The 53,980-nt window shown below is 70.8% G+C and carries 56 protein-coding genes, 1 tRNA gene and 1 pseudogene (2 of these 58 running past the window's edge); 26 read left to right on the plus strand and 32 right to left on the minus strand.

What is annotated here, in order from left to right:
• The 4 genes in view from ACWCPY_RS21675 to ACWCPY_RS21690 are tightly spaced (at most 2 nt apart) and all read left to right on the plus strand, a layout consistent with a single transcriptional unit that may run on beyond the window.
• Positions 1-1,295, plus strand: partial view of a protein meaA gene (locus tag ACWCPY_RS21675; protein WP_451267287.1) — the 3' portion only. It extends 718 nt beyond the left edge of the window; 1,295 of the gene's 2,013 nt are visible here — the last part of the coding sequence; its start codon lies off the left edge, out of view; it ends in the stop codon at positions 1,293-1,295.
• Positions 1,292-2,254 (plus strand): HpcH/HpaI aldolase/citrate lyase family protein, encoded by a 963-nt coding sequence (locus ACWCPY_RS21680; RefSeq protein WP_451267289.1) that lies wholly within the window; start codon positions 1,292-1,294, stop codon positions 2,252-2,254. The genes ACWCPY_RS21675 and ACWCPY_RS21680 overlap by 4 nt, the downstream gene beginning before the upstream one ends.
• A gap of 2 nt (positions 2,255-2,256) precedes the next feature.
• On the plus strand, positions 2,257-2,784 hold the full coding sequence (locus ACWCPY_RS21685; RefSeq protein WP_451267291.1) for a MaoC family dehydratase: 528 nt from the start codon (positions 2,257-2,259) through the stop codon (positions 2,782-2,784).
• A gap of 2 nt (positions 2,785-2,786) precedes the next feature.
• The gene (locus ACWCPY_RS21690) at positions 2,787-3,992 is read left to right on the plus strand and encodes an acyl-CoA dehydrogenase family protein (protein WP_451267293.1); all 1,206 of its coding nucleotides are present in this window, start codon (positions 2,787-2,789) and stop codon (positions 3,990-3,992) included.
• Positions 3,993-4,027: 35 nt separating this feature from the next.
• Here ACWCPY_RS21690 and ACWCPY_RS21695 read toward each other — a convergent pair whose 3' ends face one another.
• Positions 4,028-4,171 carry a hypothetical protein gene (locus ACWCPY_RS21695; protein ID WP_403776952.1) on the minus strand — a complete coding sequence of 48 codons (144 nt, stop codon included), beginning with the start codon at positions 4,169-4,171 and terminating at the stop codon, positions 4,028-4,030.
• A gap of 2 nt (positions 4,172-4,173) precedes the next feature.
• On the opposite strand from ACWCPY_RS21695, the gene ACWCPY_RS21700 reads away from it, so the two are divergent.
• From ACWCPY_RS21700 to ACWCPY_RS21710, 3 genes are all read left to right on the plus strand, one after another.
• On the plus strand, positions 4,174-4,821 hold the full coding sequence (locus ACWCPY_RS21700; RefSeq protein WP_329817593.1) for a phosphatidylserine decarboxylase: 648 nt from the start codon (positions 4,174-4,176) through the stop codon (positions 4,819-4,821).
• A 22-nt stretch (positions 4,822-4,843) separates the two neighbouring features.
• Positions 4,844-5,665, plus strand: coding sequence for a CDP-diacylglycerol--serine O-phosphatidyltransferase (gene pssA, locus ACWCPY_RS21705; protein ID WP_451267296.1), 822 nt, complete (start codon positions 4,844-4,846; stop codon positions 5,663-5,665).
• A 349-nt stretch (positions 5,666-6,014) separates the two neighbouring features.
• A complete protein-coding gene (locus tag ACWCPY_RS21710; protein ID WP_451267298.1) occupies positions 6,015-6,413 on the plus strand; it encodes a DUF6221 family protein in 399 nt (132 codons plus the stop codon).
• A 46-nt stretch (positions 6,414-6,459) separates the two neighbouring features.
• Here the strand turns inward: ACWCPY_RS21710 and ACWCPY_RS21715 are convergent, their stop codons facing one another.
• Positions 6,460-8,052, minus strand: a complete 1,593-nt coding sequence (locus tag ACWCPY_RS21715; protein WP_451267300.1) for an MFS transporter — start codon at positions 8,050-8,052, stop codon at positions 6,460-6,462.
• A 147-nt stretch (positions 8,053-8,199) separates the two neighbouring features.
• Complete coding sequence (locus ACWCPY_RS21720; protein WP_451267302.1) at positions 8,200-8,679, minus strand: MarR family winged helix-turn-helix transcriptional regulator; 480 nt, start codon at positions 8,677-8,679, stop codon at positions 8,200-8,202.
• Positions 8,680-8,859: 180 nt separating this feature from the next.
• On the opposite strand from ACWCPY_RS21720, the gene ACWCPY_RS21725 reads away from it, so the two are divergent.
• The 3 genes from ACWCPY_RS21725 to ACWCPY_RS21735 all read left to right on the plus strand — a co-directional run bounded on the left by ACWCPY_RS21725 (position 8,860) and on the right by ACWCPY_RS21735 (position 11,504).
• Entirely contained in the window at positions 8,860-9,687 is an 828-nt protein-coding gene (locus ACWCPY_RS21725) for a PP2C family protein-serine/threonine phosphatase (RefSeq protein WP_451267304.1), read from the plus strand.
• Positions 9,688-9,807: 120 nt separating this feature from the next.
• On the plus strand, positions 9,808-10,746 hold the full coding sequence (locus tag ACWCPY_RS21730; RefSeq protein WP_451267306.1) for an MASE1 domain-containing protein: 939 nt from the start codon (positions 9,808-9,810) through the stop codon (positions 10,744-10,746).
• A 128-nt stretch (positions 10,747-10,874) separates the two neighbouring features.
• Positions 10,875-11,504 carry an SRPBCC family protein gene (locus tag ACWCPY_RS21735; RefSeq protein ID WP_451267308.1) on the plus strand — a complete coding sequence of 210 codons (630 nt, stop codon included), beginning with the start codon at positions 10,875-10,877 and terminating at the stop codon, positions 11,502-11,504.
• A 165-nt stretch (positions 11,505-11,669) separates the two neighbouring features.
• On the opposite strand, the gene ACWCPY_RS21740 is transcribed toward ACWCPY_RS21735, so the two are convergent.
• On the minus strand, positions 11,670-12,785 hold the full coding sequence (locus ACWCPY_RS21740) for a glycerate kinase (RefSeq protein ID WP_451267310.1): 1,116 nt from the start codon (positions 12,783-12,785) through the stop codon (positions 11,670-11,672).
• A gap of 136 nt (positions 12,786-12,921) precedes the next feature.
• Between ACWCPY_RS21740 and ACWCPY_RS21745 the strand changes: the two genes are divergently transcribed.
• From ACWCPY_RS21745 to ACWCPY_RS21760, 4 genes are all read left to right on the plus strand, one after another.
• Entirely contained in the window at positions 12,922-13,416 is a 495-nt protein-coding gene (locus ACWCPY_RS21745; RefSeq protein WP_451267312.1) for an NUDIX domain-containing protein, read from the plus strand.
• A gap of 195 nt (positions 13,417-13,611) precedes the next feature.
• On the plus strand, positions 13,612-14,814 hold the full coding sequence (locus ACWCPY_RS21750; protein WP_451267314.1) for a hypothetical protein: 1,203 nt from the start codon (positions 13,612-13,614) through the stop codon (positions 14,812-14,814).
• A 78-nt stretch (positions 14,815-14,892) separates the two neighbouring features.
• A complete protein-coding gene (locus ACWCPY_RS21755; RefSeq protein WP_451267316.1) occupies positions 14,893-15,624 on the plus strand; it encodes an SIR2 family NAD-dependent protein deacylase in 732 nt (243 codons plus the stop codon).
• Positions 15,621-16,283: a class I SAM-dependent methyltransferase gene (locus ACWCPY_RS21760; protein ID WP_451267318.1), complete on the plus strand. Its 663-nt coding sequence runs from the start codon at positions 15,621-15,623 to the stop codon at positions 16,281-16,283. Before ACWCPY_RS21755 ends, ACWCPY_RS21760 begins: the two co-directional genes overlap by 4 nt.
• Here ACWCPY_RS21760 and ACWCPY_RS21765 read toward each other — a convergent pair.
• Positions 16,280-16,684, minus strand: a complete 405-nt coding sequence (locus ACWCPY_RS21765) for a (2Fe-2S) ferredoxin domain-containing protein (protein WP_451267320.1) — start codon at positions 16,682-16,684, stop codon at positions 16,280-16,282. The genes ACWCPY_RS21760 and ACWCPY_RS21765 overlap by 4 nt on opposite strands.
• Before the next feature lie 337 nt (positions 16,685-17,021).
• Between ACWCPY_RS21765 and ACWCPY_RS21770 the strand changes: the two genes are divergently transcribed.
• Complete coding sequence (locus ACWCPY_RS21770; RefSeq protein WP_451267322.1) at positions 17,022-17,609, plus strand: TMEM165/GDT1 family protein; 588 nt, start codon at positions 17,022-17,024, stop codon at positions 17,607-17,609.
• Positions 17,610-17,701: 92 nt separating this feature from the next.
• On the opposite strand, the gene ACWCPY_RS21775 is transcribed toward ACWCPY_RS21770, so the two are convergent.
• From ACWCPY_RS21775 to rpmB, 4 genes are all read right to left on the minus strand, one after another.
• Positions 17,702-18,226 carry a methylated-DNA--[protein]-cysteine S-methyltransferase gene (locus ACWCPY_RS21775; protein WP_451267324.1) on the minus strand — a complete coding sequence of 175 codons (525 nt, stop codon included), beginning with the start codon at positions 18,224-18,226 and terminating at the stop codon, positions 17,702-17,704.
• Positions 18,227-18,247: 21 nt separating this feature from the next.
• Positions 18,248-19,720, minus strand: coding sequence for a DNA-3-methyladenine glycosylase 2 family protein (locus ACWCPY_RS21780; protein WP_451267326.1), 1,473 nt, complete (start codon positions 19,718-19,720; stop codon positions 18,248-18,250).
• 151 nt (positions 19,721-19,871) lie between these two features.
• Positions 19,872-20,177 (minus strand): 30S ribosomal protein S14, encoded by a 306-nt coding sequence (gene rpsN / locus ACWCPY_RS21785; RefSeq protein WP_451267328.1) that lies wholly within the window; start codon positions 20,175-20,177, stop codon positions 19,872-19,874.
• The gene (rpmB, locus tag ACWCPY_RS21790) at positions 20,177-20,413 is read right to left on the minus strand and encodes a 50S ribosomal protein L28 (protein ID WP_451267330.1); all 237 of its coding nucleotides are present in this window, start codon (positions 20,411-20,413) and stop codon (positions 20,177-20,179) included. Before rpmB ends, rpsN begins: the two co-directional genes overlap by 1 nt.
• Before the next feature lie 67 nt (positions 20,414-20,480).
• On the opposite strand from rpmB, the gene rpmG reads away from it, so the two are divergent.
• The gene (gene rpmG / locus ACWCPY_RS21795; protein ID WP_329817619.1) at positions 20,481-20,645 is read left to right on the plus strand and encodes a 50S ribosomal protein L33; all 165 of its coding nucleotides are present in this window, start codon (positions 20,481-20,483) and stop codon (positions 20,643-20,645) included.
• 98 nt (positions 20,646-20,743) lie between these two features.
• The gene (locus ACWCPY_RS21800; protein WP_451267332.1) at positions 20,744-21,898 is read left to right on the plus strand and encodes a CobW family GTP-binding protein; all 1,155 of its coding nucleotides are present in this window, start codon (positions 20,744-20,746) and stop codon (positions 21,896-21,898) included.
• 7 nt (positions 21,899-21,905) lie between these two features.
• Here ACWCPY_RS21800 and ACWCPY_RS21805 read toward each other — a convergent pair whose 3' ends face one another.
• The 3 genes from ACWCPY_RS21805 to ACWCPY_RS21815 all read right to left on the minus strand — a co-directional run bounded on the left by ACWCPY_RS21805 (position 21,906) and on the right by ACWCPY_RS21815 (position 25,235).
• The gene (locus ACWCPY_RS21805) at positions 21,906-23,162 is read right to left on the minus strand and encodes an amidohydrolase (RefSeq protein ID WP_451267334.1); all 1,257 of its coding nucleotides are present in this window, start codon (positions 23,160-23,162) and stop codon (positions 21,906-21,908) included.
• Positions 23,163-23,269: 107 nt separating this feature from the next.
• Complete coding sequence (locus ACWCPY_RS21810; protein ID WP_451267336.1) at positions 23,270-23,794, minus strand: O-acetyl-ADP-ribose deacetylase; 525 nt, start codon at positions 23,792-23,794, stop codon at positions 23,270-23,272.
• A 25-nt stretch (positions 23,795-23,819) separates the two neighbouring features.
• Positions 23,820-25,235, minus strand: coding sequence for a phytoene desaturase family protein (locus ACWCPY_RS21815; RefSeq protein WP_451267338.1), 1,416 nt, complete (start codon positions 25,233-25,235; stop codon positions 23,820-23,822).
• Positions 25,236-25,394: 159 nt separating this feature from the next.
• Here ACWCPY_RS21815 and ACWCPY_RS21820 point away from each other — a divergent pair, with 159 nt between their 5' ends.
• Positions 25,395-26,171, plus strand: coding sequence for a nucleotidyltransferase domain-containing protein (locus ACWCPY_RS21820; RefSeq protein WP_451267425.1), 777 nt, complete (start codon positions 25,395-25,397; stop codon positions 26,169-26,171).
• Between the two features lie 37 nt (positions 26,172-26,208).
• On the opposite strand, the gene ACWCPY_RS21825 is transcribed toward ACWCPY_RS21820, so the two are convergent.
• Positions 26,209-26,649 (minus strand): MarR family winged helix-turn-helix transcriptional regulator, encoded by a 441-nt coding sequence (locus ACWCPY_RS21825; RefSeq protein ID WP_451267340.1) that lies wholly within the window; start codon positions 26,647-26,649, stop codon positions 26,209-26,211.
• Between the two features lie 77 nt (positions 26,650-26,726).
• On the opposite strand from ACWCPY_RS21825, the gene ACWCPY_RS21830 reads away from it, so the two are divergent.
• Positions 26,727-27,560, plus strand: a complete 834-nt coding sequence (locus ACWCPY_RS21830) for an SDR family NAD(P)-dependent oxidoreductase (protein ID WP_451267342.1) — start codon at positions 26,727-26,729, stop codon at positions 27,558-27,560.
• A 15-nt stretch (positions 27,561-27,575) separates the two neighbouring features.
• Here the strand turns inward: ACWCPY_RS21830 and ACWCPY_RS21835 are convergent, their stop codons facing one another.
• The 3 genes from ACWCPY_RS21835 to ACWCPY_RS21845 form a co-directional block, all read right to left on the minus strand.
• Complete coding sequence (locus ACWCPY_RS21835; protein WP_451267344.1) at positions 27,576-28,403, minus strand: inositol monophosphatase family protein; 828 nt, start codon at positions 28,401-28,403, stop codon at positions 27,576-27,578.
• 63 nt (positions 28,404-28,466) lie between these two features.
• Positions 28,467-30,272 carry a gamma-glutamyltransferase family protein gene (locus tag ACWCPY_RS21840; protein ID WP_451267346.1) on the minus strand — a complete coding sequence of 602 codons (1,806 nt, stop codon included), beginning with the start codon at positions 30,270-30,272 and terminating at the stop codon, positions 28,467-28,469.
• A gap of 465 nt (positions 30,273-30,737) precedes the next feature.
• Positions 30,738-30,825 (minus strand) — tRNA-Asn (locus ACWCPY_RS21845).
• 297 nt (positions 30,826-31,122) lie between these two features.
• Here ACWCPY_RS21845 and ACWCPY_RS21850 point away from each other — a divergent pair.
• Positions 31,123-32,007 carry a helix-turn-helix domain-containing protein gene (locus ACWCPY_RS21850; RefSeq protein ID WP_451267348.1) on the plus strand — a complete coding sequence of 295 codons (885 nt, stop codon included), beginning with the start codon at positions 31,123-31,125 and terminating at the stop codon, positions 32,005-32,007.
• Here ACWCPY_RS21850 and ACWCPY_RS21855 read toward each other — a convergent pair.
• Positions 31,973-32,803, minus strand: coding sequence for an alpha/beta fold hydrolase (locus ACWCPY_RS21855; RefSeq protein ID WP_451267350.1), 831 nt, complete (start codon positions 32,801-32,803; stop codon positions 31,973-31,975). The genes ACWCPY_RS21850 and ACWCPY_RS21855 overlap by 35 nt on opposite strands.
• A 477-nt stretch (positions 32,804-33,280) precedes the next feature.
• Here ACWCPY_RS21855 and ACWCPY_RS21860 point away from each other — a divergent pair, with 477 nt between their 5' ends.
• Positions 33,281-34,078 carry an AfsR/SARP family transcriptional regulator gene (locus ACWCPY_RS21860; protein ID WP_451267352.1) on the plus strand — a complete coding sequence of 266 codons (798 nt, stop codon included), beginning with the start codon at positions 33,281-33,283 and terminating at the stop codon, positions 34,076-34,078.
• A 193-nt stretch (positions 34,079-34,271) separates the two neighbouring features.
• Here the strand turns inward: ACWCPY_RS21860 and ACWCPY_RS21865 are convergent, their stop codons facing one another.
• The 10 genes and pseudogenes from ACWCPY_RS21865 to ACWCPY_RS21910 form a co-directional block, all read right to left on the minus strand.
• Positions 34,272-35,492, minus strand: coding sequence for a beta-ketoacyl-[acyl-carrier-protein] synthase family protein (locus ACWCPY_RS21865; protein WP_451267354.1), 1,221 nt, complete (start codon positions 35,490-35,492; stop codon positions 34,272-34,274).
• The gene (locus ACWCPY_RS21870; protein ID WP_451267356.1) at positions 35,492-35,722 is read right to left on the minus strand and encodes an acyl carrier protein; all 231 of its coding nucleotides are present in this window, start codon (positions 35,720-35,722) and stop codon (positions 35,492-35,494) included. The genes ACWCPY_RS21865 and ACWCPY_RS21870 overlap by 1 nt, the downstream gene beginning before the upstream one ends.
• Before the next feature lie 61 nt (positions 35,723-35,783).
• Entirely contained in the window at positions 35,784-36,818 is a 1,035-nt protein-coding gene (locus tag ACWCPY_RS21875; RefSeq protein ID WP_451267358.1) for a beta-ketoacyl-ACP synthase III, read from the minus strand.
• The gene (locus ACWCPY_RS21880) at positions 36,815-37,819 is read right to left on the minus strand and encodes a VlmB-like protein (protein ID WP_451267360.1); all 1,005 of its coding nucleotides are present in this window, start codon (positions 37,817-37,819) and stop codon (positions 36,815-36,817) included. Before ACWCPY_RS21880 ends, ACWCPY_RS21875 begins: the two co-directional genes overlap by 4 nt.
• A 9-nt stretch (positions 37,820-37,828) precedes the next feature.
• Positions 37,829-38,389, minus strand: a complete 561-nt coding sequence (locus ACWCPY_RS21885) for a flavin reductase family protein (RefSeq protein WP_451267362.1) — start codon at positions 38,387-38,389, stop codon at positions 37,829-37,831.
• Complete coding sequence (locus ACWCPY_RS21890) at positions 38,386-38,937, minus strand: hypothetical protein (protein ID WP_451267364.1); 552 nt, start codon at positions 38,935-38,937, stop codon at positions 38,386-38,388. Before ACWCPY_RS21890 ends, ACWCPY_RS21885 begins: the two co-directional genes overlap by 4 nt.
• Positions 38,938-38,979: 42 nt before the next feature.
• The gene (locus tag ACWCPY_RS21895; RefSeq protein WP_451267426.1) at positions 38,980-39,471 is read right to left on the minus strand and encodes a type II toxin-antitoxin system RatA family toxin; all 492 of its coding nucleotides are present in this window, start codon (positions 39,469-39,471) and stop codon (positions 38,980-38,982) included.
• 3 nt (positions 39,472-39,474) lie between these two features.
• Positions 39,475-40,762, minus strand: a pseudogene (locus ACWCPY_RS21900) (aspartate aminotransferase family protein); the annotation flags it as partial.
• Between the two features lie 73 nt (positions 40,763-40,835).
• Positions 40,836-41,975 (minus strand): acyl-CoA dehydrogenase family protein, encoded by a 1,140-nt coding sequence (locus ACWCPY_RS21905; protein ID WP_451267366.1) that lies wholly within the window; start codon positions 41,973-41,975, stop codon positions 40,836-40,838.
• 54 nt (positions 41,976-42,029) lie between these two features.
• Positions 42,030-43,628 (minus strand): aldehyde dehydrogenase family protein, encoded by a 1,599-nt coding sequence (locus ACWCPY_RS21910; protein ID WP_451267368.1) that lies wholly within the window; start codon positions 43,626-43,628, stop codon positions 42,030-42,032.
• 483 nt (positions 43,629-44,111) lie between these two features.
• Between ACWCPY_RS21910 and ACWCPY_RS21915 the strand changes: the two genes are divergently transcribed.
• Together ACWCPY_RS21915 and ACWCPY_RS21920 are read left to right on the plus strand one after the other, a co-directional pair.
• Positions 44,112-45,110 (plus strand): bifunctional lysylphosphatidylglycerol flippase/synthetase MprF, encoded by a 999-nt coding sequence (locus ACWCPY_RS21915; protein WP_451267370.1) that lies wholly within the window; start codon positions 44,112-44,114, stop codon positions 45,108-45,110.
• A gap of 50 nt (positions 45,111-45,160) precedes the next feature.
• Positions 45,161-45,322 (plus strand): hypothetical protein, encoded by a 162-nt coding sequence (locus ACWCPY_RS21920; protein ID WP_451267372.1) that lies wholly within the window; start codon positions 45,161-45,163, stop codon positions 45,320-45,322.
• Between the two features lie 79 nt (positions 45,323-45,401).
• Here the strand turns inward: ACWCPY_RS21920 and ACWCPY_RS21925 are convergent, their stop codons facing one another.
• Positions 45,402-46,931, minus strand: a complete 1,530-nt coding sequence (locus ACWCPY_RS21925; RefSeq protein WP_451267374.1) for an MmgE/PrpD family protein — start codon at positions 46,929-46,931, stop codon at positions 45,402-45,404.
• Positions 46,928-47,890 carry a diacylglycerol/lipid kinase family protein gene (locus tag ACWCPY_RS21930; protein ID WP_451267376.1) on the minus strand — a complete coding sequence of 321 codons (963 nt, stop codon included), beginning with the start codon at positions 47,888-47,890 and terminating at the stop codon, positions 46,928-46,930. Before ACWCPY_RS21930 ends, ACWCPY_RS21925 begins: the two co-directional genes overlap by 4 nt.
• 225 nt (positions 47,891-48,115) lie before the next feature.
• Here ACWCPY_RS21930 and ACWCPY_RS21935 point away from each other — a divergent pair, with 225 nt between their 5' ends.
• Both ACWCPY_RS21935 and ACWCPY_RS21940 read left to right on the plus strand, forming a co-directional pair.
• Entirely contained in the window at positions 48,116-48,490 is a 375-nt protein-coding gene (locus ACWCPY_RS21935; RefSeq protein WP_451267378.1) for a nuclear transport factor 2 family protein, read from the plus strand.
• A gap of 75 nt (positions 48,491-48,565) precedes the next feature.
• Positions 48,566-49,795 carry a cytochrome P450 family protein gene (locus ACWCPY_RS21940; RefSeq protein ID WP_451267380.1) on the plus strand — a complete coding sequence of 410 codons (1,230 nt, stop codon included), beginning with the start codon at positions 48,566-48,568 and terminating at the stop codon, positions 49,793-49,795.
• Between the two features lie 65 nt (positions 49,796-49,860).
• On the opposite strand, the gene ACWCPY_RS21945 is transcribed toward ACWCPY_RS21940, so the two are convergent.
• Complete coding sequence (locus ACWCPY_RS21945) at positions 49,861-50,817, minus strand: helix-turn-helix transcriptional regulator (RefSeq protein WP_451267382.1); 957 nt, start codon at positions 50,815-50,817, stop codon at positions 49,861-49,863.
• A gap of 128 nt (positions 50,818-50,945) precedes the next feature.
• Here ACWCPY_RS21945 and ACWCPY_RS21950 point away from each other — a divergent pair, with 128 nt between their 5' ends.
• A complete protein-coding gene (locus ACWCPY_RS21950; protein ID WP_451267384.1) occupies positions 50,946-52,433 on the plus strand; it encodes an MFS transporter in 1,488 nt (495 codons plus the stop codon).
• An 82-nt stretch (positions 52,434-52,515) separates the two neighbouring features.
• On the opposite strand, the gene ACWCPY_RS21955 is transcribed toward ACWCPY_RS21950, so the two are convergent.
• Positions 52,516-53,721, minus strand: a complete 1,206-nt coding sequence (locus tag ACWCPY_RS21955) for a cytochrome P450 (protein ID WP_451267386.1) — start codon at positions 53,719-53,721, stop codon at positions 52,516-52,518.
• Positions 53,722-53,909: 188 nt separating this feature from the next.
• Positions 53,910-53,980: the 3' portion of a TetR/AcrR family transcriptional regulator gene (locus tag ACWCPY_RS21960; RefSeq protein ID WP_451267388.1), read on the minus strand. Its footprint extends 634 nt past the window's final position; 71 of the gene's 705 nt are visible here — the last part of the coding sequence; its start codon lies beyond the right edge, outside the window; its stop codon occupies positions 53,910-53,912.

Genomic DNA, 53,980 nt, shown 5'->3' on the forward strand with positions numbered 1-53,980 from the left:
AGGTCACCCGCGAGCGGTACGGCATCACCGATGCCAAGCAGCGCCGCTTCCGCTACGGCGTCCAGGTCAACTCCCTCGGGCTGACCGAGGCACAGCCGGAGAACAACGTCCAGCGCATCGTCCTGGAGATGCTGGCCGTCACGCTCTCCAAGGACGCCCGCGCCCGCGCCGTCCAGCTGCCGGCCTGGAACGAGGCGCTGGGACTCCCGCGGCCCTGGGACCAGCAGTGGTCGCTCCGTATCCAGCAGGTGCTCGCGCACGAGAGCGATCTGCTGGAGTACGAGGACATCTTCGCCGGATCGCACGTCATCGAGGCCAAGGTCGACGAGCTGGTCGCCGAGTCGCTCGCCGAGATCGACCGGATCGAGCGGATGGGCGGCGCCATGGCGGCCGTGGAGTCCGGCTATCTGAAGTCCGAGCTGGTCTCCTCGCACGCCGCCCGCCGGGCCCGGATCGAGGGCGGTGAGGAGCGGATCGTCGGCGTCAACATCTACGAGACGACGGAGCCGAACCCGCTCACCGCGGACCTCGACGGGGCGATCATGACGGTCGACCCCGCCAACGAGGCCCGCGTCGTCGCCGCCCTGCACGACTGGCGCGACAACCGCGACGAGTCCCGCGCCACCGAGGCGCTGGCGGCGCTGAAGAAGGCCGCCGCGGGCACCGACAACATGATGGAAGCCACCGTGGAGTGCGCCCGCGCGGGTGTCACCACCGGCGAGTGGTCCTGGGCACTGCGCGACGTCTTCGGCGAGTTCCGGGCCCCGACGGGCGTCTCGTCCGCGCCGGTCGCGGTGACGGCCGAGGCAGGCACCCCACTGGCCCATGTCCGCGAGAAGGTCGCCCGCACCGCGGCCGACCTGGGTGCCGGACGGCTGCGGCTGCTGGTCGGCAAGCCGGGCCTGGACGGGCACTCCAACGGCGCCGAGCAGATCGCCGTACGGGCCCGCGACGCCGGTTTCGAGGTCGTGTACCAGGGGATCAGGCTGACCCCCGAACAGATCGTCTCGGCCGCCCTCGCCGAGGACGTGCACTGCGTCGGTCTGTCGATCCTTTCCGGCTCGCACGCCGAACTCGTACCGGACGTGCTCACCCGGCTGCGCGAGGCGGGCGCCGCCGACATCCCGGTCATCGCGGGCGGGATCATTCCGCCCGCCGACGCGTCGGCCCTGATCGGAGCCGGTGTCGCCGCCGTCTTCACCCCGAAGGATTTCGGTATCACGGAGATCATCGGCCGTATCGTCGACGAGATCCGGAAAGCGAACAAGCTCGACCCTCTGGAGGTCCCCGCATGACTGCCGTCAACCGCCTGCGTCCGCGCCGTTCGTGTCTGGCAGTGCCCGGCTCGAACCCGCGGTTCCTGGAGAAGGCCCAGGGCCTCCCCGCCGACCAGGTCTTCCTCGACCTGGAGGACGCCTGCGCGCCGCTCGCCAAGGAGGGCGCCCGGCACACCATCGTCGACGCGCTGAACAACGGCGACTGGACGGGCAAGACCCGGGTCGTGCGGGTCAACGACTGGACCACGCACTGGACGTACCGCGATGTCATCACGGTCGTCGAGGGCGCCGGCCAGAACCTCGACTGCATCATGCTGCCCAAGGTCCAGGACGCCGAGCAGGTCGTCGCCCTCGACCTGCTGCTCACCCAGATCGAGAAGACGATGGGCTTCGAGGTCGGGAGGATCGGCATCGAGGCGCAGATCGAGAACGCCAAGGGCCTGGTGAACATCGACACGATCGCCGCCGCCTCGCCCCGCCTGGAGACGCTGATCTTCGGCCCGGCCGACTTCATGGCGTCGATCAACATGAAGACCCTGGTCGTCGGTCAGCAGCCGCCCGGGTACGGCGCGGACGCGTACCACTACATCCTGATGCGCATTCTGATGGCGGCCCGTACGCACGACCTCCAGGCGATCGACGGCCCCTTCCTGCAGATCCGTGACGTGGACGCGTACCGCGAGGTCGCGGGCCGGGCGGCGGCGCTGGGCTTCGACGGCAAGTGGGTGCTGCACCCGGGCCAGGTGGACGCGGCCAATGAGGTGTTCTCGCCCTCGCAGGAGGACTACGACCACGCGGAGCTGATCCTCGACGCGTACGAGTGGTGCACCTCGGAGGAGGGCGGCAAGAAGGGCTCGGCGATGCTCGGCGACGAGATGATCGACGAGGCGAGCCGCAAGATGGCCCTCGTCATCGCGGGCAAGGGCCGCGCGGCCGGCATGCAGCGCACCTCCAAGTTCGAAGCTCCGGAGGCCTGATCATGCAGTTCGGACGCACATATGAGGAGTTCGAGGTCGGTGCGGTCTACAAGCACTGGCCCGGGAAAACGGTCACCGAGTACGACGACCACCTCTTCTGTCTGCTGACCATGAATCATCACCCGTTGCACATGGACAGCAACTACGCGGAGCGGACGACTGATTTCGGAAGGAACGTTGTCGTCGGCAACTACATCTACTCGCTGCTGCTCGGCATGTCGGTCCCGGACGTCTCCGGAAAGGCGATCGCCAATCTGGAGGTCGAGTCGCTGAAGCACGTCGCCCCGACCTTCCACGGCGACACGATCTACGGCGAGACGACGGTTCTGGACAAGACTCCGTCAAAGTCCAGGAGCGACCGCGGAATCGTTCACGTGGAGACCAAGGGGTACAAGCAGGACGGAACGCTGGTGTGCGTGTTCCGTCGCAAGGTGATGGTCCCCACCGAGACGTACATCAAGGAGCGCGGCGGCGAGCAGCCCGGCCGTCCCGAGCTGAACCAGCCGTCCCAGAAGAACGCGGAGAAGTAGCCATGACGCGACTCGCCCAGACCGCCGGTCTCAACGACGTCCAGCAGGAAATCCTCTCCACGGTCCGGGATTTCGTCGACAAGGAGATCATTCCGGTCGCGACCGGGCTGGAGCACCGTGACGAGTACCCCACCGAGATCGTCGAGGGACTCAAGGAGCTCGGCCTGTTCGGGCTGATGATCCCCGAGGAGTACGGGGGTCTGGGTGAGTCGCTTCTCACATACGCGCTGTGCGTGGAGGAGATCGCCCGCGGCTGGATGAGCGTGTCGGGAATCATCAATACGCACTTCATCGTGGCGTACATGCTCAAGCAGCACGGCACCCAGGAGCAGAAGGACACCTTCCTGCCGCGCATGGCGCTGGGCGAGGTCCGGGGCGCGTTCTCGATGTCCGAGCCGGCGCTGGGCTCGGACGTCTCGGCGATCACCTCCAAGGGCGTCAGGGACGGCGAGGAGTACGTCCTGAACGGGCAGAAGATGTGGCTGACGAACGGCGGCACGTCCTCGCTCGTCGCCGTTCTGTGCCGGAGTGACGAAGGCCACCCCGAGGGCACCGCCCCGCACAAGTCGATGACCACGTTCCTGGTCGAGAAGGAGCCCGGATTCGGCGAGGTCCGACCCGGACTCACCATTCCCGGCAAAATCGACAAAATGGGTTACAAGGGCGTCGACACGACGGAACTCATCATGGACGGGCTACGAATTCCGGCCAATCGGGTACTGGGCGGCACGACCGGCCGGGGGTTTTACCAAATGATGGACGGAGTCGAGGTCGGCCGGGTGAATGTGGCCGCGCGTGGCTGCGGTGTCGCACAGCGTGCATTCGAGCTGGGCGTTTCCTACGCCCAGCAGCGCCAGACCTTCGGAAAGCCGATCGCCCAGCACCAGGCGATCCAGTTCAAGCTGGCCGAAATGGCCACCAAGGTCGAGGCCGCCCATGCGATGATGGTAAACGCAGCGCGCAAAAAGGACTCCGGGGAACGAAATGACCTGGAGGCAGGGATGGCGAAGTACCTCGCCTCCGAATACTGCAAGGAAGTCGTCGAGGACGCCTTCCGTATCCACGGCGGTTACGGCTTCTCCAAGGAGTACGAGATCGAGCGCCTCTACCGGGAGGCCCCGATGCTGCTGATCGGTGAAGGTACCGCCGAGATCCAGAAAATGATCATCGGGCGCCGACTCCTCGAGGAGTACCGGTTCCAGGGGTGATTGTCCCTTTCGAGGCGATTTAGTCGCGAAGAAGATCACACCCTGTCATCCTCGGCCGGTGCCTTCAAGCCGTCCGACTCGGCTGCTGGCTTGCCCAGTTGTTGCTCGCAACCGATAACATCGCCGGAAAAGCCGCCGTCCCCCGTTGCCAGCGCGGCATCATCCGCTACGAAGGTCATCCATGCCCGACAGCCAAACCTCTGCATCACGCGGCGGGGTCCGCCTTGCGCGCGGAGCTTCGCCGTGGCTCCTCCCGACCGTCGCCACCGCGGCGCTCAGCCTCACCCGGGCCCGCAGGTCCGGACGCTGGGCCGCGGTCGCCGTGCCCACCACCGCGCTCGCGGCGGGCATGCTGTGGTTCTTCCGCGACCCAGAGCGCGAGATCACCCAGGGCCGGGTCATTTCGCCGGCCGACGGCGTGGTGCAGAGCATCATGCCGTGGAAGGACGGACGTACCCGCGTCGCGATCTTCATGAGCCCGCTGAATGTCCACGTCAACCGTGCGCCCCTGGCAGGCACGGTGACCTCGGTCGAGCACGTCCCCGGTGGGTTCGTTCCGGCGTTCAACAAGGAGAGCGAGAACAACGAGCGCGTTGTCTGGCACTTCGACACCGAACTCGGCGACATCGAGATGGTGCAGATCGCGGGCGCGGTAGCCCGGCGCATCGTCCCGTACATCCCGCAGGGCACGAAGGTGGAACAGGGCGAGCGCATCGGTCTGATCCGCTTCGGCTCGCGGGTCGACATCTACCTTCCGGAAGGTGTCGAGGTCGCGGTCGAGGTCGGCCAGGCCACCACCGCGGGGGTGACTCGAATTGACCGTGATTGATCCTGATACACAGGCAGGCTGGGTGCCCGAGTCGGAGTCCGAGGAGGACGCCGGCGAGGACATGCCGCTCTCTCTGCGGCTGTCGATAGCGGACACCCTCACTCTCGGTAACGCGACGTCCGGTTTCATGGCGGTGTACTTCACCACCACCGGAATCCTCATCCCGCACCTCACGGGCAGCGACGAGAGCGGCATGGCCCGGCACTCCGCGGCCACCGCCGTGATCCTGATGCTCCTGGCGGCGGTCTTCGACCTGTTCGACGGGCTCGTGGCGCGCAAGCTGCGCTCCTCGCCGATGGGTGCCGAGCTGGACAACCTCTCGGACCTGATCAGCTTCGGGCTCGCCCCGGCGTATTTCGTGCTGGTGTACGGCATGGTCGCGGACGACGCGCACCAGCGGGTGTCGGCGCTGGCGGCGATCGTGGTGCTGCTGGCGGTGGTGCTCAGGCTTGCGAGATTCTCGTGCGTGACCATGAAGGACGGCATGTTCCAGGGCATGCCGAGCCCCTTCGGAGCGCTCACGGTCGTCTCGATCGTGCTCCTGGAGCTGCCCTTCGTCCCGACGCTGCTCGCGATCGTCGGGGTGGCGTGGCTGATGGTCAGCCGGGTCGAGTACCCGAAGCCGCGGGGTGTCCTCGCGGTGGCTATGCTCAGCTGGATCGTGGCCGCGATGGGGCTCCTCGCCGCGTGGGCGTTCGACGCCCCCGGCGGTCAGCTGCTCCTCCAGACCGGCTGTGCGCTCCAGGTGGTCCTGGGTGCGGTCATCCCGCTCTTCGCGACCGCCCGGCGGGTGAACACCTTCCGCGACAACCGGCGCGAGGCACGGACGGCACAGCTGCCGTAGCGGTACGCAGAACACATGAGAAGGACCCGGGTGCTCCCCAGCACCCGGGTCCTTCCGCGTACGGCGCCCGAGGGCGGGGAACGGCCACCGGGCCACGGCGCCGAAGGCCGGTCCCGGTCTCCCGCATGATCTTCGTCCGGCGCGGCGTCCGGAGCTTGATCTGCTCCGGTACGGTCCACGACACTGGGTGCTCTTCGGCCCGGTCCATGAGACAGCGCCCTCCGCGGACACGGTCCGGGTGCGTCCACGGACGCACCCGGACCGGGGTCCACCGCTCGTTTCCAACTCGCCGACCGCATAACGGCTTTGGAGCGACGGAGACCATGACGACGAAGGACTCGGAACCTCGATGACAGACAACTCGGACATGATCGACTTCGTTCGGGAACGCCTCGCCGAGGAGGAGCGCATCGCACAGGCGGCGGGCGGCGACAGCTGGCGGTGTCCGGCCGATGTGCCCGGCGAGGTCCACGACCGGTCGGGGGCCATCGCGTTCAGCGTGCGGAATCACGGTTTCGACCAGCACATCGCCCTCCAGGACCCCGCGCGCACACTGCGCCGTATCGAGACGAGCCGGGTGCTCCTCGACGAGTACGCGGAGATCGCCCATCTGGACACCGACCGGCCCGAGCACGACTTCGGGTCCGGCCGGGCCGTGGGGCTGGGGTTCGCCGTACGGCAGCTGGCCGCGGAACACGCCGGCCACCCCGGGTACCGGGCCAGGTGGCTCCCCCGGTTCATCCAGTAGCGGCCCGGTACGGCCGGTGCCCGCGCAGGCGGGCACCGGCCGCGTCTCAGTGCTGTGTGCCCCGGGACGTACCCCGGAGTCCGGCCGCTGCGACGGCTGCTCCCAGAAGACAGAGGACGCCGGTGACGAGTACGGCGGTGTGCACACCGTTCATGAACGCCTGGCCGCTGCCCTCCACGACCGCTGCCCTGAACCCGGCGGGCATCCCGGACGAGACGGGTGCGATGCCCATGGCCACCGCGTCCCGGGACCGTTCCAGCCCGGCCGCGACGTCCGCGGGGACGCCCGCCCCGGTCAGCTCCCCGGTCAGCGTGGCGCCGACCCGGCTGCTGATCAGCGAGACCAGCACCGAGGTGCCCAGCGCGCCGCCGATCTGGAGGGCGGTGGCCTGGAGGCCGCCCGCCACACCGCCGTCCCGTACGGGAGCCTGGCCGACGACGGCGTCCGAGGAGGCCGAGAGCACCATGCCGACGCCCAGGCCGAGCGCGACGAACGGCGGCCACATCGTGGCGTAGGACGAACCGGTGTCCCAGCTCAGCATGCCGAAGGTCGCGGCGGCCTGGAGCAGCATGCCCAGCGGCATCGTGAGCCGGGGCCCGAAACGCCCGGTCAGCGCCGCTCCGAGCGGGGAGGCCACCAGCGAGGCGAGGCTGAGCGGCAGTGTGCGCACCCCGGCCTCCACGGGCGAGAAGCCGCGTACGTTCTGGAGGTAGAGCATCACGAAGAAGATCACGCCGAGCATCACGAAGAAGTTGAGCGCGGTGATGACGGTGCCGACGGTCAGTGCCCGGATGCGGAACAGCCGCATCGGCAGGAGGGGGTGCTCGATCCGGTTCTCGTACCAGCCGAAGCCGGCCAGGACGAGCACACCGGCGGCGAGGGCGCCCAGCGTGCCGGCCGAGGCCCAGCCCCAGGTCTCGCCCTTGACGACGCCGAGGACCACGCACAGCAGGCCGAGTGCGAGCAGGACGACGCCGGGTACGTCGAAGCGGTGGTGGCCGGCCCGGTTGTGGCTCTGCGGCAGTACGGCGGCGCTGACCAGCAGGGCGATCACGCCGATCGGGGCGTTGATGTAGAAGACCGACTCCCAGTCGACGTGCTCGACCAGGAGCCCGCCGACGATGGGGCCGAGGGCCGTGGAGACGGCCGAGACCATGGCCCAGATGCCCACCGCCATGCCGAACCTGCGCGGCGGGAAGGCGGCGCGCAGCAGACCCAGGGTGTTGGGCATGAGCAGGCCGCCGAAGAAGCCCTGCGCGGCCCGGAAGACGATGACGCCGTCGATCGAGCCCGACAGGCCGATGGCCACCGATGCGAGGGTGAAACCGACGATGCCGGCCATGTAGAAGGTGCGCCGCCCGAAGCGGTCGCCGAGCTTGCCGCCGAGGATCAGCGAGGCCGCCAGGGCGAGCAGGTAGGAGTTGGTGACCCACTGCAGATCCGCGGTGGAAGCCTGGAGGGCGCGGCCGATCCCGGGGTTGGCGATCGCCACGACGGAGGCGTCGAGCTGGACCATGAAGAGGCCGAAGGCGACCGCGAGCAGGGTCAGCCAGGGGTTGGAACGCCTGCCCCGGGACGGCTCCGCCGACGGCGCGGACGCGGCGGGCAGGGAGGAGTGATCCACGGTGGTGGACGGCATGGGTGTGCCTTGTCTGTCGGAAGGTGCTGGAAAGAAGGCGTCAGGAGCAGGGGCCGCTCCGCGGACGCGGGAGAGCGCCGGTAAACACGGGCACGGAGACGGCCGTGCGCGCGGTCGGTCGTGTCTCCTCGGCGGGGAGTGCGGGCTCTACTCCGCGGCGGGCGCGGGGCGCAGGTGGCGCGTGAGCGATGTCAGCGCACCGACGGCCTCACCGAGCGCGCCGAGCTCTCCCCCGGTGAGGTGGCGGAGGGCCCGGGCGATGTGCGCGCCCTCCAGATGCCGGACCTCGGCCAGCTCACGCCGGGCCCTGGGGGTCAGGTGCAGATGCGCGATCCGCTTGTCGCCGGTGTCCTGACGACGCTCCAGGAGCCCCTGCTCGGTGAGCTGGGAGACCAGGGCGCTGACGTTGTTCGGCCGCATCAGCAGGGCATGGGCGGCCTCACGGACGGTGACGCCCTCCTGCTGCGAGACGAAGCGCAGCAGCGCGAGCTGCCCCTCGGGCGGCTTGGGATGCTCGAAGTCCTGGGCGATCCGCCGGTCGAGGGCCCGGTTCAGCGCGGGCAGGCACTCCGCGAGCGCGAAGGCGACGCGGTCGAGATCCTGGGCGGACGCGCGGGAAGCGGGCATGCTCGTGAGAATAGATATGGTCCGATAGGTATGTCAAAGGATGTTCCGGTGGCCGAGGCCGCCGGAGACCGGTGCCCCGACCGTGCACCACGGACCTCCGGGTCCCTGCCACGCCCTCCTGCGGACGGCGGCGGGAGGCTAAGGTTTCAGAAGGGACGCATCGGACCGCTCAGGGACGCCATGCACCGACACAGCAAGGAACAGGACAGCGCCCAGGAACTCCTCCTCACCCTCGGGCGCCTCGTCGATCAGGCCCTGGAGAACATCAGGCGTCAGCGCGCCCGGGCCGAGCTGGGCCTGGCCCTCCAGCGGCACATGCTCCCCGCCGAGCTGCCCGACTTCCCGGGCCTCCGGATCGCGGCCCGCTACTCCCCCTCGCAGGACGGCCTGGCCGTCGGCGGCGACTTCTACGACGCGTTCGCGATGCTGGACGGGGCGGCGGGGATCGCCATCGGCGATGTGCAGGGGCACGGGGTGGAGGCCGCCGCCTTCATGGGCGAGGCCCGCGCCAGCCTCAGGGCGCTCGCCAGCGTCACGGTCGACCCCGGCATGGTGCTGGCCTGCGCCAACGATCTGCTGATCTCGCTGGGCGGCGATCTGTTCACTACCTGCTGCCTGGTCAGCGTCATCCCGGAGAGCGGCGAGCTGGCCGTGGCACGGGCCGGGCATGTGCCCATCGTGTGGGGCACCGACGACGGTGACTCCGGCGTCTCCCTCGACGCCGGTGGCGTACCCCTGGGCATTCTGCGCGACCAGCGCTACCCCGTGACCCGTCGGCGGCTGGCGCAGCCCGGGTACCTGGTCCTGCTGACCGACGGGGTCGTGGAGGGGCCGTCGTACCCGATCGACGAGGGGCTCGCCGCGGTGTCGGAGGTGGTCGGCGCGGCGGACGGGGCCGATCCCGGCGAGCTGGCCGCGCGGGTGATCGAGGTGGCGGACCTGACCGGTCACGACGACGATGCCGCCGTACTCGTCGTCCGCTACGACGGTGCACCGGACAGGCCCTGACACCTTCCCGTGCGCGGCCGGTGGCGCGGGGCCGGGAGGTACCCCGTTCACCGTCTTCGTGGGCGCGGTCCCGGCGCGCCCGTCCGGGCGGCGGGCGGCGGTGTGGTGTCTGATGCTGTGGTGGTGGACAGTGCACGGCTCCGGCAGCAGACGGCCAAGCTCCTGACGGTCCTCGCGGTGGCCGCCTGCTACTACGCGACGGCCCGTCTGGGGCTGCTCCAGCAACTGGTACGCGGTCAGGTCACCCCGCTGTGGCCGCCGACCGGGATCGCGTTGGCGGCGCTGCTCGTGTTCGGGCCGCGGATCTGGCCCGGAATCGCTCTCGGCGCGCTCGCGGCGAACATCCTCATCGGACCCTCCGTGCTGCCCGTGCTGGTCATCGCCGCCGGAAACACGGCCGCCCCGCTCTGTTCCTACTGGCTGCTGCGGCGCGCGGACTTCCGCGACGAGCTCGACCGGCTGCGGGACGCACTGGCGCTGGTCTTCCTGGGGGCGCTGGCCGGCATGCTGATCAGCGCGACCGTGGGAACCAGCACCCTGGTCCTCGCGGACGCGGTCCGGGCAGAGGATTTCTGGAAGACCTGGTCGGTCTGGTGGACGGGCGACGCCATGGGCGTCATGGTCGTGACACCGTTCCTGCTCGCCGTCCGCCGGTTCCGCCTGCCGTTCGGCATCGGCCCGGCCAGATGGGCGGAGGCCATCGCGCTGGGGGTGTGCACCCTGGCCGTCACCCTGCTGGCGACCGACGCCGGGGCTTCGCTGCTCTTCCTCGTGTCCCCGTTCCTGATCTGGGCCGCCTTCCGCTTCGAGCGCGCCGGCGCGGCGTGCTGCGCGCTGGGCGTGTCCACCCTCGCGATCCTCGCCGCCGGACGGATGGCGGGTCCCTTCGCGCACCACGGCCTGCTCACCAACATGGTCACCCTCCAGGCCTTCAACGGCTCCACCGCGCTCACCGCCCTGCTGCTGGCCGCGGTCGTCACCGAGCGCAACAGCACCTACCGCGAGATCAAGCGGCTCTGTACGCAGCTCGCCGAGAAGGTGACCCGACAGGACCCATGAATCACTCCATCGGTCCTGCGACGGGTGCGCGGACGGGCGATCCGAAGCAGGCTGATGGGCGACGGCACCGCGACAAGGGCAACCGGAAGCCGGTACTCCGGCGGATGGGCGCCGTAAGAGGTGGAGCCATGCCCCATGTGTCTGCGAATGTCCAGGTATCCCGCCCCGCCGACGAGATATTCTCGTTCCTCCGGGATCCGCGGAACCTGGCCGAGTGGTCCTCGACCATAGACCGGGTGATCGAGGGCCCGATCGCCACCGAACTGGGTGACGAGTACACCTGCAAGTTCCCGGGCAGACGGCGGGCGCACCGCCTGCGGTGCACCGCGAGCACCCCCGTCGAGTACCTGGCCTTCCGCGGTGCGGGCATGTGGACCCCACTGGGCCGTCACTCGCCGGAGCTGGAGTTCCGGCTGAGCCCGAACGGGGAGGGCACGACGGTCACCGTCTCGGTCAAGCCCCATCTGGACGGCGGCATGATCATTCTCGCGCCGTTCGTGATGATGGCCTGGCGCCGGGACCTGCCTACGGAGCTCGGGTGCCTGGCTGATCTGCTGAGCGGCGAGGGCGGCGCGGAGGCGGATGCGGTCGATCCGGGCGCCCTGCGTGACGGCCAGGACATGAGGGATGTGCGGGATGCAGGGGGCGGCCGGGACGCGTGGGATGTCCGGGACGCTCAGGACGTGAGGGGCATGAAGGACACGAGGGACGCAGGGGGCGGCTGGGACGGGGCACCCTCGGTGGGCCGGCCCGGCTGACCGGGACGACCGAGGCACTGGGCGAGCGAGGCGCTGGGCAGGGGTGGGTTCCGCTGTGCGGAGCCGCCCCCTGCCCGCCCGTCCCCGAAACCGGCCCGCCCCGCGGGCCCCGTCGTGTCCTCGGCCGCGGGGCTGCCCTGATCCCCGTGGGCCGGGTGCCGCGGGCTACAGCAGGAAGTCGCGTGCGATCGCCTCGGAGGCCCGTTCCAGCAGCGGCCCCGCCTGGGCCATCGAGACCGCGGGGTCCGGCTCCAGATCCGCGAGGGCGTACGCGCGACGGATGCCCGCCGCGGTCAGCGCCTCGGGCGGCAGGGCCAGTCGGCCGCAGACCGCCACGACCTCGATCCCCGCGGCGCGGGCCGCCGCCGCCACTCCCGCCGGAGCCTTGCCGTGGAGGGTCTGCTCGTCGAGCGAGCCCTCCCCGGTGATCACCAGGGTGGCCCGGGCCAGCGCCGGGGCGAAGCCGAGAACGTCGAGCATGACCTCGATGCCTGGGCGGAAGCGGGCGCCGAGGGCGACCAGCGCCCCGTAGCCGATGCCGCCCGCGGCTCCCGCTCCGGGCAGCGCGGCGTGCTCCGGGCCGAGGACGGACGCGTAGTGGGCGAGCGCCGCGTCGAGGGTCGCGATGTCGTCCTCGGTCGCGCCCTTCTGCCTGCCGTAGACCTCCGGGGCGCCCTTCGGGCCGGTCAGCGGGTTGTCCACGTCGCTGGCGAGGATCAGGTCCACCTCGGCCAGTCGCGGATCGAGTCCGGACAGGTCCGCCTCCGCCAGCTCGGCGAGGCCGCCGCCACCGGGGCCGACGGGCTTGCCGTCCGCGTCCAGGAAGCGGGCGCCGAGCGCGGCCAGCATGCCCGCGCCGCCGTCCGTGGTCGCGCTGCCTCCGACGCCGAACACGATCGTCCGGGCACCCGCGTCGAGCGCGGCGGCGAGCAGCTCGCCGGAGCCGTAGGTCGTGGCCGTGAGCGGGGCGAACACCCCTGCGGGCAGATGCTGGAGGCCCGACGCCTCGGCCATCTCCACCACCGCCGTGGTGCCCCGCACCGCGTACGCCGCGGTCACCGGGTCCCCGAGCGGGCCGGTCACCCGTGCCTCGCGGCGCTCGAATCCGGCGGCCACCGCCGCCGCCACCGTGCCGTCGCCGCCGTCCGCCACGGGCAGGGTCTCGACCCGCACGTCGGGGACGACGCGCCGCAGCCCGGCCGTCACCCGCTCCGCGACCTGCACGGCCGTGAGCGAGCCCTTGAACTTGTCCGCCGCGACGAGCACGCGTGCGGTCTCCATCACTGCTCCGTCCGCCACCTTGCATCCCTTGCTTTCGAACAGGCAGTCGCGCCGCCCCCGACCCTATCCGCAGCGGATACCCGCTGCCCAGAGCCGTCGTCGCTCCGCTTGCGCCCCCTGCCACTACGCTGCCCGCGTGACCACCACTGACTACGCCTCCTACATCGCCGGGCTCCCCCGGGTACTGGCCGCCGCGGCCACCGTGTTCCGGGACGACCGGGGCCGGGTGCTGCTCGTCGAGCCGAACTACCGGGAGGGCTGGGCACTGCCCGGCGGAACGATCGAGTCCGACGACGGCGAGGGCCCGCGACAGGCCGCGCGACGCGAGACCGCCGAGGAGATCGGCCTCGATCTGCGGCCCGGACGGCTGCTCGCCGTCGACTGGGCACGTGGCCCGCGGCGACCGCCGATCACCGCCTATCTGTACGACGGCGGAGTGCTGGACGAGTCGCAGTTGAAGGAGATCCGGCTCCAGGAGGAGGAACTGCTGTCCTGGAAGCTGGTCGAGCCCGAGGAGATCGACCGCTATCTGCGCGGGCCGCTCGCGCTGCGCGTGAAGGCGGCGCTGGAGGTGCTCGAATCCGGTGGTGGCGCGGTGGAGCTGGAGGACGGGTGCCCGGTGAACGGCTGACACGCGGGGGCCGGCGCCGGCCCCACGCTCCCCCGCTCGCCGCATACAGCCCGTATTCCCGTTGTGTCCCGTTGTGCTGACTTGCCGTCACCTGGTAGGCCGGTCGACGGCTGCCGGACTCGTGAGTTCATGTGCCATTGGTCCGCAGTGCACGCTCGACCGGCATCATCCGGACTCCACGACAGCGGAGGGATCATGCGTACGCACACGGGACACCTCGGCGGGCTGCTGGCCACGATCGTCGCAGCGTTCGCCTGTACGGCAGTTGTCGCCACGGCGTCGACGGCACTCGCGGAACCGGCGTCGGCCCCGGCCGCACACGGCAGGCTGCCGCTGTCGGTCGACGGCGGCGCCTGGCAGTCCGGCCACGTCCAGGGCATGGCCATCGACCGCCGCAAGGGCTTCATGTACTTCTCGATGACCAACCTGCTGGTCAAGACCGACCTCCGGGGCAACCCGGTCGGTTCGGTCACCGGATTCACCGGCCACCTCGGCGATCTGGACTTCGACGAGAAGGACGGCCGGGTCTACGGCTCCCTGGAGTACAAGGAGGCGAAGTCCTTCTACATCGCGATCCTCGACGTCGACCGCATCACCAGGATGGACATGGACGCCCAGTCCACGGGCGTCGTCTCGACCGTCTACCTCAGGGAGGTGGTGAAGGACTTCACCGCCGACATGAACGGCGACGGCGTCTTCGACGGCGACACGGGCAACACTCCCGACCACCGCTACGGTTGCAGCGGCATCGACGGTGTCGCGTTCGGTCCGGCCTTCGGCGACCGGCGCGGCAAGCGCGCCGAGAGGAAGCTGACGGTCGCTTACGGCGTGTACGCCAACACCGGCCGCACGGACAACGACCACCAGGTGCTGCTCCAGTACGACGTCACCCGGTGGAAGAAGTACGAGCGTCCGCTGACCGAGTCGGCCCCGCACACCAGCGGACCCGCCCATGTCGACGGCAAGTTCTTCGCGTACACCGGGAACACCAATTACGGTGTCCAGAACCTGGAGTACGACGGGCACAGCGGCAACTGGCTGATGGCCGCCTACAAGGGCTCCAAGCCCGGCTTCCCCAACTACTCGGTCTTCGCGCTGGACGGTGCGCGCAAGCCGGTGCGCAGCTGGGTGCGCGGGCAGCAGCGCCCGGAGCGCGGGCTGCTGCTCCCGCTGCTGCGCGAGGGCGCGCACGACAGCACGACCGGTACGTACGGGTGGCCTGCGCCGGGTCAGTACGGACAGTACGGCCTGGTCTCGCTCGACGACGGGCGGTTCTACGTCGCGAGGAGCGGCACCGTCCAGGACGGCGGCGTCACCAAGCAGACCGCGAGCGCCGTGCTGAACACCTGGACGGGCCTGACCCCGTCGCCGTTCACTCCCGCCGGCCCGGCGGCCTGACGTCCGCCACGGGGCAGACGGCTGCCCGAGGCCGAATCGGCCTCGCCGGAGGTGTCCGGCGCTGCGTACGCTCGCGGCATGACTCTCGTCGCGATCCTCAGCGGCGCCGGCATCTCCACGGACTCCGGCATCCCCGACTACCGCGGGCCCAACGGTCTCTGGCGCAAGGACCCGGAGGCCGAGAAGCTCGTCACGTACGACTTCTACATGGCCGATCCGGAGATCCGCCGCCGCTCCTGGCAGATGCGCCGCACCAGCGCCACCTGGGCCGCCGAGCCGAACGCGGCCCACCGCGCGGTGGCGGAGCTGGAGCGCTCCGGCACCCCGGTACGGGTGATCACGCAGAACGTCGACGGGCTGCACCAGCTCGCCGGCCTCCCCGCCCGCAAGGTCCTGGAACTGCACGGGACCGCGCGCAAGGTGGTCTGCACCCGCTGCCACGCCCGCTCCCCGATGGCCGAGGCGCTGGCCCGGGTGGAGGCAGGAGAGGCCGACCCGCCGTGCACGGTCTGCGGCGGCATCCTGAAATCGGCCACGGTCATGTTCGGTGAGCGGCTCGATCCGGTGGTGCTGGGCCAGGCGGTGTCGATCGCGAAGGCCTGCGAGGTGTTCGTCGCGGTGGGTACGACCTTGCAGGTGCAGCCCGCCGCGTCGCTGGCCGGGCTCGCGGTGGAGAACGGGGCACGGCTCATCGTGGTGAACGCGGAGCCGACGCCGTACGACGAGCTCGCCGAGGCGGTCATCCGCGAACCCATCGGCACGGCGCTGCCCGCGCTGCTGGAGCGGCTGGCCGCCGGAGCGAAGTCATGACAGGGCCCTCGTCCCTCGACCTCACCCGCGCCTCGTACGACACCGTCGCCGCCGACTACGCCGCACTGCTGGCCGACGAGCTGGCGGACAAGCCGTACGACCGCGCCATGCTGGCTGCCTTCGCCGGTCTCGTGACGACGGGCGGCGGCGGGCCGGTGGGCGATCTGGGCTGTGGTCCGGGCCGGGTGACGGCGGTTCTCCGCGACCTCGGGCTGACCGCCTTCGGCATCGATCTCTCGCCGGGCATGATCGCGGTCGCGCGCGAGACGTACCCGGATCTCGACTTCGCCGAGGGGTCGATGACCGCCCTGGACCTGGCGGACGACAGCCTGGCCGGTGCGCTCGCCTGGTACTCCCTGGTCCACACCCCGCCGGAGCAACTGCCGCGGTATTTCGCCGAGTTCCATCGCGTCCTGGCGCCCGGCGGCCATCTGCTCATGGCCTTCAAGGTCGGCGAGGAGTGTGTGCGCCTGGAGCGGGCGTACGGTCACGCGGTGACGCTCGACGTCCACCGGTTCGCGCCCGACGCGGTGGCCGACATGCTCGTGAAGGCCGGGTTCCGTGTGCAGGCCAGGCTGGTCCGTGAGGCGGACGAGCGGGAGAGGACCCCGCAGGCCTTCTTCCTGATGGTGAAGCCCGGGGCGCCGCGGAGAACCTAGCGTTCGAGTTCCTGCTGTACGCGGCGCGAGGGACGGAACGTGTACAGGTCGAGGATCTCCGGCGGGTCCGCCAGCCCCGGACCGCCCGCCCCGACCCAGGTGACGATGTCGGTCACGGCCTCCGGGTCGTTGACCAGACCGAGCCAGACCGGGCGGCCGCCCGCACGGCGGCCCTCGGACGAGGGCTGCACGACGATGACATTGGCCTGCTCGCAGGCGTCCAGGCACTCCACGGCGCGGACCGTGGCCGACTCGCCGAGCGAGCGCCGCAGCTCGGCGAGCTGGCCGGCGTGGTCCACGTCCGGGATCTTGGGCGTGCCGCAGCAGCAGCCGCGGCAGACGCTGACGGTGGGCCGCGGCGTCCCCCGGTCGGGGACGGGACGCCGGGTGCGGCGGCTCATGCGGGGACGCTTCCGGTGCGGGCGCGGATGATCACCAGGGGACTCTAACCGCCCCGGCCACCGGATCGAACATCTGCTCTCCCCCCGTGAGCGCGTGGGGTACAGTGGATGGCTGCGAAGGGGAGTAGCCCCGCAAACCGGTCGTCGACACACTGGAACCCCCGGGTTCCCGGTGGCCGGGCCCGTGGATGACCTCGGGCGGGCGAGACCTTCGGTCAGGTATGACACGCCCGCACCCCGTGGGCGCTGACGTCATGCCGGGCCGAGTGGTCCTCCGGAAGCCCGAGTGGCGCTTCGCGAAGGCCCGGGGCCCGGCTCCTACAGAAAGCCACCCGGAATGCACCTCGACCCCCTGGCGATTCTCACCGCCTTCGGGCTGATCTTCCTCGCGGAACTCCCCGACAAGACGATGTTCGCGTCGCTCGCCATGGGCACCCGCATGCGACCGCTGTACGTCTGGTTCGGCACGTCGTCCGCGTTCATCGTGCACGTCGCCATCGCGGTGGGGGCCGGCAGTCTGATCGGGCTGCTGCCCGACTGGATCGTCAAGCTCGTCTCCGCCTCCCTCTTCGCGTTCGGGGCCTTCATGCTGCTGCGCTCCGGCGGGGGCGATGACGACGACGAGGACGGCGCCCCGAAGACGGTGACCGGTTTCTGGCCGGTCTACTCGACCGCGTTCATGGCCGTCTTCATCAGCGAATGGGGCGACCTCACCCAGATCACCACGGCCAACCTGGCCGCCAGCAACGGCACCTGGTCCACGGCGATCGGGTCCGCGGCCGCCCTGATGTCCGTCTCGGCGCTCGCGCTGCTCGCCGGGCGCTTCATCGCCAAGCGCGTGCCGCTGAAGACGGTCCAGCGGATCGGCGGGCTCTGCATGCTGGGGCTGGCGATCTGGACCCTGGTGGAGATCTTCACCGGCTGACGGCACACCCGTACGGCACTTCGGAACGTGGGAACGGGCCAGGACCCTTCGAGGTCCGGGCCCGTTCTCGCGTCCGGGGGCGCGGGGCGTCGTCAGAAGAGTGCCGGGGTGTCGTTCTCCGTGCCCTTCTCGAAGGCCAGCAGCCGCTGCTTGCGGTCGAGTCCGCCGCCGTAGCCGGTGAGGCTGCCCGAGGCGCCGATGACCCGGTGGCAGGGGACGATGATGCCCACCGGGTTCTTGCCGTTGGCGAGCCCCACGGCACGTGAGGCACCCGGTTTGCCGAGGTTCTCGGCCAGTTCGCCGTACGAGCGGGTCTCGCCGTACGGAATCAGCTGGAGCTGCGCCCAGACGCCGCGCTGGAACGGGGTGCCGTCCAGGCGCAGCGGCAGATCGAAGGTGCGCAGTTCCCCGGCGAAGTAGGCGTCGAGCTGGCGGACGGCCTCGGTGAAGGGCCGCGGGTCGCGCTCGCCGAAGGTCTCCTCGGGCGGGCGGTGCCGCTGGCCGGTCATGTAGAGGCCGGCGAGGACCCCGTCGGTGGCGACGAGGGTGAGCGGACCGTACGGGCTGTCGACGACCGTGTGCTGCCTGGTCGTCGTACGCGGATGTGTCGCTGTCATGGCTGGGCTTCCCGGGCTTCCTCAGGTGGGCAGGTGGTTGATGGGGTGGTCGTCGACGGTCCACAGGTACTGGACCGCGTACGCCCGCCATGGGCGCCAGGCGACCGCGCGGGCGGTGAGCGCCGCCGGTGTCGAGGGGAGGCCGAGCTCCTCGGCCGCGCGCCGGATGCCGAGGTCGGTGGGGAGGAAGGCGTCCGGGTCGCCGAGCGCCCGCATCGCGATCACCTCGACGGTCCAGGGGCCGAAGCCGGGCAGGGCGGTCAGTTCGGCCCGTGACTGCTCCCAGTCGGTGTCGGTGCCCAGCCGCAGCGAACCGTCGGCGAGTGCGCCGACGAGGGTGGTGAGGGTGGTGCGGCGGCTGCGCGGCAGGGCGAGCCGTTCGGGGTCCAGACCGGCGAGTTCCCCGGGGTCCGGGAAGAGGTGGGTGAGGCCGCCCTCCGGATCGTCGACGGGCAGGCCGTGCGCGGTGACCAGACGGGCCGCGTGGGTGCGGGCGGCGGCGGTCGAGACCTGCTGGCCGAGCACCGCCCGTACGGCGAACTCGGCGCCGTCGACGGTACGCGGCACCCGTCTGCCCGGCTCCTTGCGGACCAGGGGCGCGAGGAGCGGATCGGCGGCCAGCTGCTCGTCGACGGCCACCGGGTCGGCGTCCAGGTCGAGCAGCCAGCGACAACGGCTGATGGCGAGGGTGAGATCGCGTGGATCGGTGAGGGAGAGACGGCAGGCGATGTGGTCGGGGTGCGGGGTGAGCGCGACGATGCCGTGTCCGTGCCGCAGGGAGAGCGTGCGGCGGTAGGCGCCGTCGCGCCACTCCTCGACGCCGGGGACGGCGGTCGCGGCGAGGTGGCCGAAGAGGTTGCTGGGGCTGAGCGGGGCCCGGTACGGCAGGCGCAGCGCTATCACTCCCGGCGTGACCGGTGGTTTCGCGGACCGGGTGGCGCGGCTGCGCAGCTCGCCGGGGGCGAGCGCGAAGACCGTGCGGACGGTGTCGTTGAAGGTACGGATCGAGGAGAACCCGGCGGCGAACGCGACCTCAGCCATGGGGAGTCCGGTCGTCTCGATGAGCAGCCGCGCGGTCTGGGCGCGCTGCGCGCGGGCCAGGGCGAGCGGACCGGCGCCGAGCTCGGCGAGGAGCTGGCGCTCGATCTGCCGGGCGGAGTAGCCGAGCCGGGCGGCGAGCCCGGGGACGCCCTCGCGGTCGACGACACCGTCCCGGATGAGCCGCATCGCGCGGGCGACGGAGTCGGCGCGGGCGTTCCACTCCGGGGAGCCGGGGCTGGTGTCGGGCCGGCATCGTTTGCAGGCCCGGAATCCGGCCTGCTGGCAGGCCGCGGAGCTGGGGTAGAAGGTCATGTTCTCGACCTTGGGCGGTACGGCCGGGCAGCTGGGGCGGCAGTAGATCCGGGTGGTCAGGACCGCCGTGAAGAACCAGCCGTCGAAGCGGGCGTCCTTGGACCGGACGGCCCGTACGCAGCGCTCGGTGTCGGTGTACATGGCTCAAGCATCCGCCACCCGGGGCACGAGGGCTGGCGAGAATCCGACATGGACGTCACGCTGCCAGGACTTCTCCGCGCCCCTGCCCCCGCGAGGGCCCCGGCGCCGGTGCGGCCGCCGGGGCTCCGCCGGGTCGCGCCGGCGCCGGGGGTCACCAGGAGGACTTGGTGACCCCCGGCAGGAATCCGGCATGGGCCTGCTCGCGTGCCCGGACGCGGGACAGACCGAACTTCCGCAGGTGACCGCGGGGCCGCCCGTCCACACCGTCCCGGTTGCGCACCCGGGTCGCACTGGCGTCACGCGGCTGGCGACGGAGCTCGTCCGCGGCGGCCCGGCGTTCGGCGTCCGTGGCGGAGGGCCTGCGGATGACCTCCTTCAGTCCGGCGCGGCGGGCGGCGTACCGCTCGACTGTCGCCCGGCGCTTCTCGTTCTGCGCGATCTTGCTCTTCTTGGCCATCAGACCTTCACTCCCCTGGCGCGGACGCGGGCGACGGCCGCCTCGATCCCGATGCTGTCGACGGTCCTGATCGCCCTGGCGGCGAGCGTCAGGCGGACATGCCGGCCCTCGCTCGCCAGCCAGTACCGCTTGCGCTGGATGTTGGGGTCGAAGCGGCGCGAGGTGCGCCGGTGCGAGTGGGAGATGGTGTTGCCGAAACCCGGCCGGGCGCCGGTCAGTTGGCAATGGGCGGACATGGTGCTGCCTGCTTCCCGTGGAGAACCACTTGTTGGAAATGGAAATCATTGCCATATAGTAGCGGTCATGGCTCGCAACGAACTGCGCCCGGTCGTCAGGCTCCGCTCCACCGCCGGAACCGGTTACACCTACGTCACCCGCAAGAACCGCCGGAACGACCCGGAGCGGATGGTGCTGCGCAAGTACGACCCGGTCGCCCGCAGACACGTCGGCTTCCGCGAAGAGCGCTGACCCGCCCCCCCACTTCCTCCGATCGAGAAGGACACCTTCATGAAGCCAGGAAACCGCGCCGCGTACGGTCCCGCCGCTCCCCGGGACGGGGCGAACTGATGCGGGACGAGGGCCGGTTGCCCGTCGTGATCGTCGGTGGGCTGCACTCCGACGCCCGCAGGGAGGTCGTGGACCGGCTGCTGCGCACCGTCCCCGGCAGCGTCGCGCTCCACCACGATCTGACCGCCGCCGCCGAGGGCACCGTGCGGCGCCTCGTACGGGACGCATCGGGCGAACTGTCCCGCGGAAGGGCCCCACTCGTCGACGACTGCGCCTGCTGCGCGCTGCGCGAGGACCTGGTTCCGGAGCTGGCGCGACTGGCCGCCGGCGGGACGGTCCGGCTCGCGGTCGTCGAGCTGTGGGACTCCATGGAACCCCGGACGATGGCCGAGGTCGTCGTCGCGCACGGCGGCGACGTACTCGAACTCACCAATGTGATCACGGCCGTCGACCCCGCTCTCGTGCTGCCCTGCCTCGGGAACGGTGACGATCTGGCCGAGGCGGGCCTCGCGGCGGCCGCCACGGACCGGCGGACCGTCGGCGACACCTGGGCACGACAGCTGGAGTACGCGCCCGTGCTCGCCGTCGTCGACGGCGGGGCTGCCTGCGACGAGGACCGCGCGCTGCTCGCCCAGCTCCACCCGACGGCCCGTCAGATCCCGGCCGGCTCGGCCGAACTGGGCCGCGTCGCCTTCGCCGGCTTCGACGTGGAAGCGGCGGCGGCCGCCCAGCACCCCGCGTGCGCGCTGCTGCCGCAGGAGGCGGACGAGTCGGGGGTCGCCACGCTCGTCTGGCAGCGCCGCCGCCCCTTCCATCCGGAGCGGCTCTTCCGGGCGCTGGAGGACCTGTGCTGTGCGGCCGCGCGCAGCCGGGGCCGCTTCTGGCTCGCCGACCGCCCCGACACCCTGCTGGCCTGGGATGCCGCGGGCGGTGCGCTCTGCGTGGAGAGCGCGGGCCCGTGGCTGGCCTCGCTGCCGGACGCGGCCTGGGACCTGGTGCCTCCCGTCCGCAGGGCGGCGGCCGCCCTGGACTGGCATCCCGAGCACGGCGACCGGGGCCAGCACCTCGTCTTCACCTCCCCCGGCCTCGACCGGGCCGGGCTGACCGGGCTCCTCGAATCCTGTCTGCTCACCGACGCCGAGTACGCCGCGGGGGCCGAGGCGTGGAAACGGCTCCCGGCCCCCTTCGGCTCGTTCCTCGACCCGATCCCCTGAACCCGGGTCAGTCGGAGGAGTGCAGCCAGGCCAGAGCCGCGACGGCCAGAGCCTGCACTCCCGTGCTCAGGGTGGGTTCGACGAGCGGGGCGAAGTGCGGGGAGTGGTTGCCCGGCAAGGTGTCGATGCGGTCCTCGGCGAGGGCGGTGAGGACGGTTTCGGGTTCCAGGCCGCCCCAGAACCAGAACACGGTCGGCACGCCGATCGCCTCCCCGAACACGCCCACGTCCTCGCTCGCGTTGACCTGCGGCATCGGCATGATCCGCTGCGCCCCGAAGTGTTCGGTGAACGCGGCCACCGTCGTCTTCGTCGCCTCCGGCTCGCTGACCAGCGCCGGGGCCGCGCTGAACCAGGTGAGTTCGGGGTCCTTCCGCGCACCGCTCGCCTGCGTCTCGGCGGTGACGACGCGTTCGATCGCGGCACGGACCAGGGCGCGTACGGCCGGGGAGTAGGTGCGGATGTTGATGCCCAGTTCCGCGGTGTCGGGGATGATGTTGTCCTTGGTGCCGGCCTGCAGGCGGCCCACCGTCACCACCGCGGACTCGGCGGGCGGCACCTCCCGGGCGACGATGCCCTGGAGCCGGGTGACGACATTGGCCGCCATCAGCACGGGGTCGATCGATGCCTCGGGGCGGGAGCCGTGGGCGCCGCGGCCGTGCAGTGTCACGTCGAGGGAATCCGCGGCGGCCATCACCGTTCCGGTGCCGTAGCCGATGAACCCCGCGGGCAGCGGGGCCACATGCTGCCCGAGGACGATCCGCGGCCTGGGGAAACGCTCGAACAGTCCGTCGTCGACCATCGCCCGCGCACCGAGCGCGAGTTCTTCGGCCGGCTGGAAGACCACCAGCAGGGTGCCGCTCCACCGGTCGCGGGCGGCGGCGAGCAGGGTGGCGGCGCCCACCAGGCACGTGGCGTGCATGTCGTGCCCGCAGGCATGCATCACCGGCATCTCCCTGCCCTCGTGGTCCACCGCGCGCGCCGTGGAGGCGTAGGGCAGGCCGGTCTTCTCCTCGACCGGAAGCGCGTCGAAGTCCGCCCGGACCATCACGACCGGGCCGTCCCCGTTGCGCAGCACCCCCACCACACCGGTACCACCGACCTGCTCGGCGACCGTGTCGAAGCCGGCGTCCCGAAGGCGTTGCGCCAACACTCCGGCCGTCCGGGTCTCCTGCAGGGACAGCTCCGGGTGCCGGTGCAGATCCCGGTACAGACCGGCCAGGTCATCGGCCATGTCCCGCGCTGTCCTGGTGACGAACTCGATCATCAGTGGCCCTCTCCGTCCTTTGTACTCCGCAGCCTTCGGGCCCGCGACACGTACGGACTCCCCCCGGCTCCGCCCCGCCGCACATACCCGGTGGTCCTCCCCGCCTCTCAGCCGAGCTGTGCGGCGAACGCCTCGTAGGCCCGCTCGTCGAAGAGGACGAACCTGACTTCCTCGACGGCCGTGCGGGCCGCCCGCACCGTCTCCACGGCGATGCGCGCGGCGTCGTCCAGCGGCCAGCCGTACGCACCGGCCGAGATCGCGGGGAAGGCCACGGTCTTCGCGCCGAGTTCGTCGGCGACGCGCAGGGACTCGCGGTAGCAGGACGCCAGGAGGGAGGGATCGCCGGCGGAACCCCCGTACACCGGGCCGACGGTGTGTACCACCCATCGCGCGTCCAGCTGCCCGGCCGTCGTGGCGACCGCCTGGCCGGTGCGCAGGCCCTTTCCGTAGTGCGAGGCGCGCAGCTTCCGGCACTCGGCCAGGATGTCCGGGCCGCCGCGCCGGTGGATCGCGCCGTCGACGCCGCCCCCGCCGAGCAGGGAGGAGTTCGCCGCGTTGACGATGACATCGGCGGACTGCAGGGTGATGTCGCCCCGGACCAGGGTGACGGTGACGCCCTCGGGTGTACGCATGGCGGACATCATGCCCTGTGCCGTCTCAGGCCGCCCGCAGACGCCGCCAGACCGCCCTCGCCGCGTGGTGGCCCGACATGCCGTGCACCCCGGGGCCGGGCGGGGTGGCCGAGGAGCACAGGAACACCGCCGGATGCGCCGTCGCGTACGGCACGCGGGCGAGCTTGGGCCGGAGCACCGTCTGCAGACCGGAGAACGCGCCGCACGCGATGTCACCGCCGACGTAGTTGGCGTTGCGCTTCGCGAGCTCGGGCGGTCCGGCCACCGCGCGGGCGAGCACCAGGTCGCGGAACCCGGGGGCGAAGCGCTCCAGTTGCCGCTCGATGACATCGGTGGCGTCGCCCTCCCATCCCGACGGGACATGTCCGTACACCCAGAAGACATGACGGCCCTCGGGCGCGCGGGACGGGTCGACCAGGCTGGGCTGTGCGGTGATCAGGAACGGCACGCTCGGGTCGCGTCCCGTCACCGCGGCCGTCAGCGCGGCGTCGATCTCGCCGGCCGTGGGGCCGATGTGGACCGTGCCGGCCCGGCGGGCTTCCTCGGCGGTCCAGGGGACGGGACCCGACAGGGCGTAGTCGATCTTGAAGCAGGACGCGCCGTACCGGTAGCCGCGGTAGGCGTGGCCCAGGCCGGCGATGCGGGCGAGGGCGGTGGGCGAGGTGTCGAAGACGTAGGCGCGGGCGGGCGGGAGCTCGTCGAGCCGCTTGACCTCCGTGCCGGTGCGGATCGTGCCGCCCTGTTCGCGTATGTACGAGGCGAGGGCGTCGGAGACGGCCTGCGATCCGCCGCGCGGCAAGGGCCACCCCTTCTCGTGCGCCGCCAGGGCGAACAGCAGGGCGATCCCGCCGGTCGCCAGGCCGCTGGTGGGTGCGATGGCGTGGGCGGCGAGCCCGGCGAACAGGCCGCGCGCCTTCGCGCCGCCGAAGCGGCGGGAGAGCAGTGAGGCGGGCTGGAGCGCGTCGAGACCGAAGCGCACCCAGCGGTAGGGATCACGGGGCAGCCCGTCCCACGGGGTGCGCAGGAAGTCCTGGGCGAGGGTGTCCCAGTGGCCGAGGTAGGGGGCGACGAGCCTGCGGTAGGCCCCCGCGTCGCGGGCGCCCAGCGACATGGCGCTCTCCCCCACCGAGCCGGTGAGCACGGCGGCCGTGCCGTCCGGGAACGGGTGGGCGAGCGCCAGCTCGGGCTGGAGCCATTCCAGGCCGTGCCGGGCGAGCGGCATCGCGTCGAACGCGGGCGAGCCGATGCCCAGTGGGTGGACGGCGGAACAGGGGTCGTGGCGGAAGCCGGGAAGGGTGAGCTCCTCGGTACGGGCGCCGCCTCCGACGGTCTCCTCCGCTTCGAAGACCTCCACGGCGAAGCCCCGGCGGGCCAGTTCGGCCGCGGCGGTCAGCCCGTTGGGGCCCGCCCCCACGACGACTGCATCGAGCATCGACGGCACCTTCGGACTCCTTCGTCAGCCGGCGGCCAGGACACCCAGGATATTCCGCGGCACCGACAGCACGGTCGCGGGTAGGGTCACCCGGCGATGAACACACCGAACTCACGGACCGCGCCCGTGGCGGCCCACGAAGCCGTCGTCCCCGCCCACATCGCCGGCATGGCGTCCCGGCTCACCGCCGTGTCCGGCATCCGGGCCGTCTCACTGGGCGGCAGCCGGGCCCGTGGCACCCACCGCCCGGACTCCGACTGGGATCTGGGCGTGTACTACCGGGGCACCGTCGATGTGGCCGCGCTGACCGCGCTGGCGGCCGAGGTACAGGGCTGCCCCGTCGAGGTCGCCGGTCCCGGCGGGTGGGGGCCCTGGGTCGACGGCGGGGCCTGGCTGCGGGTGGACGGTGTCCCGGTGGACTGGATCCTGCGCGATCTGGACCGGGTGGAGGCGGTCTGGGCGGACTGCCGCGAGGGGCGCTTCGAGGTGGGCGTACAGCCCGGCCATCCGCTCGGCTTCTGGTCCCCCGCCTACCCCGGCGAGGTGGCGCTGGGGCGCGTGCTCTCCGATCCGCAAGGGGAGCTGACGGCACTTCGGAACGAGACCCGCACCTATCCGGAGCCGCTGCGCACCGCGCTGGTCGAGGCCGCGTGGGAGGCGGAGTTCTCGGTGGCGGCCGCCCGCAAATCGGCTCCCGGCGGTGACCTGCTCCATGTCTCCCTGTGCCTGTCACGGGCGTTCGGCATCCTCGCCCAGTCCCTCCACGCCCACCACCGCACCTGGTGTCTGAACGAGAAGGGCGCGTCGGCCGCGGCAGCCGCTCTGCCGGACACCCCGGCGCACTTCACCGAACGGATCGGCGCGGCGCTGCGGGGGCTGGACGAGGAGGCGGTGGAGATGGCCGCGGAGATCGTGCGGGACGTACGGACGGCCTGCGGCGGATGAGGTGAGCCGGCGAGAGGAGCGGTGAGGCCCGGCGCGCTCAGTCCCGCCCGATGGCGGTCACGCAGCGGGCGAGCAGGGCCCGCAGGGCGTCCCGCTCCTGCGGGGCGAACTCCTCGGCGAGCCGGCGCTCGATCCGTACCGCCTGCTCGTCGGCGAGCCGGAGCGTTTCGCGGCCCGCCTCGGTGAGCCGGGTCTCCAGCATCTTCCGGTGCCAGGGGTGCGCCGTGCGGACGACCAGACCGCGCTCTTCGAGGTGTTTCAGTACCGCCGCCATCGCCTGTGGGGTGACCAGGCAGGCCCGCGCCAACGCGGCACCCGGTATGCCGGGGTTGTCGGCGAGGGCGAACAGCGCCGCGTACTGGGCGACCGTCACGCCCGCCGCGTCCCTCAGCGCGGCGCTCTTGGCCGCCATGAGGGCCTGTTCCGCGCGCTTGATGTCCGCGCCCAGGCGTTCGCCGGCGGTCATTCCCGATCCCATGGCGGCGAGCGTACAGGCAGGGCCCGGCCATCGATCAGGCATGGATGCAGTATCAAGACCTTGATATAACTCAGACCATGGAGACTCGACGGGATGCCGTCTTCGACAAGACCGTTCTGATCACCGGTGCCACCCAGGGAATGGGCCGCAGTCTCGCACTCGACCTGGCCGGCCGGGGTACGACGCTGCTGCTGCACGGCCGGGACCGGGCCCGCCTGGACGAAGCCGCCGCCGAGGCCCGTGCGGCCTCGCCCGGGACCGACGTGCGCACCTTCCTCGCGGACCTGGCCGACCTGGACCAGGTCCGGGCCATGGCCGCACGGATCCGCGAGCGGGAGCCCCGGCTCGACGTCCTGGTCAACAACGCCGTGGTGGGTGGCGGTGCCGCCCCGCTCCGGCGGGAGCTGAGCCGTCAGGGCCATGAGCTCCGGTTCGCGGTCAACTGTCTGGCGCCCTGTCTGCTGACCCGTGAGCTGCTGCCGCTGCTGACCGCGTCCGCGCCCGCACGGGTGGTCAATGTGGCCTCGATGGGCCAGGCCCCCGTCGATTTCGACGACGTCATGATGGAGCGCGGCTACGAGGGGCTGGAGGCGTACTGCCGCAGCAAGCTCGCGCTGATCATGGCGACCTTCGATCTCGCCGACAGGACGGCGGGCAGCGGGGTCACGGTCAACGCCCTGCACCCGGCGCATCTGATGGACACCCCCGGCGTGCGGGAGTACGGACTCACGCCGGCCGTCCCGGTCGAGGAGGGTGTCCGCCCGACCGTCCGGCTGATCACCGATCCGGCCCTGTCCGATGTCACCGGCAGGTATTTCGACCGCTTCACGGACACGGCCGCCCATGAGCAGGCGTACGACCCTCGGGCCCGCGCCCGGCTGCGGGCACTGACCCGTGAGCTGCTCGCCTGATCGGGGTCCGTCCGGTCAGGCCCCGTCGCGGAGCGCGTGCAGGACGCGTTCGACGGTCGCCCCGTCGCGGGCCGCCGTGAACGGCAGGACGTTGCCGCCGGTGATGCGGAACGGCTCGCCGGAGAGGGTGGCGTGGGCGCCGCCCGCCTCGGTGACCAGCAGCAGGCCCGCCGCGTGGTCCCAGGCGTACTCCCAGTTGAAGGCGATCGCGTCCTGGTCGCCGCGGGCGACATCGAGGTATTCGAGGCCCGCCGACCCGCAGGGACGGGCGTCGATCCCCTCGGTGCGCAGACCGAGCAGGGCACGCTTCTGGGCGTCGGTGGTGTAGTCGGGGTGCGACATCGCCACGCTCAGAACGGCCCCGGGCGCGGGCGAGCCGGAGCGTATCCGCCTGCCGTCGAGGGTGGCGCCGCGGCCGCGCACCGCGACCGCCATCTCGTCCAGGGCGGCGGCGTACGTCCATGAGGCGAGGAGTTCGCCGCGGTGGGCGAGGGCGACCAGGGTGCAGAAGCCCGGTTCGCCTCGGACGAACTGCCGGGTGCCGTCGACCGGGTCGACGATCCACACGGGCGCGTCGCCGCCCAGGGCGTCGTACACCGCCGGGTCGGCGTGGACCGCCTCCTCGCCGACGACGACCGAGCCGGGCAGGAGCGCGGTCAGGGACGCGGTGAGGTGTTCTTCGGCGAGGCGGTCGGCGGTGGTGACGAGGTCGTGCGGGCCGCTCTTCTCGACGATCTCGTGCGCGGCGAGCTGCCGGAAGCGCGGCATGATCTCGGCGGCGGCCGCTGCGCGTACCGCCGCCTCGACCTCGGTCAGGTCCCCGGTGAGGAATTCATCGATCATGCCTCCAGCCAACCATGCCGCTCCGGGGAACCGACGACCTGGTCATGTCGGGAAAGTGGCCGCTCAGCGTCCTACGGCGTACCCCTGCATGCCTCGCGGGTTGGCGGCCGCGGACAGCACCCCGGTCTCCGGGTCGCGGGCCACGGCGCACAGCCGGCCCTCGGACCACGGGGCGCCGACGGTGACGTCATGGCCGCGGCGGCGCAGTTCCGCGACGGTCTCCGGGTCCATGCCGGCCTCGACGGTGACGCTGCCGGAGCGCATCCCGCGCGGGAAGAAGGAACCCGGGAAGCTGTCGTTGTGCCAGTTCGGGGCGTCGATGGCGCCCTGGAGGTCGAGTCCGCCGCGCACCCCGGCGCGCAGGGCCACCGCCAGGAAGAAGTGCACCTGCCACTGGTCCTGCTGGTCGCCACCGGGCGTACCGAACGCCATGACGGGGACGCCGTCGCGCAGGGCCAGGGACGGGGTGAGGGTGGTGCGGGGGCGGCGGCCGGGGGTGAGGGAGTTCGGCAGGCCCTCGTCCAGCCAGGCCATCTGGAGCCGGCTGCCGAGCGGGAATCCGAGCTCGGGTACGACCGGGTTGGACTGGAGCCAGCCGCCGCTGGGCGTGGCGGAGACCATGTTGCCCCAGCGGTCGACCACGTCGACATGGCAGGTGTCACCGCGCGTGGTGCCGTCGTTGGCCACGGTCGGCTCGCCGGCGCCCGGTGCCGGGATGTCCATGGCATCGGGGCCGGTTTTGCCGGAGGCGACCGCGTGGGCGTGGCCGCTGAGCACGGGGGTGCGGCCGTCCGGGCTGCCGGGGCGCAGCTCGTGCGAGGCCTCGGCGCCGATGAGGGCGCGGCGCTCGGCGTTGTACGGCTCGGAGAGCAGGGTGTCGAGCGGTACGTCGGCGGCGTCGCCGTACCAGGCCTCGCGGTCGGCCATGGCGAGCTTGCAGCCCTCGATGAGCAGGTGCACATAGTCGGCGCTGCCGTAGGGCGGCAGTTCCGCGGGGAGCAGGGCGAGCTGCTGGAGGAAGGCGGGGCCCTGGCTCCAGCCGGCCGCCTTGGCTAGCGTCCAGCCGTTCCAGTCGTACGTGGCGGGTGCCTCGTACGACGCGGACCAGCCGGCCAGGTCGGCGGCGGTGAGGGTGCCGGTGTGGCGGGAGCCGCTGGTGTCCATGGTGGGGCGGGCGGCCTGGCGGACCAGGGCCTCGGCGATGAAGCCTTCGCGCCAGATCCGGCGGGCGGCCTCGATCTGGGCGACCCGGTCCGCGCCGCCGGTCTCCTCCGCCTCGGCTGTCAGCCGGCGCCAGGTGGCGGCGAGCGCGGGGTTGCGGAACAGCCGTCCGGGCCTGGGCGACCTGCCGCCCGGCAGGTACACGTCGGCGGAGGACTGCCACTCGCTCTCGAAGAGTTCTCGGACGGTCTCCACGGTCCGGCCGAGCGGCTCGACGGGTGCGTGGCCGTCCCCGGCGTATCCGATCGCGTACCGCAGCACCTCGGCGAGGGTCCTGGTGCCGTGGTCGCGCAGCAGCAGCATCCAGGCGTCGAAGGCGCCCGGCACGGCCGCGGCGAGCGGTCCGGTGCCGGGGACCAGGTCGAGGCCGAGGGAGCGGTAGTGGGAGATGGTCGCACCGGCGGGGGCAGGGCCCTGACCGCAGAGCACCCGCACCTCGCCGTCCTTCGGCGCCAGGATCATCGGCACCTCGCCGGCCGGGCCGTTGAGGTGCGGTTCGACGACATGAAGGACGAATCCGGCGGCGACGACCGCGTCGTAGGCGTTGCCGCCGCCCTCCAGGACGGCCATCGCCGACTGCGAGGCGAGCCAGTGGGTGGAGGAGACCATGCCGAAGGTGCCCTGGAGAGTGGGACGAGTGGTGAACACAGGGTCTCTCATCTCGCTGTTCGCGTACATCGGACCGGATGACAGGCACTCAGGATCGATCCTGGGGAGAGTCCGGGGAGTCTGCGCCCGGGCTCTCCCGCTCGCCCAGAAGACTATCGATCGCCCTGCGCCCCTTCCTCCCCGCCTCCGGCATGAAGTTGGCCCGGTGGTCAAGGGTGATGGTCGGCGACGAGTGCCCCGGCCGCTTGGCGAGCGTGACGGCCGACTCTCCTGTCTCAGGGACGAGGGACGCATACGTGTGCCTCAACACGTGGAACCGTCCTTCGGTGCCGGACCGCCCCACGGCAACTCGGCCTCGGGGCAGGCCCTGGCGTGCTTCGGCGACTCGTCGGCCACAGAACGAGGCGTGTCCGGTCGGCCGACGCGGTCGGGGCGGGGCCGGGTGGTGGGTCCGTGTGCTGACGGCGAGGTGAGCACGGCCCGGTCCCGGGCGTTCCATCAGTGCGGAGAGAGCAGGATTCGAACCTGCGAGGGCCTGAGCCCGACCGGAACAATGTTCCGGACCCCGATAAGCCGCTCCGGGCATCTCTCCTCGAACGGGCCGGTCGCGCCCCGTTCACATCCACAAGACTGCACCGGCCCACTGACATCCGGCTGATGCCCGACTGATGCCGGGTCATCGCGCGGATGCCACCGTCCGGCCGACCGGTCTCCCGCGGCGCAGGTCCTCCTGATCACCGGTCCGAGCGCACCGGACGCCACGCCGGCCGGACCCGGAGCCCGGAGCGACGACCGCTGGGAGGCGGATCGCGAGCAGGCTTCGGGAGACCGACTCCCCCGTCCTCGGGCGAACTGACGACAGCCAAGAGTGATTGCTACACTGCGCGTCGTGACGGTCTTAGGCACGGACACCAGCATCGGGGCACTCCTGCGGGAGTGGCGCCAACGCATGACGCTCACCCAGGGGGAGCTCGCACAGCGCGCCAACACCTCCGCCCGGCACCTGAGCTTCGTCGAGACGGGCCGGTCGCGACCCAGCCGGGAGCTGGTCCTGCGACTGGCGGACCAGCTGGAGATCCCCCTGCGGCAGCGCAACACACTGCTCGTTTCGGCGGGCTACTCCCCGTCCTTCCAGGAAACCCCGCTGGAAGCGCCGCGGCTGGAGATCGTGCGAGAGGCGATGGACCGGATCCTGGGCGCCCACGCCCCGTACCCCGCACTCGCGGTGGACGCCGACGAGAACATCGCCGCGATGAACATCGGGACGGAGCTGCTCCTGAGCGAGGTCTCGCCCCAACTCCTCGTCCCGCCGTGCAACGTCATGCGGATCTGCCTCCACCCCGAAGGCCTCGTCCGCCAGGTGGTCAATCACGAGGAATGGCGCAGACACCTCATCGGACGCCTCTACCGGCAGGCCATCTACTCGGGGCGCGAGAGCCTCAAGCAGCTGTACGACGAGGTCACCGCGTACTGGCCCGACACTCCCCTCGGCTCCGGCGACGGGCACGACCTGTCGGACACGATCGTCGCTTTGATCCGTGTGCGAGGACTGGGTACCGAGCTGAGACTGTTCAGCACCATCGCCACCTTCGGCTGCGCCACAGACATCACCGTGGCAGAACTCTCCCTGGAAACGATGCATCCTGCCGACCGGCAGACGGCCGGCGCTTTCGAAGCAGCCGCGAGGGAACGGCTCGAACAGAACGACACGTCCGGAATCGCATCCCTCCAGCCGCTCATCACTCCGCCAAGAAGGCCAACAGATCCGCGTTGAGCCGGTCCGCATGAGTGGCGAACAACCCGTGCGCCGCGCCCTCGTAACGAATGAATGCGCTCCCGGGTATCAACGCGGCGGTCGCCTCGCCGCACAGACGGAAGGGGGCGCCCGCATCGGCGGTGCCGTGAGCGATCAGCGTGGGCAGCGTGATCTTGGCGGCTTCGCTGCGCTGGTCGGTGGTGAAAAGGGTGCGATAGATCTCCAGGGCGGCCCGCGGTGAGCAGTCCAGGGCCAACTCCGCGAACCAGTTCGTGAGTTCGGGCGAGAGGGGCGATCGGTCCGGGCCCGTGTCCGCTCCTCCGAAGAACTGCGTGGCGAGTTCGGCGGCCCAGCGCGGCCGATCCTTGGCCATCCCCTCCGCCAGGCCTTCGAAGAGTTCCGGGTCCAGCCCTTCGGGGTTGTCCGGCGTCTTCATCATGAACGGCGTGGTCGAACCGACCAGGGCAAGCCGGGAGACCCGGTCCGTGCCGTGCCGGCTCAGGTAGCGCACCGCCTCTCCGCCGCCCACCGCATAGCCCACGAGGGTCACGTCGACGAGGTCGAGGTGGCCGAGAAGAGCCGCGAGATCGTCGGCGAGGGTGTCGTAGTCGTAACCCTCCCAGGGCTGGTCCGAGCGTCCGCAACCACGCCGGTCATACGTGACGCACCGGAACCCATGAGCGGCCAGGCAAGGTGCCTGGAACTCCCACATGCGCGAACCCATCATGGCGGTACCAAGCAGAACGACCGGTTTTCCGGTACCCCAGTCGTTATAGAAGAGACTTGTCCCGTCACTGGACGTGAAGAAAGCCATTCCTCTATGCTCCCTGGTTCGACAGCCCGCGTCAATTACGTGTCAGGTAATAAGGATTCAGCGAATCGCAGGCGATCACCCACTCCTCAGGCGCTAACCCGGGGTCGAAACATCCATATTCCCTCGGATGACAAACAACCAGCCATAGTGTCGAGCACCGGAGCCGACTCGCGGGCCGCCACTCCCGGCCGATGTGACCATTTATGAACCTCTTTGCACTGCCATCCCGGACCCCCGAATCCACCTGACCTCACTTGTCTCATTCTCGATGAAAATTCGAGATTCACTCTTGCGGGTCACACGAGGAATGCACGTAAATAGGCCCGACGGTCGAGTTGTCCGTTCACGACGGAGTTGGTGATGGCGAAACGAAACGAAGGACGGTTTGGGATTCAGCTCCCAGCCGGCAGCCCCGATGGATCGAAGCCCCGCCTCAGACATCCAACTCCTTAACGCCCCGTTAAGGATAGGTCTTGCGTGCTAGGAGAAACGAACGTGAGGTTTAAAGTGCTCGGCTCCGTCGGAGTCGAGGCGGGAGGGCGCTTCCGAAGCATATCCGGATCAAGACAGCGCGCACTGCTGGCCAGCCTGCTGGTGAGTACCGGAAGGCCCGTCTCCGCTCCTCAGCTGTACACGGAGTTATGGGGCGAGAATCCGCCCCCCACCGCAGAGAACTCCCTGCAGGCCCACGTCTACCGACTGCGTCGGACTCTTCATGGACTGGCGGGCAGCGAGAGCGGTCCGCCACTACTGGTCACCCGCGCCACGGGCTACGTTCTGGAGATCCGACCGGAGGCTCTCGATCTGAATGTCTTCCGCGAACTCACAGCACAAGCGCGGGCCGCCGCGCCGCACAATCCGCAATTGGCTTACACGGCACTGGACAAGGCCTTGAACCTGTGGCGAGGATCGCCGCTGCAGGACGCGACCTCGGGTCCGCTGTGCCAGAGCGTGGCACTCCAGTTGGAAGAGGAGTACCTCAGCACACTGGAGGAGAAACTCGCTCTCGGTATCGACTGCGACGACCCCGTGCGTGTCATCGGGGAACTCAAAAGGGTCAGCATCATGCACCCCTGGCGGGAACGCATCACCGAAATGCTCATGCTGGCGCTCTACCGGTGCGGCCGCCAGGCGGAGGCAATTGAAGCCTACAACCGGGTTCGCATCCGGCTGGTCGACGAGCTGGGCATGGAACCGTCCCAGCAACTCGAGCTGCGCTTTCGGGAAATACTCAATCAGGCGCCCTCGCTGCACCTTTCGCCATTGGCGCGGTAGGAGGCCCCGGTCGTCTCCTGGGCGCCGGCAGTCAGCCGCCGTCCGGGAGACGACCGCTCGCCTTTTCGGGAGGTGGCGCCGTCGTGCCCGATCCCGCCGAAACCGGTATACGGACCCGGTGCTTTCAAAGGCGTCACCGAACCGTCGGGCGGCGGCCCTGTTCCAGCCGTGCGGCCCACCGTCCGGCCGAAGGTCAGGGTCTCGCGATCGCCAGGACCGCGTTCTGCCCGCCGAAACCGAGGGAATTGCTCAGGACCAGGTCGACGCGGGCGCGGGTTGCCACGGTCGGCACCTCGATGTCGATCCGTGGATCGAGCGTACGCAGTCCCGCGGTGGGCGGGACCACTCCCTGCTCGACGGACAGGACGCCGAATGCAGCCTCCACCGCGCCGGCCGCACCCAGGAGGTGACCCGTGACGCCCTTGGTCGAGCTGACCAGGGGCCCACCGGGCAGCGCGCGACGCAATGCCTGCGCCTCTGCCAGGTCGTTCATCGGGGTCGAGGTGCCGTGCGCGTTGACGTGGTGGACATCCTGCGGATGCGCACCCGCGTCCGCCAGGGCCCGCCGCACCGCCGCCTCGACCCCCCGGCCGTCGGGATGGGGGCTGGTCACATGATGGGCGTCGGCACCGGCACCGTATCCGGCGATCAGGGCCCGGACGCGGGCGCCGCGGGCACGGGTGTCCGCGGCGCGCTCCAGCACGAGCACTCCGGCGCCCTCGCCCGCCACGAATCCGTCGCGGTCGACGTCGAACGGCCGGGACGCACTCGCCGGGTCGTCCTCGCGGTGGGACAGCGCGCCCATCTTCGCGAAGCCGGCCATCACCAGCGGGGTGATCATGGCCTCGCTGCCCCCGGCCAGGACGATGTCGCAGCGGTCGAGCAGCAACAGGTCCCGCGCCGTGCCGATGGCGGTCGCCCCGGAGGCGCACGCGGTGGCCACGACGAGGTTGGGGCCGGTGGCACCGAACTCGATGGCCGTCTGTCCGGCCAGCATGTTGGGCAGTTGCATGGGAAGCAGCAACGGGGAGACCCGGGAGGGGCCCTCCTCCAGGAGCACCCGGTGCTGGGTCTCCACGGTGCCGGGGCCGCCGTCCGCGCAGCCGAGCACCACACCGACCCGGGCGCCGTCCCACTTCGCCGGGTCGAGCCCGGCATCCGCCACCGCTTCCCGGGCGGCGACCAGGGCGAACTGCACGAAGGGGTCCAGCCGATGGGAGCGGCGGGCGCCCAGTAACTGTTCGGCATCGAACTCCGGTACACGACAGGCGAGTTGGACCGGTCCACCCTTCAGGGAAGGGTCGAGGAGGGCGGCCGGGCGGCCCGCGAGAACCGCCGCCCAGCTCGCCCCGGTACCGACTCCGCCCGGCGTCACCAGGCCGAGGCCGCTGACCGCGATGTCGGTGTGTGCCATCAGACCTTCGCGCTCCGCTGTTCCATCAGCTCGGCCATGGCCCCGATGGTGGGAAGTTCGAGCAGTTCGTCGTCGCTGATGACCACGCCCAGCTCCTTCTCCAGGACCAGCGACAGCTCGACGATCGCCAGCGAGTCCAGTTCGACGTCCTCGCGGGTGGCTTCGGGCGTGACCTGTTCCGGCGTCACCTTGAGCTTTCCGACCAGGATTTCCTTGAGTGTCTCGAACATGTCGTCCTCCTCGGGGTTCGGTTTCTGTGCGTGCCGACGGACGGGTCCGGCCCGCCTCTCGTCAGCCGGGCTTGACGTCCGGCCAGACCACGGTGCTCGCGCCCCAGGCCAGCCCGCCGCCGAAGGCGGTGAGCAGCACCCGGTGGCCGGGCAGCAGAGAGCCCTCGGCGGCCGACTGCGCGAGCAGCAGCGGGACGGACGCGGCACCGGTGTTGCCGACGTACTCGATGTTGGAGAGCCGGCGCTCCGCCGGGATGCCCAGCTCCTGGGCGACGGTGCTCAGAATGCGGGCGTTGGCCTGGTGCGCGGCCAGCCTGTCGACGTCCTCGGTGGACCAGCCCGCGGCCGCGACCGCCTGCCGGGACGCCGTGGTCATGCGGTCCACCGCATGCCGGTACGTCTCGCGCCCGCGCATCCGGAACCAGCCGTCCTCGAGGCCGGCCGCGATGCCCGAGGAACGCTGCCGGGAGCCGCCTGCGGGGACCTCGATCAGGTCGCTGAGCGTCCCGTCGCTGCCCAGCACGGTCGGGCCGATCGCCCCCGGCTCGTCGTGCGCACCCGCACGCAGGACCATCGCGCCCGCTCCGTCCGCGAAGATCACGGAGGTGCCGCGGTCGAGCGGGTCGATGATCGTGGTGAAGGCGTCCGCCGCGATCAGCAGCACCCGCTCGGCCACTCCGGACGCGATCAGCCCCCCGGCGGTCGCCAGCCCGTAGAGGAAGCCGGTGCACACCGCCGAGATGTCGAAGGCGGCGATGCCGGTGAGCCCCAGCCGCGCGGCCACCTCGGGAGCCGTGGCCGGGCAGGGGCGGTCGGGTGTCGTGGTCGCGAGGACCAGGGCGTCCGGGCGGGGGCCGCCCGCCGAGTCCAGCGCCCCGGCGCCGGCCTCCGCCGCCAGATCGGAGGTGGCCGTGCCCGGGGAGACCATGTGCCGGGTGGCGATTCCGGTACGGCTGCGGATCCACTCGTCGCTCGTGTCGAGGCGGGCCGAGAGATCGTCGTTGGTCACCACGTCCGGCGGCAGGTGGGAACCGATCCCGGTGATCACCGCCGCCGGTCCGGTGCGCCCCGGTGCGCCGGGAGGCGTGCCGCTCACGCCGACGCCCCGGGGGCCGGGACGTCGAGCACGTCCAGGGGCAGGCCCATGTACTCCAGCCGGCTGCGCGCCATCTCGTCCGTCCACTGCTCGGCCATGTCGTAGCGCTGTTCGGGGGTCGTGTCGAGCATCCGGACGCCGGGCCAGATCTCGTAGTCGCCGATCGCCTCCGCGTGCCGGCGCATCCCTTCCTGGAACAGTTCCTCACGATGGATGACGAACTCGCGGTCGGGGACCTCGTCCCACAGCCGCGCCCCGTCGCGGATGATCTCCAGGACCCTGTCGCGGGATTCCGGGTGCGCGACCAGGTGGTCCTTGAGAATGGTGCTGGCCACGGTCAGGTGCCGGATCTCGTCGATCGCGGTGCCTCGGGAGATCTCGCCGGTGGCCGGGGACAGCGGCGTCCACTTGCGCTCGCTCAGTTCGGCCGCGGGGGCCAGCACGCCCTCGATGACGATGGCGAACACGGCCACGCCGCCGATGAAGTCCCCCCGGTCGCGGACGACGTCGAGGGTGAAGTCCTCCACGGGCTGGAGCACCCGGCGCCGGTAGTCGGCGGCCATCTCGTCGATGTCCTCGACCAGCGTCGCCGCCGGCATTCCGAGCTCCACCAGGTGGTTGCGGAACACCCGGGCATGCCGGGCCTCGTCGATCAACTGGGTGGAGTAGAACTCCATCTCCGGGATGCCGGGGGCGATCGGTACGTAGTGACCGAGCAGCCGGGTGGCGATCTCCTCGGACAGGCCCCGGAACCCGAACTCCAGGACGAGCGCCTCGCGCAGCGGCCCGGGGGCCTTGAGGAACTCGGGTACGCCCGCGTCCCGGTGGTGCCCGGTCACCCCGCGGTCGCGCAGGGTGCCCTGGGCGACGGAGTTGATCCAGTAGCCGAGGTCGCAGTCGCCCGGCCCGAGGGTGAGCTTCATGGCGCCCTCCAGAAGCCCTGGTGCGGCATCCCAGTCGGCCTCGGGCGACGTGGTGGTGTCGTGGGGAGTGGTGGCCATCGTCCTGCGTCATCCTTCCGGGGAGAGCGTCTTGGGCACGGCAACGTCCTGGGGCCCGCGGGCCCGCGCCGGTCGCAGGCCCGCGGCGAAGAGCCCGCCCGCATAGCTGAGCAGCGGTTCCCCGGGGCCGTGGTCCGCGCGGACCACCTGGCCGAGCAGCACCTCGTGGTCGCCGATGACGAAGCGGCCGGAAACCCGGCAGGAGTAGTGCGCGAGGGCCCCTTCTATCCGGGGAGCCCTGGTGAACTCGTCGGTGAGCCAGGGCAGTCCGGCGAACTGCTCGACGCCCTCGGGGCGGGCGCTGTCGGCGAACCAGCGCGCCAGGTGTTCCTGTTCGCTGTCGAGCACGTTGATGGAGAATCGCCCTTCGGCGGCCGCCAGTTCGGCGAAGGAGGAGCCGGACCGCAGGCAGGCGCCCATCAGCAGCGGGACCCTGGAGACCCGGCTGACGTTGCTGACGGTCGTGCCGTGCGGGCGTCCCCCGTGGGAGACGGTGAGGACCGCCACGGGCGCCGCCAGCCGCCGCAGTGCCTCGCGCTGCACGGGGTGGGCCCCGGTGGCCGTGGTCACCGGGGCCCCTCGGCCGCGGTCCGCTCCGGCACCTCGACGGTCCTCCGGGCGGCGGGCACATGGCCGACGGGCTCCGGTTCCTGCTCGTGTCCGACAGGCTTCGGGTGGGCGACACCGAGGTCGTCCAGGAGCCTCAGGTACCCCTTCTGCCGCACGGGTTCGAACGGCAACGCGAAGGGCTTCATGAAGTTGCCGAACAGCCCGCGGTCGCCGAACAGGTGGAACGGCAGCACCAGCAGCGCCCACTCCGGCCCGATCAGCCAGCACCACAGGGCCGCGACGGCGGCCTGCGTGATGAGGCTGTGCATCACGTTGTAGAGGACGTAGTACGTCTTGGCGATGGGTCTGCCACCACTGCGCCGGAAGGCTATGGCTCCCGGGATGTAGCCGATCAGGTCGATGTAGAGGAACAGCGCGATCGCCGGCAGCCATCGGATCTCGTCGAGGTGCGCGATGATCAGCCCGGTCGACACCGCGAGGCCGACCAGGTACTCGGCGCGGTGCAGCGAAAAGGTTCTGGGGGTCTCGAAGGGATTGGCCTGGTCCACGGTTGGTCTCCTGATTCTCGCCGCGGTGCGCGGCGAACGGGCTCAAGCGGTGGCGGGCACACCGGCGCCGGGAGCGGACAGGTCGATGTCGCCGTGCACCTCGGACTGCGCAAACAGCCCGGTGACGGCCCAGGCCACGGTCTCCTTGATGACCCGCTCGGCGATCGGGTCGAGGATGCCTTCGAGGCTGGGGATGCCGAAGTCGAACTCGGCCTCGAAGCGGACGGTCACGTCGTCGCCGTCCTGCACGATCCGCCAGGTGCCGGTGAAGCTGTCGAAGTCCCCGTCGTCCTGGGCGAAGTGGATCTCCAGCCCGTCGCGGTCGAAGCGGTCCTCCTCCGTCCAGCGCAACAGTCCGCTGCGGAAGTGGAGTTCCCAGCTGGAACTGCACCTTTCCGCCGGGTGGGTGGCGTGCACGGTGGTCGACCGCACGTGCGGGGCGAGTTCGGGATACCGCTCCCAGCGCAGCACGTTGTCGTACACGGTCAGTGCCTTCTCCGAGCGCACTGTGACGTCCAGTTCGACGTGTCGCACGGGGTTACCGCCTTCCGGGCAGCGTGGCCGAGCCACTGATGAGGTCGCGGGTGGCCTTGTCGAAGGAGTCGAGCAGATGGTTCACGTCGTGGTCGCTGAGGATGGCCGGCGGGGTGAAGCGCACCACCGAGCTGCCGTTCATGGAGTGGTTGGCGACGACCCCGTGGTTGAACAGCTCGATGAGCAGCTCGCCGGCGAGCCCCGCTTCGACCAGCTCCACGCCGATCAGCAGCCCTCGGCCCCGTACGTCGACGAGCAGGTCGGGGATGTTGCGCCGGGCGATCTCGGTGATCCGCGGCAGCAGCCGGGCCCCCAGGTCGACGGCCCGGGTGACGAGCCGCTCCTCCTGCATGGCCCGGATCGCTCCCTGGACCGCGGCCATCAGCACCGGCTGTCCGGAGAACGTGGCCGTGTGGACGTACGGGTCCTTGTCGAAGGGCCGGAACGCCTCACGGGTGGCCACCGCCGCCGAGACCGGGAGCACGCCGCCGCCCAGGGCCTTGCCCGTGAGGAGGACGTCGGGGACGACGCCGTCGATGTCGGCCCCCCACCACTCCCCCAGGCGGCCGAAGCCGGACTGCACCTCGTCCAGGACGAGGAAGCCGTCGTACTCCCGCACGAGTTCCTCGACACGCTTGAGGTAGCCCTTGGGCGGCAGGATCACGCCCCCCTCGCCCTGGACGGGCTCGATGATGACGCAGACCTCGCCGGGGTGTGCGGCGAGCTCCTGCTTCAGGGCGTCGGCATCGCCGTACGGCAGGTGCGTGAAGTCGGGGACCAGCGGCCGGAAGGGCTTCTGGTACACCTCCTTCGCCGTCGCCGACAGGGCCCCGAGGGTCTTGCCGTGGTACCCGCCGGACATCGAGACGGTGCGCTTGCGGCCCTTGGCACGGGCCAGCTTGAGGCCGGTCTCGACCGCTTCGGCGCCGGAGAGCGCGAAGTGCACCCGGTCGAGGCCGGGCGGCGTGATGGAGACCAGGGCTTCGGCGGCACGCGCCACCGTCGGCTCCAGCAGGATCCGGGTGGCGGTCGGGTGGGTGCGCAGCTGGCGCTCGACGGCCTCCATCACCATGGGGTGCCGGGCGCCCATGATGAAGACCCCGTAGCCGCCGACGTTGAGAAACCGCTCGCCGTCGCTCGTGGTCAGCCAGGCCCCGGAGGACTCGGTCTCCATGTGGCTGCCGAAGAGTTCGGCGAGAGTGGCCCGGCCCTTGCTCAGGTGCGCCCGGTAGAGACCGAGGATCTCCTCCTCCGTGTCCACCGGGGCTCGGTCTTCGGACAGGGCTGTCATCACACGGCTCCAGTGGACGGGCGCGCTCCGGAGGGCGGCGTGGTGGCGGTCGGGCGGTGGTGACGGTCCGGGGTCACGACAGTTCCAGCGGTTCGCCGGTGAACCACTTCAGGAGCGGTTCCTGTGCCGAGGCGCGCCCCGGCGGGTGGAATGCGAGGGGGCGCACGGCGGCGGCCAGCCGGGCGTTCTCGTTCGACCTGATGAAGTCGATGCCACCGAGCAGTTCCAGGGACCGGTCGGCGACCTGTGTCAGGAATTCCTGGGCGGCGTACCGGGCGACCAGGACCGTGGCGACCGCCGCCTCGCCCTGTTGTCCGTCCCGCAGCGTGCGGGCCGCGCCCTCCAGCAGCGCGAAGGCGGACTCGACCTTCAGGGCGAGGTCCGCCCGGTCCGCCGTGCTGCCGCGCCCGCGTTCGATGACTCGGTCTGCGAGAGCCGTGGCCGCGCCCGCGTAGCCTGCGGACGCCAGGAGTTCGAACCAGGCGAAGCCCGCCGACTGGAGGTCCTCCAGGCGGTTCGGGTCCTGGGTGGACGTGGTGATCACGAGTTCGTCCGGGACGAAGACGTCGTCGAGGCGCACTTCGTCGCTCTCGGCCGCGGCCAGCACCTCGTTCGCCCAGAAGGGACGTACCGACATACCGGGGGTGGAAGCGGGGAGCAGTGCCAGGGCCAGTTCCGGGGTGCCGTCGGCGCCGGGCACCGCGATGCTCGCGGTGAGCAGGTCCATCGAACCCGCGAGGCTGCAGGGCTTCTTGGAGCCGTTCAACAGATAGCCGCCGTCGGCCCTGGCCGCGGTCACCGCGGGGACGAGGATGTTCTGCTGGGTACGTCCCTCGGCCCAGCCCGAGGCCATCAGCCGGCGGCCCGGGGCCACTTCGTGCAGCACCTTCAGCTGGGCGGCGGTCAGCCGGCCGGGGTCCGCCGCCAGTGCGTACAGCATCGCGACCGTGAAGTGGTGCATGGCGGTCGCCGCGGCGAGCGAGGGCGACAGCGATCCCACGGCGCGCTGCACCCGCACCGCCTCCAGTACGTCGACGCCCAGGCCGCCGTACTCCGTCGGGACCAGGAGACCCGCTCCCCCGTGGTCGCGGAAGAGACCGATCACCTGGCTGCCCGACGCCTCCCGCTCCGCGTACGGAATGGCCGTCAGGGCCTTGACCAGGCCGGGGAGGCGTTGCTCGGCGAGGTCACGGGCGAGTTCGAGGGAACGCATGGAGTCTCCAATACCAAGTAGTACGCCGCCGCGCTCGGGGCGGACGGGGGAGGGTCAGGAGCCGAAGACCGCGTCACGCGGGCTGATGCCGTGCGCGATACTCACTCCTTGGACGTGCGAGGTCTTGAGCATCGGGTAGTTGGCCTCGCCGAAGACTCCGCCGGTCAGGCCGGTTCCGCCGTGACTGGGGAGGTAGGGCAGGAAGCCGATGTGCGAATCGTTCACCTTCAGCAGCCCGCCGTTGACGATGCGCTGCACGAAGGAATCGATCACCTCGGGAGACGTGGCCCACAGGGAATTGCGCAGTCCGTACTCGTTGTCGTTGACGAAGGCGACGAAATCGTCGAGGAGTTCCGCGTCGCCGGCGGGCTCGGGGACGACGATCGGCAGCAGCGGGAAGAACGTCTCGTGCCGGACGACGTCGAAGCTCCGGGCGGCCACCAGGCTGTCGACCCGCAGCACCGTGGGCTGGAGGAACACGCCGGTCTCCGACTCGGTCCCGTCCACCTCGGTGCGCCGCCCGCCGGTGACCAGTTCGGCGCCCTGGTCGAGCGCGCCCTGCAGGAGCGAGAAGAAGCGTTCGCTCCGGCGTACCGGGGACAGCAGGACGTCCTCGTCCTCGGGGTATCCGGGCCGCACCTCCGCGGCGCGCGCGGCGACCTCGGCGATGAGCCGGTCGGCGATCCCCGGGTGGGCCAGTACGTAGTTGGGAACCATGCAGATCTGGCCGGAGCCGTAGAACGCCTCGGAGATGGCTTCGGCGGCCTTCGGGATGTCGGCGTCCTCCCACACCACGATGCCGTCGTTGCCGGCCAGTTCGAGGATGGGCTTCTTCCCGGCGGCCACGCACTGCTCCTGGAAGCGCAGTCCTTCCTGGCTGCCGCCGATGTAGAAGATGTCGTCGATCAGCGGGTGCTCCAGCCAGCGGTTCAGTGTCTGGCGGGGGTTGGAGCAGACCGCGTTGAGCACGCCGGGCGGGGCGCCGACCTCGTCGAGGAGCGGTCCGACCACGTCGCGCATCAGCCACATCGTGCTCAGCGCGATGCTGCGCGGGGCGCGCACGACGACGCTGTTGCCGGACATCAGCGCCAGCACGGCCAGGGCCGCGCTGGGGGCGGGCGCGTTCTGGGGCGGGTTGAAGGCGACCACGCCGTCGGGTTGTCTCCGCACGATCAGTCGCCGGCCGCCGTGGCGGAACTCGGTGTGCATCTGGCTGCGGTACCACTCCAGGCTCTCCTCGCTGAAGACCTGGAGCAGGCAGCTCAGTTCCCAGCGCGCGAGTCGCACGGGGTGGGCCTCGGTCACCAGCATCTCGACGAACTCGTCCTGTCGGCGGACCAGTTCCTCGCGGAAGCGGGCGCCGAGGCTCATCCGGCGGTCCAGCGGCACCGCGGCCCATCCGGGAGCCGCCGCGGCCGCCGCCTCGGTCGCCAGGTCGATCGCGGCGTCGCCCGCGATGGCGCAGCGTCCCGCGATGTAGGGGTGCTCGGCGGCTTCGGATTCCGGATCGCGTTCGAGTTCCCGCTTCAGGCTGACGCTGGTGAAGATGTCCTCCAGCAAGGACCGGGAACTGACCGTATACACCCAGCCGTCGCCGTCGATGTCCTTGCCGGCTATGTAGAGTTTGTAGCTGTGCAGTGGCTTTTCACGCATCAACATGCCTTCCCGGTCTTACCGGCACGCGGGGCGGGCCTGCCGATCGACTCCATCTGCAGCCGCACATCACTTGCGGTGCACATCGATCCTTTCAGCGGGTCCTGACCCGTCACTGACATCAGTCTGACTCTTGGTAGCCGGATCTTCTTCAGGGTCCAGCGGACGCCAAATGGCCCGGTTGCATTGACACCGCGACCGGGCCGAGGCGTGCCTTGTGCAGACTGCTTTACTCGGAGAGGGAAGGATTCAACCTGCGGAGGGGTGAGCCGGACCACCGACTGCGCGTGGACCCCGATAAGCCACTCCGGGCACCTCTCCTCGGTCCTGACCCGAACCTCCGGACCGTTCTCCGGAATAACCTTGACAGATGCTTCTGATACGCACCTGACGCCTGCCTGACGTTTCCGAATCCCCTCTTTCGGCGGGCAAAAGCAACTGCTCTACTTTCCTTGTCCAGCCACACCTAGCAGGGAGCAGAGCATGCCCGCGCCCACATCCTTGGACACTCAGGTCCTGCATGCCATCCGCCGGCACACACAGGCCGAGAACCCAAGCTCCTTTCTGACGCTGAACAGCGGGAACGAGGTCTTCACCTCGCCCGCCGCCGAGGGCGTCATCGTCTACCGCCGCGCCGGCCGCTTCCTGGTGCAGTTCGGCGGCCCCTTCGCGGACAAGGACTCCTACGAAGAGCTGCTGCGTCGGTTCGTGGCGTACGCGCACCAGCAGGAACTGCTGGTCGTGGGCGTGCAGCTGCAGCACGAGGACGCCGCGGCATACTCCGCGAACGGCTTCACCGTGAACCAGATCGGGGCCTCATGGGCGGTGCACCTGCCCGACTTCACGCTGCGCGGCACCCGATTCATGCAATTGCGCAACAAGATCTCCCGGGCGCTCCGCAGCGGGCTGCGGGTGACGGAGGTCGAAGCCGGTGAATGGCGGGAACAGCTGTCCGGGATCGACAACGCCTGGCTGGCGGCGAAGAACAGCGACGCCCGTGCCCTGGAGTTCCTGGTCGGCCAGATCGGAGGGCCCGCGCAGCAGTACCGGAGGTTATTCCTCGGCACGATCGACGACCGGCCCGTGGGTTACATCTCGTACGCGCCGGTCTTCGGCAGCCGGGCCGGCTGGATGCACGATCTCAGCCGACGCATTCCCGGCGGTTCACCTGGCCTCATGGAAGCCATCAACGCCCACGCGATCGAGACGCTCAGGGCCGAGGAAGTGGAGTGGCTGCATTTCGGCTTCACTCCGTTCACCGGCCTGGACGAGAGCCTCGAACTCTCCGGGCACAGCCCTTCCTTCAGATGGCTCATGCATTTTCTCTGGGAACACGGGGAGCAGCTCTACCCGGCGAATTCCCAATTGGCTTACAAGGAGAAGTGGGCACCACAGCTCCGGATCCCCGAGTACGTCGCCTTCGACGGTGACGCATCGCTTTCTGCCTTTGCACATATTTTCCGTGCCTGCAACGCGTTCTGACGCGAACCGGTCTCGAACCCTGCAGGAGAAACCGAGTCGAGGAGAAGAACATGTCCCAGGAGTACCAGAGCATCGAGTCCCTGCAGAATTCCCTGGTCGAGCTGCTCATGGCGATCATCGGACTGCCGGACGACCAGGCTCTCGCCCGTGAGGGGGACGCGGCCGTCCGGGCACTGGACGCACGGTTGCTGAGGGAGCCGAGTCAGGTCTGAGTTACGGACGAGGGAACGGGTGACGGACGAGGAGGGGCGGCGGCCCTCCCCGTCCGTCACCCGTTCCGGCCGCTCGCGGTCAGTCGGCCGTCAGAGCGGCCGTCAGCAGGGCCGACACCTGGTCGGGCCCCGCCGACTCCAGCTCCGCGCAGGCCCCGGCGACTTCCGCCCCTCCTCCCACGGCGCGGAACTTCTCCTCGACCAGTGCCCGGTGGTGGGCCCGCGTGTCCGGGCCCGCGGCGCCGATCGGGATGTCCCGGCGTGCGCAGAGCGACGTTCCGTCGGCCCATCGCACGGTGACGCGCGCCCCCGTGTGCTTGGTGGCGTGCCGGAAGTCGGGGACGGGCTCACCGGGACGGCCGAGGAGCCGGGCCGCCTGCGGACCCGCGAACCCGTGCAGCCACTCCGCCCCGCGGTCCCCCGCCTGGCGGAGCGCCTCCCCGAACGGGGCTTCGCTGTGCAGGAGGTCGCGGGTCATCAGCGGGTCCTCCACCATCCGCACCCGCTTCGCGAGCCGCCACCGCCGGGCGTCCTCGGTGGCCGGTGCGGCGAAGTCGGCCACCGCGAGGTCGCCCTCGATCAGCGCGGTCGCCACCGCGTAGGGGACGGACAGCGGCAGTACGCTCGCCGGGGTCAGTGACTGCTGGTCGTGCGCGTCGGCGAGCCGGGCGGCGTGCATCGTGTAGTACGACGTCTCCACCACCACCTCCTCGATGTTCTCCGGGTCGGCGGTGCCGGTCGCCTCCGGGGAGCCGGGCACGTCGGCGGGCTGTCGTGCCGCCAGCTGCCGCCGGATCTCCCGGGCGCAGTCCACCGCGCTGTCGATGCCGGGGCCGCCCGGCCGGACCTTGAACGACAGCGTTTCGGTGTGCCAGCGGCGACCGAGTCCGGCCGTGACCGCCTCGGGGAGCGGCACCGTGGCGAACCGGGCGAGGAAACCCTGCGGATGTTCCAGGATGTCGGGTGCCGAGGTCACTCCGACGGCTGCGGCGTCGCACGCGTCCATGGCCATCCGTACCGGGGCGAAGGCGGAGAGCAGCCGGGCCTCGCCACCGAGGAAGCCGTGCATCAGCGTCCAGGGCGGCATCGTGAGAGCGAGCCCCAGCGCCTCGCGCCATTCGGATGCCGGGGCACCCGTGCAGTGCAGCCGCCCGGCCACCGCACCGGCCAGACTGGTGTGCGCGGCGGTCTGGCCCCGGAACGGTCCCAGGGTGGCGGCGGCCGTGATCCGGGCGGCGCACTCGTTGGCGGCCACCACCGCGCCGAGCAGCGCGGCACCGTCCATCCGGCCGGCCCGGGCGAACGCCAGGGGGACGGCGACGGTGGAGTTCGACAGGTGGCCCGCGTAGGCGGTGTCGTCCAGGTTCAGCCATGAGCCCAGGCCCGCGAGCACACAGGCCGCCCGGGCGGGGTCGGCCTGCAGCGGGCTGCCGAAGGCGCGCACCAGTTTGGCGCCCAGTGGGTGCGTCGCGCCGGCCCGGATCGCCGCGAGCTGGGAGACGATCTGGCTTTTCGCGAGTGCGACCACGCGGTCCGGGACGTCCTCGACGCGCAGGGCGCTCGCCCAGTTCGCCAGCTCCCCGGTGAGGGAGCCCGGGGCCGCCGTCACCGGGGGTCCGAGGGATCCGCCGGGGCGCACAGTACGGGCAGGGCCCCCGGCAGGACGTCCACGGTGAGGCGGGATCCGCAGTCCGCGATCAGTTCGCCGTCGTGCTCGAAGCAGAGGGGCTGCCCGTCGGTGCGTTCGAGGACGACCCTGCGCCCCCTGGTGTACACCGTGCCGTCGAGGCCGACGTGCGCACCCGTGCGCAGCAGCTCCGGGACGTCCGTGGCGGGGACCTCGGCTCCCATCACGCAGACGTCGAGCAGTCCGTCGTCCAGGACGGAGTCCGGCAGGACCAGGAACTGCCAGGCCCGGTGCCGACCGCCTCCGACATTGGCCAGGACCGTTTCTCCCTTGTGGACCACGATCCCGTCGACGGTGACACGGCCCGGGAAGGGGGTGTACTGCGCCGCCGCGCGGTCGAGTCCGGCCCGCAGCCGGTCCTTGCCGCGCTGCTCGATGCCCCGGGCGCTGCGCAGCACTTCGGCGGTGAGGCCGGCTCCCGCGCCGAGCACGATCAGCTCGCCCGACTCCCGTACCCTCGCCAGGTCGAGCCTGCGCGGGGTCACCGTGCCGTCGCCGAGCGCCTGTTCCAGGGCCTGCTGCCAGGGGCGCTCGCCCCAGTGGGAGCGGTAGTCGGAGTTCCCGGTGCCGCCCGGGACCGCCAGCAGGGCCACGCCGTCCGGCGCCCGGCCGTCGCCCACCAGGCCCTCGACCACCTCCAGGACGGTTCCGTCACCGCCCACCGCGACCACCACGCGCACACCGGGGCCCCGCGCGCCTGCGGCCTCCTGCGCCGCGATCGCGGTGGCGTCGCCGCGCCCCGCGGTCCACACCAGCCGCACTTCGGCGTGGCGGGCGCATCGCTCGGCCACGTCGTCGATCAGCTCCCGGGTCACCGAGCCCGCCCGGGGGTTGGCGACGACGAGACAGCTTTCGAGCCGCGGGACAGGGAAGTCCGCCATGGATTCAACTCCTGGGACAAGGACGACTTGAGCCGCACAGCAGCCTCGACGGTCCCGCTGACCGAGTGCTGACGGCCGACTGACGCGCGGCCCACGACCCCGGTTTCCCCGTACCCGTATTACATGGCAGGTAATGGACAGTGCGTCGGCCGGGTGAAACGCTGACGGCCCTGACCGGTCGGCCAGGAATCCCACTGCGCCAATTCCCTTGAAAGGACTATTGCGTTGAGCAGCAGCACCGGGCTCGTGGACCGCTATATCGCCGCCTGGAACGAGAAGGACCCCGAACGCCGCCGTCAGGCCGTCGAGACGATTTGGGCCGAGGACGCCCTCTATGCCAACACCGGCCAGGAATTCCGGGGTCGTGACGGCGTCGAGACAGCTGTTCGCGAGGCGAACGAGGAATTCGTGGCGAAGGGCTTCGTCTTCCGGCTCCACTCCTCCTCGCAGAACCACGACGCGCTGCGGATCACCTGGGACATGGTGCCTTCGGCGGGCGGGCCCCCGGCCGCCCGGGGCACGGAGTACCTGATCCTCGGGGCGGACGGCCTGGTCCGCACCGACCACCAGTTCCCCGAGGAGCTTCCCGCTTCCGAGTAGGCCCGACGTCCCCTTCGAACTGCGGCCGGGCCTGCCCGCGGCTCGGCCGCGCCCCGTGCGACGAGGAGTGACCGAGTGAACGACCGTGTGACGTTCGACGTGACGAACCCGCTGTTCAAGGCCAACCCCCATGACTTCTACGCCCGTTTGAGGGACTCGGGACCGGCACACCTGGTGCATCTGCCGGGCTACGGCGACATCTGGCTCGTCACCGGCTACGCGGACGCCCGCGCGGCGCTGGCCGACCCGGACCTCTCCAAGGCGCCGGCGAACGTCCCCGCGAGCCTGCAGAGATCCATGATGGAGGCGGGCGGCCAGGACAACTTCCAGCTGATGGCCCACATGCTCAACAGCGACCCGCCCGACCACACCCGGCTGCGCAAGCTGGTGGTCCGGGCGTTCACCGCCCGGCGGGTACGCGAACTGCGGCCCCGCATCCAGGAGATCACCGACGCGCTGCTGGACGAGGTGGTGGAGAAGGGCAGCGCCGACCTGATCGACGCCCTGGCGTTCCCGCTGCCGATCACGGTGATCTGCGAACTGCTCGGCGTACCGGTGGCCGACCGGGACGACTTCCGGCGCTGGACGTCGATCCTGGTCTCCGAGGACGAGGAGCTGCTGCCCCAACTCCAGGATTCCTTTGAGCAGTTGAACGCCTATATGACCGACCTGGTGCGGCGCAAGCACACCGAGCCGGACGGCGGGCTGCTCTCCGCGCTGGTGGCGGTGGCCGAGGACGGCGACTCCCTCAGCGACGACGAAGTGGTCTGGATGGCCTTCCTGTTGCTGGTGGCGGGGCACGAGACCACGGTGAACCTGATCGGCAACGGGGCGCTCGCCCTCATGAGCAACCCCGACCAGCTCGCGAAACTGCGTGCGGACGAGTCGTTGCTGCCCGCGGCGGTGGAGGAGATGCTGCGCTACGACGGGCCGGTGGAGACCGCCACGTGGCGCTTCACGACCAGCCCGGTCGAGATCGGCGATGTCGTGATTCCCGCGGGCCAGTCGCTGCTGGTCGTCCTGGCCTCCGCCAACCGCGACCCGTCCCGCTTCGCCGACCCGGGCGGCTTCGACATCTCCCGCGAGGACAACCAGCACGTCGCCTTCGGGCACGGCATCCACTACTGCCTCGGAGCCCCCCTGGCCCGTCTGGAGGGTCAGATCGCGATCGGGTCCCTGCTGCGCCGGCTGCCCGACATGGAGCTCGACGTGGCCGGGGAGGACCTCGCATGGCGGCTGGGAGTCGTCATGCGCGGACTGCAGAACCTGCCCGTCCGTTTCACTCCCGGGAGCCGGAACCACTGATCGGACACCAGGACGAAGAGAACGGTCCGCCTGCTCCCGGCGGCGAGGACCGGGGCAGGCTTTCCTCACTCCCGCGCCGGGCCTCCGTCCTCGTACCGGGCAAGCATCTCGGCCAACGTGCGCCGCATCTTCTCCCGCAGCGACGGCGGCCCCACCACCTCCGTCCCCACGCCCAGCGACAGCAGCGCGGGGAGCGCCCGCTCGGCGGACTCGACGGGGACGACCACCTGTGTCCAGCCGTCCGCGTCGGGTTCCGTCGCCGACTCCGCGGCGGCCCGGGCCGCCGCCGGTTCGAGCACCTGCCCGATGCCCTCGAACGCCTCGGCCGACAGGCGCAGCACCGCCTCGTCCAGGAAGCGGCGCGCGTCGAAGGTCGCCAGGTACTCGTGCCAGTGGGCCGCCAGGTCGAATCCGGCGGGCCGGGTGAACGTCTCGGTCAGGGGCTCCAGTTCGTTGATCCGGGACACCCGGTAGGTCCGCACACCGCGCGCGGACCCGGCCACCAGGTACCACCGGCCGGCCTTGAGGACCACTCCGTAGGGGTCCACGGTCCTGATCACTTCGTGCGGGGTGGCCCAGCGTTCGTACCGGATCCGCACGCGCTGCTGGCCCCACACCGCGCTCGCCACCTCGGCCAGCCGAGGAGTCTCCTCGGAGCCCTGGTACCAGCCGGGGATGTCGACGTAGAGCCGCTGCCGCGACCGTTCGGCACGCTCGCGCAGTTCGGGCGGCAGTGCCGCGGACAGTTTCAACCGTGCCTCCGCCGCCACGGCACCGAGGCCGAGGTCGGCCGCCGCGCCGGGCAGTCCGGTCAGGAACAGGGCCCCGGCCTCGTCCGCGGTGAGCCCGGTGAGCCGGGTCCGGTATCCCTCCAGCAGCTGGTATCCGCCGTCCGGTCCGGATTCGCCGTACAGCGGGATGCCGGAGGCGGAGAGCGACTCCATGTCCCGGTAGACGGTGCGTACCGAAACCTCCAGGGTGTCCGCCAGTTCCTGCGCGGTCATCCGGCCGCGCGTCTGCAAGAGCAACAGAGTGCTCACCAACCGACTCGCTCGCACGGAAAAACAGTACCCGGATCACTGACAGTAGATGTCAGTGATCCGGGCCTAGCCTCGTCCCGTTCACCCAACGAAGGATGGAAGACCACGTCATGACCAGTCCGCAGACTGCCGGCCGCGCAGTCGATCGCCCGTCCTGGACACCCTTAGCCATCGTTCTGATCGGCGGGTTCATCGCATTCCTGGACTTCTTCATCGCCAATGTGGCCATCCCCTCGATCCAGAGCGACCTGCACGCCGGCGCGCCCGAGACCCAGCTCGTCATGGTGGGTTACGGCGCGTCCCTGTGCGTGGGGCTCATCACCGGTGGGCGGATGGGCGACATCTTCGGCCCCCGGCGGATGTTCCTGATCGGTCTCGCGCTCTTCACCGTCTCGTCGGCGGCCTGTGGCCTCGCGCCGAACATCTGGTTCCTGATCGTCGCCCGCATCGTCCAGGGTCTCTCCTCGGCGATGCTGGCCCCGCAGGTGCTCGCCATCGTGAGCCACGTCTACACCGGTGAGGCGCGGGGCCGTGCCTTCAGCGCCTACGGGCTGATGCTGGGGCTGTCCGGACTGTGCGGGCAGCTCATCGGCGGCGTGCTGATCGCTCTCGACGTCGCCGGGCTCGGCTGGCGGAGCGTCTTCCTGGTCAACATCCCGATCGGTCTGGTGATCCTGGCCCTGACGCCGCGAACCGTGCCCGACATCCGCACCGGGGCCGGCGCCAAACTGGACCTGGTGGGCGCCGCCCTGGCCACGGTGGGCCTCGCCGCGGTGGTGCTGCCGCTGCTGGAGGGCAGGGAGCAGGGCTGGCCGCTGTGGGCGTGGCTGTCACTGGTCGTGGCCGTGCCGCTGGTCGCCCTGTTCATCACCCACCAGCGGCGACTGGCCGCGCGGGGCGGGGCGCCGCTGATCGACCCGGGGCTGTTCCGTTCGCGGGGATTCACCATCGGCATCACCGCGTACTTCGTGTACTTCATGTCGATGGGGTCCTTCTTCCTGCTGTTCGCGATCTACATGCAGGAAGGCCGCGGCTGGGCTCCCCTGGCGTCCGGCCTGCTCTTCACCACGATGAGTGCCGGCTTCTTCGGCTCGTCCTTCCTCGCGGGGAGGATCGCCGCGCGCATCGGGAACCAGGTCATCGCCCTGGGCGCCGGGCTGGTGGCCGTCGGATACGGGACGGTCGGCGTGATCGTCTCGCAGCTCGGCACGGACGGCACGGCCGGCTGGGTGGCGCCCGGACTGCTGGTGGCCGGTTTCGGCATGGGCCTGGTCGCTGCGCCGCTGCCCGCGGCGGCCATGGCGGGCGTCGACCCGAAGCACGCCTCCTCGGCCTCCGGCGTGCTGTCCACAGCGATGGAGGGCGGGGCGGCGCTCGGAGTCTCGCTCGTCGGCCTGGTCTTCTTCGGCACGCTCGGAAACCCGCCGGTCCTGGACAGCTACCCCAAGGCCTTCTACCTCAGCATCGCAGTCATCGTGACGTTCCCCCTCGTCGTCACGCTGCTCGTCCAGGCACTGCCCAAGCCGGCTCCGGCCACGGCGGGCACGGGCCAGGAGGAGGGTGAAGAGACCGGCGCGGTGGAACAGCCGGTGCACTGATTCCAGCATTCCGCGCGAAGACAGCCGGGCTTCACCACCTGCGATCCGGTGGCGAAGCCCGGCGTGTTTCTGTCGGACGCCGCTACCAGCTGACCGGCAGTGAGGTCAGCCCGTGGAAGACCGTCTCCCGCCGGAAAAGGCTGTTGGCGTCGTCGGTGGCCAGCTCCAGGCGGGGGAAGCGACGGAAGAGCGACGTGAGCGCGAGCTCCATCTCCAGCCTGGCCAACGGGGCTCCCAGGCAGTAGTGCGGGCCGAGACCCCACTGGAGGTGGGGGCTCGTGTCCCGGTGGACGTCGATGCGGCCCGCGTCGGGGAAGACCGACTCGTCGTGATTGGCGGCCGGTATGGAGATGACCACCGCCTCTCCCTTGTGCACGGTGACTCCACCGAGGTCCATGTCCTCCAGCGCGACGCGCAGGATGGCGTCCTGGGACAGCGACCAGAACCGCATCGACTCCTCGATGTACTGCGGGATCAGTCCGGCGGGGTCGGCCAGGACCCGGGCGCGCAGCTCCGGGTCCTGGAGCAGACTGAGGGTGCTCAGGGCGATCTGGTTGGTGGTGGTCTCATGACCGGCCACGAGCACCAGCCTCGCGATGCCCACGATCTCGTCGCGGGTGATCTCCCCCGCGACCAGTCGGGTGGCCAGCCGGCCGATCAGATCGTCGCCCGGCGCGCGGACACTGCGGTCGACCATGTCCTCCAGGTACCGCGACATGTCGAGGAACGCCGCGTACGAGCCCTCGGGGTCGCCCTGGGAGAGCGCCCCTCGCGTCTTGTCGGTGAAGAACTCCGAGTCCTCGTCCGGGACGCCGAGCAGCCGGGCGATGACGAGCGTCGGCAGCCGCATCGAGAACACGTCGTGCAGATCCGCGGGCCGGGGCAACGCGGCGAGTTCGTCCAGCAGTTCGTCCACGAGCCGCTGGATCGCCGGCTCCATGCCGCGCACCTTGCGGGCGGTGAACTCCGGCACGATCATGCCGCGCAGCCGGCTGTGCTCCGGATCGTCCATGCGGAGGAACGAGCTGGGCCGGCCCTCCTGGGGTACTTGGAGTCGTACGGGGGCGCCCGGCGCGAGCTCGTCGGCGCTCAGCCGCGGGTCCTTGAGCGCCTGGTGCACATCGGGATAGCGGGTCACCAACCAGGCGAGCTGGGATCCCACCGTGCCGGCCGGAATCCGGATGGCGCTGGGAGGCCGTTCCCGCAGATCGGCCAGAACCTCCGCGGGGCACCCGGAGGGAGTACGGGCGAAAGGCCAGTCGAGGACGTCCTCTTCGGCATCGAGCATTTTCGTACCTCGCTTGTCCGAGTGGGAAACGCAGAGTCTGTTCGGTCACCCACTATTGGCGGACAGGCTGACGCGCTCCTGATGCCCGACTGACCGTCATCCGCGTCGCCGCCCCGGAACCCGTGAATTCCCGCGGCAACGAGGGGGAAATCCGTTGCCGCGGGAATTCATGGTCGATTCCGGCAGGTTCAGCGCCGCAGGCCGACGTATTCGCCCATGGCCGCAGCCGCGTGCTCGAAGAACGCGACAGGATCGGCGG

The sequence above is a fragment of the Streptomyces sp. NPDC002403 genome, assembly GCF_053593015.1.

What these genes read in the sequence shown, in the direction of transcription:
- ACWCPY_RS21680 (WP_451267289.1), top strand. Translation starts at nt 1,292, where the DNA reads ATGACTGCCGTCAACCGCCTGCGTCCGCGCCGTTCGTGTCTGGCAGTG.
- ACWCPY_RS21685 (WP_451267291.1), top strand. Translation starts at nt 2,257, where the DNA reads ATGCAGTTCGGACGCACATATGAGGAGTTCGAGGTCGGTGCGGTCTAC.
- ACWCPY_RS21690 (WP_451267293.1), top strand. Translation starts at nt 2,787, where the DNA reads ATGACGCGACTCGCCCAGACCGCCGGTCTCAACGACGTCCAGCAGGAA.
- ACWCPY_RS21695 (WP_403776952.1), bottom strand. Translation starts at nt 4,171, where the DNA reads ATGACCTTCGTAGCGGATGATGCCGCGCTGGCAACGGGGGACGGCGGC.
- ACWCPY_RS21700 (WP_329817593.1), top strand. Translation starts at nt 4,174, where the DNA reads ATGCCCGACAGCCAAACCTCTGCATCACGCGGCGGGGTCCGCCTTGCG.
- ACWCPY_RS21710 (WP_451267298.1), top strand. Translation starts at nt 6,015, where the DNA reads ATGACAGACAACTCGGACATGATCGACTTCGTTCGGGAACGCCTCGCC.
- ACWCPY_RS21715 (WP_451267300.1), bottom strand. Translation starts at nt 8,052, where the DNA reads ATGCCGTCCACCACCGTGGATCACTCCTCCCTGCCCGCCGCGTCCGCG.
- ACWCPY_RS21720 (WP_451267302.1), bottom strand. Translation starts at nt 8,679, where the DNA reads ATGCCCGCTTCCCGCGCGTCCGCCCAGGATCTCGACCGCGTCGCCTTC.
- ACWCPY_RS21725 (WP_451267304.1), top strand. Translation starts at nt 8,860, where the DNA reads ATGCACCGACACAGCAAGGAACAGGACAGCGCCCAGGAACTCCTCCTC.
- ACWCPY_RS21735 (WP_451267308.1), top strand. Translation starts at nt 10,875, where the DNA reads ATGCCCCATGTGTCTGCGAATGTCCAGGTATCCCGCCCCGCCGACGAG.
- ACWCPY_RS21740 (WP_451267310.1), bottom strand. Translation starts at nt 12,785, where the DNA reads ATGGAGACCGCACGCGTGCTCGTCGCGGCGGACAAGTTCAAGGGCTCG.
- ACWCPY_RS21750 (WP_451267314.1), top strand. Translation starts at nt 13,612, where the DNA reads ATGCGTACGCACACGGGACACCTCGGCGGGCTGCTGGCCACGATCGTC.
- ACWCPY_RS21755 (WP_451267316.1), top strand. Translation starts at nt 14,893, where the DNA reads ATGACTCTCGTCGCGATCCTCAGCGGCGCCGGCATCTCCACGGACTCC.
- ACWCPY_RS21760 (WP_451267318.1), top strand. Translation starts at nt 15,621, where the DNA reads ATGACAGGGCCCTCGTCCCTCGACCTCACCCGCGCCTCGTACGACACC.
- ACWCPY_RS21765 (WP_451267320.1), bottom strand. Translation starts at nt 16,684, where the DNA reads ATGAGCCGCCGCACCCGGCGTCCCGTCCCCGACCGGGGGACGCCGCGG.
- ACWCPY_RS21770 (WP_451267322.1), top strand. Translation starts at nt 17,022, where the DNA reads ATGCACCTCGACCCCCTGGCGATTCTCACCGCCTTCGGGCTGATCTTC.
- ACWCPY_RS21775 (WP_451267324.1), bottom strand. Translation starts at nt 18,226, where the DNA reads ATGACAGCGACACATCCGCGTACGACGACCAGGCAGCACACGGTCGTC.
- ACWCPY_RS21780 (WP_451267326.1), bottom strand. Translation starts at nt 19,720, where the DNA reads ATGTACACCGACACCGAGCGCTGCGTACGGGCCGTCCGGTCCAAGGAC.
- rpsN (WP_451267328.1), bottom strand. Translation starts at nt 20,177, where the DNA reads ATGGCCAAGAAGAGCAAGATCGCGCAGAACGAGAAGCGCCGGGCGACA.
- rpmB (WP_451267330.1), bottom strand. Translation starts at nt 20,413, where the DNA reads ATGTCCGCCCATTGCCAACTGACCGGCGCCCGGCCGGGTTTCGGCAAC.
- rpmG (WP_329817619.1), top strand. Translation starts at nt 20,481, where the DNA reads ATGGCTCGCAACGAACTGCGCCCGGTCGTCAGGCTCCGCTCCACCGCC.
- ACWCPY_RS21800 (WP_451267332.1), top strand. Translation starts at nt 20,744, where the DNA reads ATGCGGGACGAGGGCCGGTTGCCCGTCGTGATCGTCGGTGGGCTGCAC.
- ACWCPY_RS21805 (WP_451267334.1), bottom strand. Translation starts at nt 23,162, where the DNA reads ATGATCGAGTTCGTCACCAGGACAGCGCGGGACATGGCCGATGACCTG.
- ACWCPY_RS21810 (WP_451267336.1), bottom strand. Translation starts at nt 23,794, where the DNA reads ATGCGTACACCCGAGGGCGTCACCGTCACCCTGGTCCGGGGCGACATC.
- ACWCPY_RS21820 (WP_451267425.1), top strand. Translation starts at nt 25,395, where the DNA reads ATGGCGTCCCGGCTCACCGCCGTGTCCGGCATCCGGGCCGTCTCACTG.
- ACWCPY_RS21825 (WP_451267340.1), bottom strand. Translation starts at nt 26,649, where the DNA reads ATGGGATCGGGAATGACCGCCGGCGAACGCCTGGGCGCGGACATCAAG.
- ACWCPY_RS21830 (WP_451267342.1), top strand. Translation starts at nt 26,727, where the DNA reads ATGGAGACTCGACGGGATGCCGTCTTCGACAAGACCGTTCTGATCACC.
- ACWCPY_RS21835 (WP_451267344.1), bottom strand. Translation starts at nt 28,403, where the DNA reads ATGATCGATGAATTCCTCACCGGGGACCTGACCGAGGTCGAGGCGGCG.
- ACWCPY_RS21855 (WP_451267350.1), bottom strand. Translation starts at nt 32,803, where the DNA reads ATGGCTTTCTTCACGTCCAGTGACGGGACAAGTCTCTTCTATAACGAC.
- ACWCPY_RS21865 (WP_451267354.1), bottom strand. Translation starts at nt 35,492, where the DNA reads ATGGCACACACCGACATCGCGGTCAGCGGCCTCGGCCTGGTGACGCCG.
- ACWCPY_RS21870 (WP_451267356.1), bottom strand. Translation starts at nt 35,722, where the DNA reads ATGTTCGAGACACTCAAGGAAATCCTGGTCGGAAAGCTCAAGGTGACG.
- ACWCPY_RS21880 (WP_451267360.1), bottom strand. Translation starts at nt 37,819, where the DNA reads ATGGCCACCACTCCCCACGACACCACCACGTCGCCCGAGGCCGACTGG.
- ACWCPY_RS21905 (WP_451267366.1), bottom strand. Translation starts at nt 41,975, where the DNA reads ATGCGTTCCCTCGAACTCGCCCGTGACCTCGCCGAGCAACGCCTCCCC.
- ACWCPY_RS21910 (WP_451267368.1), bottom strand. Translation starts at nt 43,628, where the DNA reads ATGCGTGAAAAGCCACTGCACAGCTACAAACTCTACATAGCCGGCAAG.
- ACWCPY_RS21915 (WP_451267370.1), top strand. Translation starts at nt 44,112, where the DNA reads ATGCCCGCGCCCACATCCTTGGACACTCAGGTCCTGCATGCCATCCGC.
- ACWCPY_RS21920 (WP_451267372.1), top strand. Translation starts at nt 45,161, where the DNA reads ATGTCCCAGGAGTACCAGAGCATCGAGTCCCTGCAGAATTCCCTGGTC.
- ACWCPY_RS21930 (WP_451267376.1), bottom strand. Translation starts at nt 47,890, where the DNA reads ATGGCGGACTTCCCTGTCCCGCGGCTCGAAAGCTGTCTCGTCGTCGCC.
- ACWCPY_RS21950 (WP_451267384.1), top strand. Translation starts at nt 50,946, where the DNA reads ATGACCAGTCCGCAGACTGCCGGCCGCGCAGTCGATCGCCCGTCCTGG.
- ACWCPY_RS21955 (WP_451267386.1), bottom strand. Translation starts at nt 53,721, where the DNA reads ATGCTCGATGCCGAAGAGGACGTCCTCGACTGGCCTTTCGCCCGTACT.